Source organism: Criblamydia sequanensis CRIB-18 (assembly GCF_000750955.1).
GTDB classification, from domain to species: domain Bacteria; phylum Chlamydiota; class Chlamydiia; order Chlamydiales; family Criblamydiaceae; genus Criblamydia; species Criblamydia sequanensis.
Genome location: NZ_CCEJ010000013.1, coordinates 1 through 57,671 on the forward strand (window position 1 = coordinate 1; position 57,671 = coordinate 57,671).

Sequence of the window (57,671 nt, forward strand, 5' to 3'; positions counted from 1 at the left end):
AAAAATTTTATATAGAAAATATCCCCCAACTCAGCTTCCATTGTTAGTTCACTCACTGCTTCACTGTTTTTAGTAATAAAAAGAACTGTCTCGAAATGAAGTTTGCCTTTAATTCTCCCGTCTTTGAGTAGAGAAGCGTCTTTAATGATAACATCAGGCTTTATTTCAGCACTTATAATGGTTAAAGCTATATTTCCATGACTCTGTTCAATTTTTAACAAATCGCCATCATGAAATTCTAGCGCATATTCACTAATTGGTATTTCAGGAATAAATTCAAAAGGAATCTCTTTAGGAGGAATGGTGGTTAATTTCAAAGGAATAAGACAAGAGGCTATGGATCCTTGAGCCACCTTCTTTCCATTTTTATCAAAATACTTTTCGTTTTTATCTTTCGCATCCGGATTTAGATGATGATAATGAGGTCTAGAGGCGAATTCAGGAAGACTTGGTTCTTTGAACCAAAATGGGTCTACCATATTCGGAATGCTTTTCCAATAAATATCTTCTGCCATTATTTCAATCCTTGAGTCTTCTTCCACTTTCCTCAAAGGTCTATAAGTTTGCCAAATCACAACTAAAGTGACTTTATTTTCTTTAATTTCTAAATCAAAAATTTCGCCACTATCATAAAGCATATCGATTAGAGAGATAGTCTCTCCGTCCATCGTAATCCGTTTCACTTTGTCTAAATGCAACTTTCCTTTTATTTTATTATCATAAGAGAGAAGCATTGGGTCTTTCATTTCATCCGGGTACATTTCAGAGCTGATCATAGAAAGTACTACGTTATTTTCTTTTTGATCGATTTCAACAAGAGTCCCATCGTGAAAATAAGCTTCATATTTATGAATATTCATTTAACCACTCATCTAAACACTAGTTGTCAGAAATTTCATCGGGAGGATATAAATGCGATTCATGACTATCTTTTTTACAAGGCTTGCCACTTTCGTTTAAATAATAATTTTCATTATCATCCTCTGATTTAGGATTATACCAATGATAATGATCCCTACCTTTATGTCCAGGCTCCCCTTCTTTGGCTTCATCATAACGAATTTTTCTGCCATCTTCTCTATTTTGAAAATCATGATGTCCATGTGCTTTTGCTTCAGGATGTCCAATATCTTCCCAATCAGGATGATTAAAGGGATCTTTAGGAAGCCAAGAGACTTCGTTTAGCTTGGACATGCTTTCATAGGCAGCGTAGCCAAGGGCGGCTCCTATGAGTGTGCCTGCGATGCATTCGGCTGTGACAAAACCTGCGGTAACCCCGGCTCCCCAAGCGAGTGTAAAGATGGGGATAAAAACGAGCTGGCCGTCGGGATCGCTATAGCGAAAAGGATTGTTAAAGACAAATTGGTAGGGGTTTACGCTATCGATAAAACCGGCCGGATCGACAGTGATCCATCGACCTAAGTCGGGCGCATAGTGGCGTTTACCAAAGTTAATAAGCCTTGTTTCCGGGTCTATACGCTTGGAAGCATACCCCCAAGGGCAAGGAGAAACGAGGTTTGATTCCCCAAAAGCTGTGTAGTTATTTGTAAATACCGGTTCTCTTGTAATTGGATCAACAAGCCCGATGAGGTTATTTTGACAGTCACGAAGCGCTGCATAAAATTTATTATCCAGTTCAACAACTAATGTGTGACACGGGCCTTTTAAGGCAGGCACCACAAGACGAAAGTTTTTGCAGATCCCCTCTTTTGAAAAGGCTCCGATTTCAGTCTCATCCTCATAGAGGTAGTTTTCAAAATCCGTTTCTTCAAAATTTCCATAGTGTGCTTTTTCTAATTTCCGGCTAAGGCATCGTCCTAGAGGATCGTAGCTGTAGGTGATCCTGATATGCTTCGTGACCACTTGTGTTAGACGATTTAAAATGTCGTAGCTATAATGATAAGTCTCCCAAGGGGTCTCCTTAAGAGTTAGGTTGCCATTAAGATCATAAAAACAAGTGGTGCTTTCTTGAGAAATAAGCTCATTGATCGGGTTAACGGAACAAGGAATTTCGTTTTTAGCTTTTTTATTATAGATCGCATCAAAAAAAGTGATTGATTCATTTTCAGAAGTCAATTGATTGAGTTCATCATAACCATATTCTATTTCCTGATCGTCCCTATTGCGGTTAAGAAGATTGCCTTCTTGACTGTAGCTGCATCTTTCTAAAAAGTAAGGGTTCGAAATGGTTTTAAGATGACCGCTTAGATCATAAGAGTAAGAAGCTTTTCCCAAATCGCCAATGAGAGTTTCGGAAGTGATCTGATCTCTTAATGAATAGCTATCCAAGCTATGGGTATAAAGGCAATCGCCTTCGTTTGATTTTCTTGAAAGCTTTTTTAAATGAAAATCGTCGTATTCATAGGTTATTTCCCCAAAATTCGGAATCGTCAAAGAGGAAAGCCTCTCTAACGAATCATAAGATTTATGAATCTCAAGACCATTTCCGAGAGATTCAAAAACAACCCGATCCCTGCCGTCTAACTTTCTTTCGAGGGTCACATTTTGAACAAGGTCTATCGCTTTAACCATTTTTCCCGTTTTGTTATATTCAAAACGGTGATGGAGGCTTCCATCTGAGGCCAGAAGCGACTCTAAGTCTCCGAGCGGGGTATAGCTATAGTAAAGGGTTCTTCCATCGGGAAGATTTTTAGAATAAAGTTTATTATTGGGGGTATATTCAAAGGAAGTCGTTCTTTCAAAAGAAGTCCCATACCCTCGTGTAAAGCTCTCAATTTCATTTTCAGAAGTGTAGGTAAATCTTAAGTCATGCTCTAAATCCGTTTGCAAGAGAAGATTGCCCTCGCCATCATAGATTTTGGTTTGTGAGCTTGAGCTTCCAATTTCTTTTTTAACGACACGTCCATGCGCATCAAAAGTCATTACCGTTGCAACATTTTCAGGGCTTAGAGTTCTTTTTGTAGAGACTTTTTGGCCAAGAGAATTGAACACGGTTTCATAGTTGGAAGTCGTGATATTTCCTAAAGCGTCTTTTTTCTCTATCAATCGATTAAAGGAATCGTAAGTAAAAGTTTCAGAGGCTGCTTCCTCATCTTTTACTTTTTTGATGGTTGAAATATTGCCGCATTCATCATAGGTGTAGAAAAAGGAGACATCCCCTTTGCTTTGATACGTGATGCGGCCAAAAAAATCCCTTTTATAGCGAATAATTTGACGTTGTCCTCCATTATCCTTAATAACTTCGGCAAGCTCGCCTAAATCATCGTAGGCGTAGGTTGTGACTTGATCTAAAAATTCCTCTCTTACTTTTCTTCCGGCGCCATCATAAAAATAAGTTTTCTTATGACCCTCGCGATTTATCTCTGATATCAGATTTTTAGAGTCGTACTCATATTTTTCTTGAGCCAGTATTAATTCGTCTTTGGATATTGTTTTTAAAAGAAGGCGATCCAACTCATCATATTCATAAAGGGTTGTGATTCCTTCTCTATCTATATGCTTACTAAGATTTCCTTGCCGAGTATAAGTAAAACGTTCCTTATAGCCGTTAGTATGCGTAATTTCAGAAGGTTTTCCATAGGCTGTGTAGCGATAATATTTTGTGAGGCCGCGACTATTTGTAAGAGAAAGAACTCGGCCCAAGCCATCATAAGTGTAGCGCGTAACAACTTGGCATTCGTTGCCCTCTAATGTTGAAATGGCAGGCTTTACAATCAAGTTTGGTTTGCTTACCACTAAGTCATAGTCATAATGAGTGAGATTTTGAAATTCATCCCCTTTTGAAATCAGCCTGCCTTGGGCATCATATTGATAGGAATAGTCACGGGATTCCCCATTTCTTCCGGTTTCCTTTTTGTAAATCAGACGATTATTCGCATCATAGCGATTTTCTATCTGTAATCCTGTAAAGGTGCTTGAAAAAACGGGATTGCCAAAATCATCGTAAGAATAATAGGCTTTTTGACCTATGGCATTCGTCTCTTTTATTAGCTCATCTTTTTCGTTGTATTCCCTTTCAATAGCATAAGAAAATAAACCCTTGGCATCATAAAATTCTTCTTTGATGACTCTGCCTTCTTCATCATAGAGAAGATGTTTTCTACTTAGAAGCTTTTCAGTGTTTTCTTCCAAATAGGTTTCTTCCACCCACTCAGGCAAATGCAAGTTGGGAGATTCTTGCCGTAAAATAATTTTCTTTATTTTTCTTTGTTTTACGTCTTGAAGATTATTTTTATCTAAAGATGCGCCGTCATCTTCAATCACCCTTATTAAGTTATGGCAATCGTCATATTCCTTAAATTCCCTTAAGAGGATGCGATCATTTTTGGAAACGATCTTTGCTACGGGTAAATTGCTGTTTGGAAGATACTCAAAAGATTCTGTTAACCCTTCTTCTTTTTCTTCTTTGAGAAGCAAATTGCGACCGTCTTTTGAAAACTCTCTTTTAATAAAAAGGCTTTCACAAGAGGAATTGCCGGTTAAGTCCCCTTCAATAGTTTCTCTAATCGGATTGCCGAATGAATCATAAGCAAAGCTTTTTTTATAAAGAAGTTGATCCCCTTCTCGCAATTCAAGAGCTGAAAGTTGATTTATAGCATTCCAGTAAAATTTCTTTTCCTTTCTAAGATGACCGTTCAAGTCGTAATGCCGAATAGACCGAATCAGAAGGTTGGCGTTGAAATCATAGTGGATTTTAGTCCCGTCGCTAATCTTTACGATCGTTTCACCTGACATGGTCCCGGGGGTTGGAATCTTATATTCCATCTCATAGGCCGGGTCCCAAACTTCTCTTTTTTCATTTTCAAGAAAAAGAGTTTTTACCCTTAAATGCGCTTTTTCAAAACTCCCTCTTGAAAATTTTCCAAAGCCTACCTGAAATCGGGTGTCTTGACCTAAATAACGATCCAGCAAAAATTCAGGGTTGTAATGCAAGCTTTCTTGAATTCCGGAAGACCTTGTGACAGAAGATAAAAGCGAAAGATGGCCGGAAACCGATCTCTTATGGCCTTGGGATTTATTTTTTACATGAAGAGGGCGAATTTCATTTTGCAAAACCGCACTTTTTCCGGTTAGGGACGAATAGGTGTTTTCATTAAGGTTTACATTTAAGCAAGCGTACGTATAACGCTCCTTTGGGTCTTTCGTTTCAACAGAAACAAGCTCGGAAAAGGGATTGTAGGTGTATTTAATGACTTTCCCATTCGGTAAAATTTCTTTTTCTAAAAGATAGGAAAGAGAAAGAGGAATAAGACTTGAAGGCGGCAATTTGGAAGGAGTATAGAGGAGTGTTTTACCGCTAGGGTCCATCACCAAAATTTTTTTCCAGTTGTCTTCAACTTTTATTTGGATATTTCGGACATCATTTTTTCCGCTTGGCACCTCGTGATTATAGTTTGAAATCCCAAAAGTATTGCCCATCAGCTTAAAGCTGCCCTCGGAAGTTAAGCAAAAGCTAAGAATGGCTCCCGATTCTGTCGCGAGATTTATTTTGGACTCTTTTTTTTGTATTTCAGCCTGCAATTTAAGATGGGGGAAATAAGTCCAACCCCTATAGGTACATAAAATATGCTCATAAAAGAAATAAGCTTCATCGCTACCTTGCTTTAAATAAGCCGGGGCCGGAGGCGAGATATAAGTTCTTTTCAACTTTAGGTTTTGAGCGCCTCTTAAAAAAAGGTCGGTTTCATGCAAGACCAACTGGCCTGTTAAGGGGCTGATTAAACCATGGATTAAAAAGTCATCACTTGACTCTAAAGCGTTAACTTCCTCGGCAGTTGAGGGTAATAAACCCTGCTTATTGAGATCACAAGATAAAGAAGCTGTCAGGCAAGATAAAATTAATACAAGAAAAGGAAGCATCGTTTTTTTCAAATTCAAATTTCAATTCTGAAACAACTTACCAAAAGCTTTTTAATTAAAGCAAATTAAAAATTTATAATTTCTTTTAGGAACCGTTGTTGCATAAGTCACCACGGAGCCTGTGAGATCAATGAGAATGTATGAGAAATTTTGAAGCCCTATGCATACATAAGTCGAGAAATTTAGCGGAAAACATGCCAAATAGAACCCATTTAATAGTCGAATGGAGTTTCGAAAGAAGTCTAGTATCGAGGGTAGCCAGGTTTGCTTCCATAGCTGCTTGGGTTGTATCACTTTGTTTTACTTTAGAGGAAAGAGCGTTTAGCGGCTATTCAAGTTTGCTTTTAAAAAGAAGGCTTGAGGCTGTTAGAGTGACTAAAGCAATTAGCATAAGGGGCCAAGTATTTTCAATTATAACCGGGATGCCCATGTCTTTCAAAAACACTCCCTTAACAATCACAAGAAAATATCTTAAGGGATTTAGGAGTGTTAATTTCTGCAGGAAAAGAGGCATGTTTTCAATAGGGGTTGCAAACCCGGATAAAATAGTAGAAGGAGATATAAAAACAAAACTTCCTAAAATGGCTTGTTGCTGTGTTTTAGATAGCGATGAAATGAATAACCCTACGCCTACTACTGCTAAGATAAAAATTAGCATGGAAGGATAAAGTAAAAGAAGATGCCCGTTAAAGGGTATGTCAAACACAAAAAAAGCAGCTGCCAAGATAAGATTTCCCTCTAAGAAAGCTAAAATCACAGCGGGGATTGTTTTACCAAGAAGAATTTCATAAGTGGTCAAAGGGGATACAAGAAGCTGATCAAAAGTCCCAAGTTCTCTTTCCCTTGCAATCGATAACGCCGTCACTAAGACACTCACAACCATCGTTAAAATAGCGCAGAGACTTGGGACCGTATACCAGGAATAAATCAGATTAGGGTTAAACCAGTTTATCCCTATGATTTTGGAAACGGGCTTAGAGAGATTTAATTTTTTTCTGACATCATTTGCAAACTCATCTACAATTCGGCCAATATAGCCTTGAACAATTTGCGAGGAATTGGATTTCCTCCCATCTAAAATTGACTGTAAAGAGGCCCCTCTTTCAGCCAAAATATTTTTTGTGAACTCTTCATCCAAATAGAGCGCGGCTATAACTTTTTGAGTATCGATCGCTTCCTTAAGTTCTTCATCAGAGGAAAAATAATAAATATGTTGAAAAGTCGGCGACCCCCTAAATCTTTGTAAAAGGTCAAAAGAGAGCGAGCCGCTATCTCGATTCAAAAAACCGATGCTTACATTTTTTACATCTAGCGTTGCAGCAAAGGCGAAAACCAAAAGCTGGACAAGCGGCGGCAATATAAGCACGGTCCGGCTTTTTTTGTCTCTTAACAAAGACCAAAGCTCTTTTACGACAAGCGCTGAAATACGAGTGTTAATCAAGGCGTTTTACCATTTTTATTCTCATGATTAAAAAAACAATACATCCAAAACTAAGCATCGCTAAAATAGAGGGGATGATAATCCGGTAGATATTTCCGGCAAGAAATAATGTTTGCAAAGATGAAACAAAATATCTAGCCGGGACAATATAGGTTATCGCTTGGATAATTTTAGGCATGCTTGTAATCTCAAAAATAAACCCGGATAAAATAAAGGCGGGCAAAAATGCGCTCATGAGTGCAATTTGCGCTGCTACAAACTGGTTTTTAGCAACAGTTGATATCATAAGCCCGAGACTTAGGGCCGCAAAAAGAAACGATCCTGAAGTTAAAAATAAAAGCCAAAAAGATCCTCGTACCGGAACATCAAAAATCAAATAATCAATAATTAAACAAAAAATTAGAGAAAGCATTCCTAAAATGTAATAGGGAATTAATTTTCCTAAAATTAATTCAAATAGACTGATCGGTGTTGTAAAAAGGGCTTCCATAGTTCCCCTTTCCCATTCCCTTGCTATAACAAGAGCCGTTAAAAGGGTTCCGATCAGGGTCATAATAATAGCAAGCGAGCCCGGTACCAAAAAGTTTCGGCTTTTAAGCTCTTCATTAAACCAAAACCGCATATCGACCCTGACCAGGGGTTTTTGAAGAAGTTTTCTCTCGATCCTATTTAGATCAAGCCATCTCTGATAGGTTGCTTCCGCATAATTTTGAACGAAATTGGCAGTATTTGGTTCGCTGCCATCAGCAATCACTTGAATGGGACTTGGCCCTGTAATATCATTTAGTTGTTTTGAAAAATATGCAGGCACGACAATAATCCCCCGCACCTTTCCATCCACAAGCAATTCTTTTACTTCTTCAACATGTCTGACAATAGTGACATCAAAAAAACGAGACTCGGTAAAAGAAGCTCCAAAACTCGTTGCAAGAGGGGATGTATCTTCTAAGACTAGAGCTATCTTTAAATGATTCGCATCAAGGGAAATTCCAAATCCATAAATAAAAATCAGGATCAAAGGCAAAACAAAAGCAATCAAAATGCTGCTTGGATCTCTCACAATTTGAAAGAATTCTTTTTTTGTCAGAGCTAAAAGCCTTCTATATTTCCAATAGGCGTTATTCATCTTTAGAATCATACCCCTCAACTAAAGTGATAAAGGCGTCTTCTAAAGTCGGGTTTTCAATGCCTTTATGGGCAGCAATTTCTTTAAGCTCCTCAGGTGTCCCGCTTTCAATCATCTTTCCTCTATAAATTAAACCGATGCGGTCGCAATACTCAGCTTCATCCATAAAGTGAGTTGTGACAAGAATGGTCACACCTTTATCCACAAGCCCATTGATATGATCCCAAAACTCTCTTCTTGTTAAAGGATCGACACCTGACGTTGGTTCATCTAAGAATAAAATTTCCGGGCTATGCATTAAGCTGCAAGCTAAAGCAAGCCTTTGTTTATATCCTAAAGAAAGCTCATCGGCATTCAATCGCAAGTAGGGTTCAAAAGAAAAAATTTCGATCATATCTTTAATTTTTTCTCGCCGCATCTCCCCTTTTAAATTATAAATTCCCGAAAAAAATTCGAGGTTTTGACGCACGGAAAGATTGCCGTATAGAGAAAACTTCTGGGCCATATAGCCGATTTTTGATCTCGCAAGGCTTGATGAGTGTCTAAGGTCATAGCCGGCCACAATAGCCGTTCCGGAAGTTGGAGAGACAAGACCGCACATCATTTTAAAAGTAGTTGATTTTCCGGCTCCATTCGGGCCGAGTAATCCAAATATTTCTCCTCTTTTAATCTTAAATGAAATGTCATCCACTGCTGTGAATGAGCCATATTTTTTTACAAGATGCTTTGTCTCAACAACAATTTTGTTATCTTGCGGGATTCTGGCCACGTTTTGTGCCAAGGGGGCATTTTCTTCCGGAATCCCCCCTAACTCGTCAATAAAAGCATCTTCAAAACGAGGCGAGGCGGGAATGATTTTTTCATTTCCTTCAAGAAAACTGTTTAATGAATCAGGTGTTTTCCCCTTTTTTAAAACGATCCGAATAGCGCTTCCTTGAATCACACCATCGCTCACATGCCCTTCTGTGATAAGTTTCGATAACAGATCGCGCCTGTTTCTTATGATCCCGACAATTAAGAAAACCCTGTCTTGGACTCGTTCTGTCATTTTTTTCGGGTCGCCAAAAAAAAGAGAATGGCCGGTTTTTTGCCGTTATTTAATAAAAGAACTTCATCGCAGCTTGCAGCTTCATCTAAATAGGCGGTGCTTAAAATAGCTGTGATTTTTTGCTCGACAAGTCCGCGAATCATTTTCCAGAGTTCTTTTCGAGAAATAGGATCGACACCGACACTTGGCTCGTCAAGTAGTAAAAGCTTGGGGCGCTTGATGAGGGCGCATGCAAGGCCAAGTTTTTGTTTCATACCTCCGGAAAGAGCGCCGGCTCTTCTTTGTTGAAAAGGAAAAAGGCCTGTCAAATCTAAAAGTTCTGCAAATTTGGATTTTCTCTCCTTAAAGGGAAGGCCCTTTAAGTCTGCGTAAAGATCCATATTTTGCTTAACTGTCAATTCTTCATAAAGCCCGAAGCGTTGCGGCATATAGCCAAGCAAGGGTGAAACTTCCGAAGCTTGCTTTGGCATTTCATACCCAAGTGTTATAATTTCACCCTTCGTTGGAAGAAGAAGGCCTGCCATAAGACGGATAAGAGTTGTTTTGCCGGCGCCATCCGGCCCTACTATGCCTGTAATTTTATCAGGTGTGATAGACAGGCTTATATTTTGAAGAGCTTGCTTATCATCAAACGTTTTTTTTAAGTTATGAGCCTCGACGACATAAGACATTCACTCATTGCCTTTATCTATATGAATTTCAGAGTCTAAAGGATTTTCCTCAATAAGTTTGACAGTGACAGGCATCCCTTGCCTTAACCCCTCATCAGCATCATCGACAATGACCCGCAGTCTAAAAACAAGGTCTACTCTTAAATCTTCTGTTTCGACATTTTTGGGTGTAAATTCCGCTTGCGGGGAAATAAAGCCGACATGGCCATGGTAGACTTTGCCGCCAAGCGTATCCGTATAAATTTCAGCTTGCATGCCGGGTATGACACGCCCAAGCTTAGGCTCAGGAACATAAGCTCTTATCCAAATGGGAGACGCAACAGAAATTGTAAAAATAGGATCACCGACCCTTATGATAGAGCCCGGCTCTCGTATTCGGGTGAGAATAGTCCCTTTTGTTGGCGCAAAAGCTTCCGTATCTAAAAGACGTTGGTTGGATTGAGCAAGAGAGGCTATGGCTTCTTTTAAATTAGCCGTCAAATTTTCTTTTTTAGAATTGGCATCTTCATAATCTTCTTCAGAAACGCCCCCCGATCCAATCAATTCATTTCGACGGTTAAAAACAATAATCGCATTTTTAAGCTGGGCCTCAAAAGATTCTACTCTGGCTTCAGCTTCTCTTACCTCATCTATAAAAGGTTTTTGATCAAGCCTTGCAAGAAACTGGCCGGTTTCTACAACATCCCCCTCATCTACTGTCATGGTCTCTAATTGCCCTAGCACTCGAAATCCAATATCGACAAGACGTATATCCACGTTGCCATAAATAACCAGTCGGTCATCCGGTTCATGGGTCTTTAAGTAGTATTCATATCCAAAGAATGCAAGGACTGCAATCAAAGATATAAAGATAAGGAACTTGATAATTTTTCTGATCATTTACAAAATTTTGTTTCGGGCCTATTTACCCTAACTTCTCTACAATTAAAAAAAAAGTTAGGCAACTTTAAGAGTTCAAATTATTTCTATATCAAAATTAAAGCAATAAGTACGACAGATTTTTGTGTTTTCGAGGAAGGAATTTTAACAAAAGATAAAAAGGAAAGTTCTAAGCTATTTATTAAATGAGTGAACGAATATGAGAACTTGAAAAAGAAAGCTCGATTCGGCAAAATGATTCAAGCTTTCTTATGATTTATTGGAGTCCTTACCCTCATGCGTCGTTCCATTTGCTACTGCGAACCCCAGCAAGCTGCTGCTGGCGAGATCAACACCTGGAAGTTTATCTATACTCCAGCTAACAAACTTCCCAAAGGAACATTAATTAAATTTGATCTGGCATCAGAAGGCCGATCCATTGATTGGGAAATCCCTTCGACTGACCTGAAAGAAAGTCGAAATGTCATTTACTGCATGTTAGAAAATGGCAAAATTCTTCCTTTCAAAGAAATTGATGTGGAATGGAGATTTACCCCTCAATATGAGCTTCAGCTGCCTCAAGAAATTGATGTCGGCTCGCCTATAACTATCATTTGCGGGGCCCCTAAAGGAAAATCTCCTACCCAAGCCGGGAACATGGCTCAATGCACAACTCAAAGAAGAAAAAACTTTAACCTCTACATTGACACTTCCGGCAAAGGCAGATTCGGCGAGCCTGAAGTCTTCAATATGGATATTAAAGGCAGCACCCTTAAAAATATCAAAGTTTGGGCGCCTTCCTTCGCGATCAAAAACCATAGATTCGATGTGATCGTGCGATTTGAAGATGAATTCGGAAACCTCACCTCAAATGCCCCTGAAGACACTCTCATTGAACTTTCCTATGAAAATTTACGTGAAAATTTAAACTGGAAATTGTTTGTTCCGGAAACAGGATTCATCACCCTCCCCAATCTTTACTTTAATGAAGCTGGAATTTATACCATTCAACTGCGTAATGCGGCAACAGGCGAAGTCTTTAGGGCGAGCCCAATCAAATGTTTCGCAGAGCCTCATGATCATCTTTTTTGGGGATTGCTTCATGGTGAGTCAGAGAGAATCGATTCGGCAGAAAATATTGAAGGCTGCTTAAGACATTTTAGAGATGAAAAAGCTCTAAGTTTTTTTTCGTCCTCCCATTTTGAAAGCATGGAAGAAACTTCAAACGACCTATGGAAATCTGTAGTTCAAAACATCACCGACTTTGATGAAAACGATCGATTTACAACCTTTATAGGTTTTCAATGGAATGGAGATCCGGGCATTGAAGGAGCAAGACAATTTATCTTTACAAAAGATGGTAAGCAGATCTTAAGAAGAAAAGATGCCAAAGGAACTACATTAAAGAAGATTTATAAGAGCTTTTCACCAAAAGAACTTCTTTCCATTCCAACTTTCACACAAGGTTCCGGAACCCACTACAATTTTAATGACTTCAATCCCGAATTTGAAAGAGTCGTTGAAATCTATAACGCCTGGGGCTCTTCAGAAAACTTAAAGAAAGATGACAACCCCCGTCCTATCGAAACCCAAGGTAAAAAAGGGGTTAAGGAAACAGCTGAAGGTTCAATTATTGGCGCTCTTAAAAGGAATTTTAGGTTCGGGTTTGTAGCGGGCGGGCTTGATGACCGCGGCATCTATGCTGATTTTTTTGATGGCGATCAGGTTCAATACTCTGCCGGACTTACGGCAATCATAGCAAAAGAACAAAGCCGCACCTCCCTTGCAGAAGCGCTATATAAAAGAAGCTGCTACGCCACAACCGGTGAAAGGATGCTCCTTGGGTATTCTATCGCAGGAACATCCATGGGCGGTGAAATTTCAACTGCTGACAAACCTGGATTAATTATCAATCGCCATATATCAGGTTATGCAGCCGGTACGACAGCTCTTAAAAAAATTGAGATCATTCGAAACGGCGAGGTCATTCACACCATCCACCCTAAGAATACGTATCATCAAGACTTTGCCTATGATGACTCAGAAGACTTAAGCACTATCGCACTCGACGCAAAAGATAAAAAACCCCCTTTTGTATTCTATTACGTAAGAGTCACTCAAGAAGATGGCCACATCGCATGGGGCTCCCCCCTTTGGATAGACTATGTCAAGTTATCTCCTAGCGAGCGAAAAGCTAAACGCGCTTTAAAAGCCGTCAGCACCAAAGTCCAGCCCAAAGTCGAGATGGATGATTTTAGCCTTGATGATGAAGAGGAAGAGGAAGAAGAAGCGGAAGTTGACTTTGATGACGATGATGATGAGAGCGATGCTTAAGATCAGCTAAATCAGAAAAAGAAATAGACTTCTTTCGAAACTCGCTTTTATTGGAAGAAGGGGCTGGTTTTATGCAAATTTTTTGCTAAATTTTGAAAGCTTAGGATAACCTATGAGTGAAAGATTTAGGAAAAAAGATGCCAAAAACAGCTATTTTAACAATTGAATGGAGTTTCGGAAGAAGTCTAACGAAAGTTAAAACCATCGATGCATCTTAAATCTAAGATAATCGCAGTTTTTTAACTTTCTGTCTGGAGAATATTCGACATTCCCTAGATAAAAAATAAGAGATTTTAATCGAATTAAGGTTAAAAGAGATCAGTCTTAAAACAGGACTTTAGAGGGGTAGCTATATAAGCTGAAAGTCACTGTTTTAAGACTGATTCAAAAGATTTATGCTAGCTGTTCTGCAACTATGACGCCTGTTTTTCTTTTAATAGATTGCTTTTTCTCTTTACTGATCTCTGTCTTCAAAATTTCTACTTGCTTCTCAACTTCATGAAGCCTTTCTTTACTAAGTCTTTCCTTTAGAAGTTTTTCTCTTACGATTTGCATCTTGATTTCGTATTCATGAGCCGCTTTATTTTCTTTCTCGATCGCATCTTGCATAGCTTTTAGAAAATTCTCTGTGATGCGATTCATTTGTTTTAGCAAGCTTTGAATGATCATTTCTTTAATCGCCAAGTGTACTGCAGCTCTACTCTTAGAGGATTCTTTTCCCCGTTTCTTTTGCTCTTCGACCTGGGCATTTTTAAGCTGGGCTTGCCTAATAATGTCTTGGCAGACCTCAAGAATTTCATCGTATTCTTCGTCCGTTAATTGAATGATCTCAACATTTTCAAGCGAGCTTGACTTAAGTTCAGTATCTTTAAATTTTACTTTGGAAATAGACTCGGCAAAGTTATTTTCTATAAGCGATTCATTGACCTGGACTCTCTTACCGTCAATAATAAAAGCGATACGGCCTTCGCTTAGGTAACGGTTAAAGTTTCCATTGCAGAGATCTCCACAATCGAGGTGTTTGATAAAAAGAGTTTTTGAAGGGGAATCCTGATCTTTAAAGGATGCTTTTTTAACAGCGACGACTTCAATATTCTTATCGCCCGCCAGCATTACTAAATTTGGAAACATAGGGTTTACTCCCGAAATCATTAATTTGCCTTAGATTATAGTAAATAAAAATTAAGAAATAATTAAGATGGTCTAATGTGAATTTTTAGGCTACTGATTTTTTTAGAAAGAAAAAAAGAGTTCACTTTCCTGAAACTCTTCTTTGATAGGACCGTAAGATTTTCGATGAATAGGACAAGGTCCATATTTTTTTATAGCTGCTAGATGCTCGCTTGTAGCATAGCCTTTATGCTGATCGAATTTATAAGATGGCCAAAGACGATGCTGCTCATTCATTAGTCGATCGCGCGTCTCTTTGGCAATAATTGAGGCGGCTGCAATGGATTGGGAGAGAGAATCGCCCTTGATAATTTTTCTACTGGGAATGGGGTATGCTTCGAGTTTCAGGCCGTCAATTAGAAGAATATCAGGCTTAATGATAAGAGCGTCGATGGCCTGGCGCATCGCTTGAATCGTCGCTTGATAAATATTAATTCGATCGATCTCATCTGATTCAACAATGCCGACGCCATAGATAATCGTGGGGTCTGTAACCAGCCTGTCGTATAGAAATTGCCTTTGAGCCGGCTTTAATTTTTTACTATCGTCAATCCCGGGAATCAGCACATCTTTTGGGATAATGCAAGCTGCTGCAACAACCGGACCTGCAAGGGGCCCACGACCTGCTTCATCGACTCCGGCAATACAGGTAAAACCTTCCTTGAGACAACTTCTTTCAATAGCCGTCAAGGCCTGAAGTCGAAGCATTTCTTTCTTTTTGATTTTTGTTGAGGCCATCAATGTCCAAGGAAAAGGTCGATTAAAATCGATTGCATTTTCAGCTTTCGGAAGAGAATTTAAGTTCGAATTGACTTTTTATAGGTGTTATCTCCTATAAAAAGTCAATCTTGGAAAATTTACGCTTCGATCTCTTTTTGAGAAGCTTCTACTTTTGCTCCAGCAGGAGTTTCTTGATCAAAGCCATGGAGCGCTTTTACTTTAGATTTTTTTCCATGAGTACCGCGTAGGTAGTAGAGTTTTCCTCGTCTAACATCACCACGCTTAATCACTTCAAGTTTAGCAATTCTTGGGCTATGCAGGAGAAACACTCTTTCCATACCTTCGCCAAAAGCGACTCTATGAAGAGAAAAAGTCTCAGAAAGTCCTGTGCCTTTTCTTGCAATTACAGTTCCTGTAAAAACCTGGACACGCTCTTTATCACCTTCAATAATTCTTGTGTGTACTCGAAGAGAATCGCCCACTTTAAATTCCGGGAGATTTTTCTTCAACCTTCCCTCTTCAAGCTTTTGAATAATAGCTTGCTTTGTCATACGTCGTCTCCTTAATAATTTTCTTGGGACCAAGAGGCTTATAAGCTCTCTTGTCCGTTAGCTTTACGAGTGTCTTTGCCCTTGATAAATCGTTCGTAAAGATCGGGCCTTGCACTCTTTGTTTTTTTTAAAGCCTGTTCATCTCTCCAGGCTGAAATATTCTTATGATTCCCATTAAGCAGCACTTCCGGGACCTTCATCCCCCTAAACTCTTCAGGACGAGTGTAGTGTGGATAGTCTAAAAGACCTTTTTCAAAAGAGTCCTCATTAGCGGCTTCCCCATGTCCTAGCACTTCAGGAATAAACCGTATCAGTGCATCGATGACAACAATTGCGGCTAAGCAACCATTTGTCAGAACATAATCTCCGATGCTGATTTCCTCATCGACTGTCATTTCTAACGCACGTTCGTCAATCCCTTCATAATGGCCGGCCAAAAAAATCAAATGTTTTTCCTGGGCCAAGCGCCTTGCAGTCTCCGCATTAAAGGGCTTTCCTTGAGGACTTAAGTAAATCACTCTAGATTCAGGGGTCTCAACACTTTTTACGGCATCGACAACTGGACCTGGCATTAAAACCATTCCAGGACCCCCTCCATAAGGCCTTGCATCCACACGATTATGCTTATTATCTGCAAACTTGCGGATATCCGTTAAATGCAAATCAATAAGCTTAGCCTTTCTTGCCCTTGCTATTATACTTTCATCAAAAGGCCCCTTAAAATATCCGGGAAATAACGATAAAATATCAATGCGAAGGCAAGAAGGGCTATCCGTCATAGAAAACTACGCAGCTTGCTTTGAAGCTTTATTTCTAGCCTTTCTTTTAGCGGCCATTTTGGCTTTATGCGCCAAAGTTCTTTCAGTGTGAGTACGGATAATTTCAGGAGCCACTTTAAAAACTAAAGATTGCGCTCTTTCTGAAAGCTCTGCGCCATGTTCCAACCAATGGGCAACTCTATCCGCTTTCAATGAAAGCGTCATTTCTTCTTTAGAAGCTAAAGGATCATACCATCCAAGAGCTTCAACGTATTTTCCGTCACGCTTCGTGCGAGTATCTGTGACAACAAGTCTATAAGTCTCACGATTGGTACGGCCTTGTTTTCTTAGTCTAATTTTTAACCCCATAGGGATCCTCCCATCATCTTTTGCATCTGTTTCAGACTAGGCATATTTTTAAAAAATTTTCGCGCTTGTTTGAATGATTTTTCTAATCGATTGACATCATCCAATGCGGTTCCGCTTCCTCTTGCTACGCGCTTTCTACGAGAAAACGATAATTCATCTTTACCCGACCTTTCTTCTAGAGTCATTGAATAGATGATGGCTTCAATTTTGAAAAATTCCTTATCATCAATGTCAAGACCTTTAAAGCTAGCCATTCCAGGAATCATGCCCAAAAGACTTTTCAGGGATCCCATCTTTTTCACCATTTGGATTTGCTTTAAATAATCCTCGTAGGTGAAAGTGGCTGTTCGGATTTTGTGCTCCAGGGACTTGGCTTCTTCTTCGCCAATATGCTCTTGAGCTTTCTTTACTAAATTTATGGTATCGCCCATTCCCAAAATTCGATCAGCCATCGAGGTCGGGTTAAATACCTGGAGATCTTCTATTTTCTCTCCGATTCCTTCAAACTTTAAGGGCTTGCCGGTCACCTCTCTAATGGAGATCGCAGCTCCCCCTCTTGTACTGCCGTCAAGCATGGTTAAGATAGAACCTGTCATCTCAACTTGCTTGTCAAATTCAGCAGCAATTGAAACGGCTTCTTGCCCGAGGGTAGCATTCGCAACAAAAAGAACCTCGTCCGGCTTTAAAGCTTTTTTCAAGCCATTAAGCTCAGCCATTAACTCATCATCAAGATGAATACGCCCTGCCGTATCAATAATCAACACATCGTGCTGATCTTGTTTTGCCTTGTCATAAGCTCCAAGAGCCACATCTAATGGCTTTTGACTATTTTCAAGAGCAAAAACATCAACGCCTGCTTTCTCGCCAAGAGTTTTCACTTGTAAAACAGCAGCCGGCCTTTGCAAATCGCAAGCTGCGATTAAAGGCTTCTTGGCGAGGCCTAATCGCTTAAGATAGTGAGCAAGCTTTGCAGCAGCTGTTGTTTTACCCGAGCCTTGCAAACCGCAAAGCATAACAACAGAAGGCTTATTGTCTAAATTCAACTTAGCTTCACCGCCGCCCATTAAGGCTTGCAATTCATCATGAACCACCTTAATGAACTGCTGTCCGGGGGTCACAGATTTAAGCACCTGATCTCCGACGGCTTTTTCTTTCACCCTCTGAATCAGGGTCTTAACAACGCTATAACTCACATCGGCTTCTAAAAGAGCAAGTCTTACTTCGCGTACCGCTTCTTGAATATTATCTTCAGTAAGTTTGCGTGTAAGGGACAGTTTTTGGACTAGTCCTTGCATTTTTTCACTTAAAAAGCCAAGCATAGTGGACCTAAGAGCCGTTTGTTAAGTGTTTATCTATCCAACAAGTCGAATGCCGGACAAGGGTCCGGCAAGCTATAAATTTTAGGGCTAAGGAGCGCTTCTTTTTTAAGCAAATGCGACGTTATCACCCGAAATTTTAATTTTTCAAGTCGTTTGGGAATCAGCATACAGAAAAATTCAAACAAATTCAAGGGAAATGAAACGGTCTTTGTCTTCATAGTCTTTTTCAATTTGCAAATTCCGCCAAACAGGACGATTTGAAAAAACTTTTGCTACTAAATCCCCTTGCAAACACCCGATTTCAAAAAAAATTTTTGCTCCGGGATTTAGCTTCGGAGGAAGCTCTTTTTCAAATCGTTCATAGAACTCAATCCCCGAATGCCCGCTAACTAACGCCATTTTTGGCTCAAATAACCGAACTTCATCTTCCAAACCTTCATATTCTTCTTCTTTAACGTAAGGGGGATTTGAGACAAAAAAATCCGCTTTTTGAACGAAAGGATTAAGGCCGTCTCCTTCCAAAAACTCAACCTCTACTTGATTTAAAAGAGCATTTTTTCGAGCGGTCTCAAGCGCATCTTTTGATAAATCAATCCCGATCACCCGAAGAGACGGGAAGCGTTTTTTTAAAGAGACGGCGATGCAGCCGCTGCCGGTGCAAACATCAATTAAAACTTTATTAGACAAGTCTACTTTGGAAAGCCTGTTTGCTATGAGATCGACCAGGAGTTCCGTTTCCTGCCTTGGAATCAAAACATTTTTTGAAACTTCAATCAGAGCCCCAAAAAAAGGGACTGAACCTATAATGTAAGCTATAGGTTCATTATTTCCGCGGCGTTTTATAAGCCTTCGGTACTCGTCCACTTCTTCTTTAGTTAACGGCCGATCATATTGGAGGTATAAATCCATGCGCTGCAGGGAAAGGACATGGGCAAGCAAAAGTTCAGCTTCCCTCTTTGAAAAAGAAATCTTCTTATCAAGCAAGTACTGCTGCGCAGCTTTTAAAATCTCAAGCAAGCTTTTCATCATTCGAATTAACTTTCTTCACCTTGCAGCTTTTCCTGATAGAAGTGCGAGACAAGACCTTGGCAGAAATCGTCAAGCGCCCCTTCCATAACAAGGTCAAGGTTAAATTTCGTTAAATTAATTCTATGATCCGTAATTCGGTTTTGAGGGAAGTTATAGGTTCGAATCCTTTCCGAGCGATCGCCTGAGCCTACTTGACTTGCCCTATTTTGAGCCATTTCCTGATGCTTTTTTTCACGTTCCACTTCAACAATTTTTGCTTTAAGCAAGCGAAGCGCTTTCTCTTTGTTTTTATGCTGGCTTCTTTCTTGCTGGCACTCGACCACAATGCCTGTCGGCAAGTGGGTTAAACGAACGGCGCTATCGGTTGTATTAACATGCTGGCCTCCTGCTCCTGAAGATCTGAAAGTATCGACCCGCAAATCCCTTTCATCGACATGAACATCTGTTTCTTCATCCGGTTCAATCAGAATGGCAATCGTAATGGCAGAGGTATGGACTCGCCCTTGCGCTTCCGTCAATGGAATGCGCTGCACCCGATGAGTGCCGCCTTCATATCTAAGAAATCTATACACATTCGGACCCGAGAGAACCATAGCGTATTCTTTAAATCCTCCGATCTCAGAAGGTGTGCAGGATAAAAGCTCATAACGCCAACCCATCTTATCCGCATACATTTTATACATGCGAACGCAATCGGCAACAAAAAGAGACGCCTCATCCCCTCCTGTACCCGCACGAAGCTCCATGATGGTGTTTTTACTGTCATTCGGGTCCGGTGGAACAAGTAAATTGTTAAGCTGCGTATCAAGATCCGGAATGGCAAGAGTGACTCGATTGATTTCTTCTTCCAAAACCGCCCTGAATTCAGGGTCTTTTTCCAAAGAAAGAAGCTCTTTATTTTCCTCTAATTCTTTTTTTGACTTTTCAAGGGTTTCATAGGCTGTCTTAACATCTAAAAGGTAAGAGTGCTCCTGAGCCAATTCTTTGTACCGCGTCTTATTCTGAAGAACTCCAGGGTCCCCCAAAGCCACTTCCACTTCATCAAATCGCTTAAGCAACTTGGCAATACGCTTTTCCATAAAATCTCAAAATTTAAGTTTTAGAAGATAAAAAGATAAAAATAATTTTAGTTCAATAGAATTTAGAATTCCAAAGCAATTAAAAAAAATAGGCCCAAAAACTCCATTCGGTGTTTTTGGGTCATAGATAACTAGAACGGGCAAAAAAAAGAGTTATTTTTTCTTTTTAGGAGCCGGTTTTGCGGGTTTTGTCGGTTTTTTCTTTGAGCTTTCTTCTTTTTCTTCACCTTCTTCTTCACCTTCTTCTTTTTTCTGAGGAGCAGGCTTGGAAGCGTAGCGCTTCATAAATTTGTCCACTCGGCCTTCAGCATCCACTAACTGACGGCTTCCTGTAAAGAATGGGTGAGAAGCCGAGGAAATGGAAACGCGGCAAACAGGGTATTCTTTTCCTTCAAACTTTTCTGTTTCAGTTGATTCAAGGGAGGAGCCGCAAACAAAGCGATGACCGGTAGCGGAGTCGACAAAAAGGACTTCGCGGTATTTAGGATGAGTATTTTTTTTCATTTAAACCCTCTTAGGACTTATGATATAAACAATAACTTTAACTGAATTTCTACAATAGTAGACAAATTTTTCTTAAATCACAAGGTCTTTTACGCAAAATACTGTTGATTTTGCTCCATAGGCATCCTTTGCTCTTACGCTTTCAACTTCACAAAAGAAGCCTCGGAAGACTCTTCTATTTGAGTAAAAAGATTCCTCTCACATACAATGTTTTCTTTAGTCTTTCGTTCAAACCGAAACCAAGTTAAAGAGACCCCATACCATGATCACTTTTCAAGAACTTATCCAGCGCCTTAATAATTTTTGGATTAAAAAAGGTGTCGCCATCCAGCAAGGCTATGACCTTGAAGTGGGTGCCGGAACTTTTAACCCGGCCACTTTTTTACGCTGTCTTGGGCCGGAACCTTATTCAGCAGCTTATGTTGAACCTTCAAGAAGACCAACAGACGGCCGCTACGGCACAAATCCAAACCGTGTGCAGCACTATTTTCAATATCAGGTCATGATGAAGCCCTCTCCGCAAAATTTGCAAGAGCTCTACTTGCAATCTCTTGAAGCTATCGGGTTTGATCTAAAAGAACATGACATACGTTTTGTTCATGATGACTGGGAATCCCCCACCCTTGGCGCTTCAGGTCTTGGCTGGGAAGTTTGGATGGACGGGATGGAGGTAACTCAATTCACCTATTTTCAAAACTGCGGCGGCTTATCTTTAAAGCCTGTAACAGGTGAGATCACTTATGGTCTTGAAAGACTTGCCCTCTATATTCAAAAAGTCGACAGCATCTTCGATATCAAGTGGAATGACACTTTAACCTACGGCGATATCTATTTTCGCAATGAAGTCGAATGGACAACTTATAACTTTGAAGCCTCCTCGAATGAGATGTGGTTTAAACATTTTGAAGATTATGAAAAAGAGAGTAAGAATTGTTTAAAACACGGCCTTGTTATCCCAGCTTATGATTTCGTTATGAAAGCCTCGCATGCCTTTAATATGTTGGATGCAAGAGGAGTGATTTCAGTCACCGAACGGACAGGCTATATAGCAAGAGTTCGCTCTCTTGCTTGCGAAGTTGCGAAAGCTTATGTAAAAAGCCGGGAAGAGCAAGGGTTCCCCCTTATTAAAAATGGAGTCGAACCCCCTATAGAGAGAACCACTTTTCAAGACTTGGATGATGAATTAATTGAGGCTAAGCCCACTAAAAAAGAAGATTTTCTTCTTGAAATAGGCTCTGAAGAGCTGCCTGCTTCTTTTGTAACAACAGGCTGCATCAATTTAGAGCGATTAATAAGAAATCTCTTAACAAAAGAATCGATTCCTTTTGATGAAATCGAGATGTATGGAACTCCAAGAAGAATTACAGCTGTTGTGAAAGGCCTTGCTATGGCAAAGCCTTCTCAGGAAGAGGAAAGGCGCGGGCCGGCAGTTGAGGTAGCTTTTAACGAAAAGGGTCAGTTAACTCCCGCAGGGCTTGGTTTTTTCCGCTCAATCAAAAAGGAACCTGCCCATCTTTCTGACATTAAAGAGGGCAAGGAGAAAGATCTTTCAATTAGAGAACAAAGCGGCAAGGATTATCTTTTTGCCAACCTTAAAACCGAGGGAAGATCTACCGCTCTCATCCTTTTTGAGCATCTGCCCGACCTTATTTTAAATGTTGACTTCCCGAAGAAAATGCGCTGGTCGGATCTAGACATTGCCTACGCAAGGCCTCTTCGCTGGATAGTCGCTCTATTCGGCAAGCACGTGATCCCCTTTCAAATCGGCAATATTACAGCTTCAAGAAACTCTTTTGGACATAGCCAGCTTTGCCCTTGGGACTTTGCCCTTCTAAAAGCCCAAGATTATTTCCATCTGCTCAAGAATCATAAAGTAATTCCGGACATAACTGAAAGAAAGAGTGTGATCGAGAAAAAATTAGACGAGTTAGAGAAGTCTCATACCTGTCAAATCCTAGCCCGTGAAAAAGTCTTGGAGGAAGTGGCAAATCTGACAGAATGGCCTGAGCTTATTGTTGGAAGCTTTGATGCTAACTTTCTCAAAGTTCCGAAAGAAGTTCTTATTTCAGAAATGGTGGAGCATCAAAAGTACTTTCCGATGGAAAAACCTGATGGCACTTTAAAAAATCAATTCGTCATTACGGCGAACACAAAACCTTCCCCAAAAATTAAGGAAGGGAATGAAAGGGCCTTATCTCCAAGATTGGCGGACGGCCTTGCCCTTTATGACCTTGATGTCAAAGTTTCTTTAGACTCTTTTATTGAAAAGCTTAAGAGCATTACTTTCCAAAAAGACCTAGGGACAGTTTACGACAAAACCGAAAGGCTCATTAAGCATGGGAAACTTTTACAAAAATTACTTAAAATCAGCACTCCTGAAAAAATAGAGAGAGCCGCTACCCTTTCTAAATGCGATATCCCATCAAAAATGATTTATGAATTTCCTGAGCTGCAAGGGTACATGGGACGCTATTATGCTCTCGCCCATAAAGAAGATCCGGAAGTTGCTGACAGCATTGAAGAGCACTGGCGTCCAAGAGGCGAAGGCGGGGAGCTTCCCAAGACTGAAACAGGTATTCTTTTAAGCCTTGCTGAAAAGTTTGACAATTTGGTTGGTTTCTCTCTGATAGGCATAAAAGCCACCTCATCAAGCGACCCGTATGCCCTTAGAAGACAAGCCTTCGGCATCATCAAAATCATTATCGACAATCAATTTAATCTACCTCTGAAAACTGTTTTAGAAGGGATCATGAAACATTTTCCTCAATCGATTTACAAAGGAAAGGAAGAAAGTTTAAAAGAGCTTGAAGAGTTTTTTGTGGCTCGTGTTAAGACTGTTTTTCTCGATTATGATGTAAGTAAAGATGAAGTGGAAGCTTCCCTATCGGGCGGTATCGATGACATTTTTGACACATTTTGCAAGGTAAAGGCTCTCCACTCCTTTAGGGCGCAAGAAGATAAGTTTACCAAGCTCTATGAAGTTTATAGAAGAGCTAAAGGACAGATTGGAAAAGAAAACTTCCAAAATTTCTCTGAGTCCCTGCTTGTAGAACATGCGGAGAAAGAGCTCCACCACCACTTGGCGCTCTCTGAAAAACCTTTCACGGAGGCTCTTGAAAGGCATGCTTATGACCAAGCTTATCTTCTAATTTCAGATATTCAGCCGCACCTTGCCAAACTATTTGATGAAGTTAAGATTCTTTCGGATGACTCAAAAATTAGAGCAAATCGAATTGCCCTTCTAAAAAGAGTCTTTGATCGATTCTTCCTTCTTCTAGACTTCGGTAAAATTCGGGTCGAATAAATTAACTAAGAGCATGAATTTATTTTATTAATTCATGCTCCTATCTGCCATTTATAAAATCTTAACATTACAATGTTTAAATTTAACTTTTGAGTAGTCTGTAGAATTATTTTAAGTTAATCGCTTTAAAAAGGGAAAAAAGGATTTCTATGAATAATCCGGTTAATCTCTCTACTCCTGCGCTTCAGAATATGCCAGCTGAGCTACAAGTTCACATTTTTAAAAAGCTAAGCGAGGTTGATTTATCTATTATGGGGCTTACTTGTAACCAATTTAATAGTTTTTTAGAGAATTTTATTTGGGAAAACAAGTTACCTAAAGCCTCTCAAACCCAAACTCAAAATTTATCGAAGAAGACACAAGTTTTGAATTACTATCAAAGTTACTGTCAATATTTTGCTTCAAAATATCCAGCTCTAAAAGAACAAGCGTTACCTACTGTTTTCGAACAAAAAAACCGAACTGATGAGTTTCTTAAGAACATTTTTAACAGCCAAATTAAAAAAAATCACCAACGAGCGATTAAACTAGTTAGTAACTTGATAGATGAGAAGCCGGAGCTTATAAATTTGGTTGCGAATGTCCTATCTGATGTTCATTCCCCCGAAATTGATACTTTAAAATCTTATATAATTCTTAAGTCTGTAAGAAATTGCCCACATCAATCTTTGAATCTTATTAAGAAAATGAATCTTATTATTAAAGAATTTACACCGGATTGTAAAATGAATTTATTGACAGAAGCAGTCCGGTATGCTCCTTCTTTACTAGAGTTTTTTATTCAGCAAGAAGCTAAGCCTGACTGGACGGCGCTCACTACTGCTGCCAAATATAACCCCTCTTTAATTCCAAGCTTACTTAAAGCCGGAGCTGTTCCCAATATATGGGTATTAATAGCTATAGCTCAGCATTCGGAAGAATATATAGAAATCATTTCAAACCTCTTATTAGCTCAAGGCGTCGATTCAAACCTTATCGAAGAGACCCTTACATCAGCCACCGCTTAAATTCCAAAATTTCTCTGAGTCCCAGCTTTTAGAGCATGCTCGAAAAAGAGCTCCACCATCATTTGGAATAAATCTTAAAAGCCGTTTACGTACCTTCTTGAAAGCATGCTTATGAACAAACCTATCTTCTGATTTCAGATATAAGAGCCGCATCTTACCCAACTATTTGACGTTAAGATTCTTTCGGATGACTCAAAAATTAGAGCGAATCGCCGCTTTATAAGTCTTCCTGGAAGCTGGATTATTAATAAATTCATGCTTCATTTTCTATGATCACAAACATAATATTAAATACCATTAATAGTAAAACTTTTCTTTTAGTAATAAAAGATCGTTTTAATTAGTATAATCACCTGAAGTTTTACTTATTTTAATATTTGGTAACATTAAAGCAGAATAATTAATTAGAGCATGAAAACAAATTTACGATTCACTTTTCAAAAATGAGAGTAATTACTAGAATTACGTTAATTTTTTAATTAAAAATAGGATTTTAAAATGAATAGCATACATGAAGCTTCACCTCTTCAAAGCTTACCGCTAGAATTACAAGTGGCCATTTGTTCGTACCTTAAGGACATAGACCTTGCAATCATGGAGTTAACTTGCAAACACTTTAAAGAGCTTTTAAAAGACGACCTATTTTGGAAAGAGAACACCCCGCTCAGCGCTCAATTGTACCCGACTCTCTCTGCTAAGGATAGCTTATTGAAAAACTATCGCGACTATTGCAATTATTTTTCTGAAATATTTCCTGAGCTAAAAGAAGGGCCCTCTCTTAATGCATTCCAGAAGAAAAAGCAAACCGATGAGGTTCTAAAAAAGTCTTTTAAAGATAGATCTCACACAGAGACAGCTACTCTATTCCTAAATATTTTTTACCATAAAAAAGAACTCATAAACTTTGTTGTGGATGTTTTCTCGGATTTTAATCCTCATTAGGTAATCAGGAATTAACAATAGACATCTTGCATGCTTCGATTACTAGCGCTCCAAATACGTTTATTTCTGTAGTAAAAAAATTGAATATTAATTTTAGGGAATTCGATTTGAAAATGCAACTCTGGTTTTTAAAACAGGCAATTGGAAATAGTAAGGCTAATCCGGAATTAGTCCCATTTCTTCTCGAAGAAGGCATAAAACCTGATGATAACTGTTTGTTAGCCGCCAGATGGAGTCCTGAGTTAATTCCAATCCTCACTGAGGCGATGAATTGTTAACTAAATTAAATGCCAAAAGCCTAATTTATCGGTAAAATTAGAGGTGAATAGTTAATTTGAAAGCATGAGTTTAATAATAAATTCATACTTGATTTAAAATAAACTTTATGTTAAAATTTTAATTTAATTTTACTAATTTTTTATTTATGTAAAATAAAAATTAATCAATTTAAAAGGTTTATTATGAATAATTTATCTCATATTTCGCACCTGCAATCCCTGCCGATAGAAGTGCAAACAGGAATTTGTTCCAAGCTCAAAAAAAGAGACCTCGCCATTCTTGGAGCAACTTCCAAACATTTTAACGGGCTTTTGGAGGACGATTTATTTTGGAAAAGCGATAAAGTTATGCCTTCTTTCCAACCCGGATCCTCTAAAAAAGACCGACTTCTTCAAACTTACCGCGCCTATTGTCAATTTTTTAGTTCCCATTACCCTGAGCTTAAAAAAGAGGCTTCATCTAATATTTTCGAACAAAAGAAGCGAACAGATGAATTCCTTTCTAATCTTATTCAAGAGGTTGATTTCCGAGAATTCATGGGTAATATCATTTTAGAAAAGCCGGAAATTATGAATGTTGTTGACGACCTTGTTTTAAATTTACCCCCCTCTGCTTTAGCAAATATCCTCTCAAACTCAATTAAGAACTCCCCTCAAACAAGAACCCCCCGAACCCCCCTGAATATTATAGCGGAATTAAAAATAGATTTTAAAAATTGGCCAGGACCTCTTCACGATAAAATTATGCAGGCAGCTGAACAATATAACCCAAATTTAATATTTGATCTCTATGACAGAGGGTTAGAGCCGGGTCGTCTGTAAGCTTTCCCAGGGAAAAATTGCTCTATTATCAAGACTCTAAGAAGTTTTCCTTTTAGAGTCTTGATGTGTCCAAAAGAAAAATTTTTTCAGAACAATCACATTTATAGTCTTGGTTTCCCATTAGATATTCATTTTCTTAACAAAACCTTTACACATAATCATTTTTATTAAAACCGATTATTTGTTACTATCTTACTTTTTTAATTTAAAAATTTAAAATTAGGATAATTATGCCATCCATTACAGTAATAAATAATATCACTGACGTTAGTCATTTGAGAGACGCTGTTTCGTGTAAAAGTTTGGGAAGTCTAGTTGATGCCAAGGGGAACGCCCTAAAAGCCGACCATAAAGGAAATCAATATCGAATCGTCGCCAAAAAGGAAAGATCGACGACTTTCTTTGAGAAAATGCTTATTGCCTTAGCGTTGCTTTCTTCTCTTGGGCTTGCTCTCATTCATAAGTCTTTTCGAAAGCTTATGGGAAGCCAAAAAGTCGTTAATCACTACGCCATCCGAGAGCTTTCAGATAAGCCGGATAATACCGGGTCTATGAAATTAATGGGTCATCTACCTCAAGAAATTCTTTATAAAATTTTGGGCTATTTTGACCGCCCAAATTTGCAAGCCTGCTCTAGAGTTTGCAAAGATTGGCATGACACAGCCTATGATGCGACTCTTCTTCAAGATTTAGGAGTTGCCCCTAAAAACCTCTATGAATCTAAGAATTGGAATGAGGATTTTGGGCTAGAGGTTGATGCCACCCCACGATTAACAAACGAGCTAATACGAGAACTTAATAAAGTCTGCCCATTTTCAGGAGACGGAAGGAAAGTTTACGAAACGCATACTATTTATCTTGTTCCTAAAACTAACGGTCAGTCTCTTCCCTTCTATGAAGCACAAAAGCTTGCAAGATCAAAAAGCTTTCCTTTTCTTAGAGCCAATCCAAAAAATCCTGCCGGCGCATGTAGTAGCCAATGGATCCTAATGTATAACGGCATAGCTCCTGTATCCATAGGAAAATCCGATCCGCTAAAAGTAGAGCTTATTTTTAATGATAAAACTTTGACAGATCTTGGTTATGAAGTTCCTGATGTTATAGAGGTCTATCTTGCATCTCTTGCTGGATATGCAAAGTCCGGAACCTATCCTTTTGAGAAAGGCGCTATTGCTTGCTGCAACGACGGTGTTATTTCCTACGCTGAAAGTATCCATGACCCAATTACTGACCAATTCAGACCCGCTGTCAAACGCTTCTAAAAAACTTTAGGCATGAGAGGAAAACCCTTTCATGCCCATACCAAATCTTAACACAATCTTGTAATGTTTATTATTAAGACATGGTAAACGTGTTAAACTAAAATTTACAATTGTTAAATTAATAATTTAACTAAAAACCTTTATAATAAAAGGTATAATAGTTAAATATTGGTAAATTATGGAAACTTTTGATCCTTCCGGAATAAAAGCCTCCGCCCCTAGAGAAGAAAACGAACCTCTCCTTAAGGAAAATGAACCTCTCCTTCAAGAATTACCTAAAACTCCCCTTCAAACTGCGTCATTAAAAGTGGCCTCTTTCTTTAAAGAACAAAAAGCGCGCCTTTCTACTAAAGCTTCTGAAAGTTTTGCTTGGGGTTTGAGATATTTAAGCCTTTATAAAAGAGAAGAAGGGCGAATTGAAAAAATCGCTAAAAGCGGAAAAGATGCCGAAGCTAGAAAGTCAGTTGAACAAATTGGCTTAAAAGGTCTTGCTGAGCCTGCAAATGACGAACAGAAAGAAAAAGAAGCTCTTAAAGGCAAACTTATTGAAAAATCTTTTCTTCTAGATGAGGATCATTTCTTTGGCACTGAATCTATTGTCAGACAATCTCCCATTCCTCTTATTATAAACAGTCATGAAGCAACACTTGCTCACTTGTCAGATGAGATAGCTCATGGACGCCTATCATCCAATGATGAAAAAGTTCAATCTTTGATAGCCTATCACAGTAAGGCTCTTGCTAATGCTAAAGAGCTTGTAGAAGTTGGGATAGATTGGAGCAGCTCTAATTACTTTCGCGATCTTTTAGCTGCCCATCCCGATAAAAGCTATGAAGAAGTCATGGACCTTTACCTTTCAACCCCCATCAATTTACGTTTTCATAGCTATGATGATGAAAGTTCTAATCGGACCGGTTTTTTTAGGATCGGGGTCATCACTGATTTATCAAACGGTTGGACTAATTTAGAAGAGTTAAAAGAGTTTAAAGAGGGAAAAAAAACGGAGGAATTAAACGCTCGTATCGCTGATTTAGCCATTAGAAAACAACCTTTAAACGAAAAGTTAGCAAAATTAGAAAAAAGTTATGAGAAGCTTTTAGATCGTCAGAAAGAAGCTTTGAAAGAATATGAATCCCTAACTGAAGGCAAAAAACAGGAAAAGCTTGGGGAAAAAATCATTTCCCTTCAGAAAAATATACACCGGGCCGGATTATCTATAAAAGTTCTAAAGCATCAAATAGGCTCTCTTGATTATGCTCAAAAAGAGCTTAGCAATATCCCGAAGACCCTGGAAAAACGAAGGAATATTCTTCAAGACCAGTTTCTCATCCTTTTATCAAGTCAAATTAAAGAGCACCGCCACACCATAAGTTCTCTTAATACCGGAGATCCCTTTTTATTCGCTCACTTAAGTCTTTTAAATAAGGATTTGAAAATTCATGACAAAAGCGGATGGATGCACGATGAAGAAAATGAAATGCTTGACATGCAAGCCATCTTCCAAGAGTTCAAGGGTAAAACCATCCACTTTGAAGATATTAATGGTCCCTTTATTGATAAGGAAGGGAATATCCATTTACCGAAAACGTTATTAGATTCAAAAAAAGCGCCTGCATCCCTTCAATTAAACCCGGCCTTTTTTAATGTTAGCGTTCAAAGATCCGTGATTAATAATCCTCTTCAAAGAAAGATTAACGATCAAGGATTGAAAGACCTCGAAGCACACTTTAAAATGATGCAAAAAAAACCTGAAAACTATTTTAAGCATTTAGAGACAATAAAAACGGTTTTATCAAGGAAGAAGCTTCGACATCAGGATGCGGGAGAAATCACATTTAACCTGCTAAAAATCAACAACATCCTTTCTCTAAACTGCTTAAGCGCCAAAGACAGGACGGGGCTTGTTGCGGCAACTGTGATCCATGATTTATTATCAGAGCGTGTGAATGAATCAAAATCGCTTTCTCCCAAGATAAAGAAACGCTTTCTAAAAAAAGAAGCCCAGGAAATGGTTGCGAAAGATAGCCCGAGTGTCCAAGCGGTCGAAGATAATACAGGGGATACTGTGTTAAAATGCTGTTTACTCTTTTTTCCGAAAGTAACTCTGCCAAATCGCGCCCTCTACAGCTTAAAACAAGGCATTGTGGCTATATCCGGAAAGAAAAAAGCGCCTCACATTACAGTTAAACACTAATCTAAGAATCTATCGCGATCTTTGAGATTTGGAATTACACAAGCGGTTGGTTTAAAGATTTTTTTTCTGTGTTTAGCAATGAATCGATAACCGAAATTATAGAGCCAGGCAGGCAAGAAATAAAAAACCCCAAGAGCTTTATAACCCCCTCCAAGCAACCAAAAAATACGAAAGACAGCTTTTCCAAAAAGATAAACTTTTGGATTCTCCCCTTGATAATCTTCGATTAGAATAATACTGTCGGCTTGCTTTACCTCGTCCGGAAGATCTTGTAGAGCCAAGGCTGCATGTTTTCCTTGCAGGGGAGCAAAGATAAAAACCCTTTTTTTATCGGCTTTCAAGAGAAACTGAACGACCTGATCGCAAAAACCGCACTCGCCATCATAAAAAACAAGATGTTTCATGGGACTGTCTGCCATAACTTATAAACCTTTTATCCAAGGGTCAAATTTAATTGCGGCGGGGTTTTTCTTAAGTCATCAAATTCTTTCGCTAAAGAAAAAGCTTCTTCTTCTGTTAAAAGCCCGCTCTGTATCTTTATTTTAATCGCTTCTCTTTTTTCCATCCAATTTCGAAGCATGATTTTAGACATCGTCTCTTTAAAGTGCTCCTCAGCTTTTGAGCGGTCAACCTTTTTTTCAAGTATTTCTTGAAGAAGCCTTTGGTGATCTTCTGTTTCTTCATTGGCAATCGCTTCGATCCAATCAAAATGAGTACCGTTAAAATGGGCAGCAAGGATTTCTTGATAAAGCGCTTTGCAAATCTCGGTGTGAAAGTAATCCGGTAAAATATTATTCTTAGCCCAACTCATAAACCGCTTTTTTTCACTGCTTGCTAAAATCAGCCATCTTAAGAAATCCGATTCGAGGATTTTATGGGGGTCAAGAGGCTTATAGGATGTGAAAGCTTCCCTTTTAATAAATTCAGGGGGTTTTATCGACATCGCTGAAAGAAGCGTGCTCTCGGGCAAATTTGCTAGCTTAGCAAGTTTTTTTAAACTCTCATGAACTAAGACCTCGCTCTTCCATTCCCTGACTTGCCCTCTAATTTCTGAGATGACTTGCGTTTTAATAGCCGGGGAATTCATATCTCTTAACGCCGAGCGATAATGGAAAAGAAATTCTATATACTCACTGGCCCCTTTCAAAAGCTCTTCAAAAGCTTCAAACCCTTTATTTTTTAAAAAGCTGTCGGGATCTTCTTTTTCAGGTAAAGCAACAACCCTTGCTTCCACTCCTTCTTTTAAGAAAAGCTCTCCAATTTTACAGGCCGCTTCCTTTCCGGCTTTGTCCCCATCTAAAACAAGATAGGCAGTTTGAACCCCAAGCCGCAAAAGCTCTTCAAGATGCCCTTCTCCAAAGGCTGTGCCTTGTGCTGCAACAGTCAAGTCAAAGCCTCCTTCAATAAGCCTTAAAGCATCGATTTGCCCTTCGACTATAATCACACGCCTTTCCTTAGCTATTCGCTTTCTTGAATAATTTAAGCCGAAAAGGGTCCTTGATTTTTTAAAAACAGGGGTTTCCCTCGTGTTTACATACTTCCCTCCAAAAACGCTTTCTTTAATTTTACGGGCGGAAAAACCAATGATGGCACCCGATGCATGATGGATTGGGAATGTGATTCTCTCATTAAAGAATTCGCGAAGCTTCCCCTCATCTGTCTTGGTTAAAAGACCGCTTTCAACGAGGATATCATCACTAAAGTTATTCTCGTGCATGAATTTTCTGAATAACCCCATAGCTTTTGGAGCCAAGCCGAGCCGAAAGCGCTTAATGAACTCAAGGGTCAATCCCCTTGTAATAAGATAGGAAAGAGCTTCTCTTCCCTCTTCTGTCCTTAAGAGGAAAAACTGAAAAAAAAGAGAGGCTTTATCAAGGGCTGCTTTTATGAGGGGTACTTGATCATTTTTTTCAAGCTCAAGAGAGAGCTCAAGGGGCACAGAAAACCTTTCAGCAAGGGTTTCAACGGCTTCTTTAAAAGTCATCCCCTCTCGGGTAATCAGATAGTGGATGGCATCGCCATGAGCGCCGCAACCAAAGCAATGGTAGTGGCGGTCCCCTTTTTGAACAATGAAAGAAGGCGTTTTTTCATCATGAAAAGGACAAAGGCCCTTATAAGAAGCCCCCGATCTTTTAAGCTCCATTCGAGCCGACAGAAAATCTACAAGGTCTACTCTTTGTCTTAAGGTATCCAAACTCTCTTTTGTAAAAACGACCATGACGTTTCTTTAAACCCAAGTTTTAAGTCTATCACCAAGAGAATTTTTTAACTTATCTTGCGAAGCTTTTAAGTTCATATTTTAGGTAAGAGCATACTGGCTTTTCTTATTTTTTTGCAGAAATTTAATGATTGCAGGGCAAAATTGAGGTAAGTCATTGGGGTCTCGACTTGAAATAAAATTTTGATCGACAACTACAGGTTCATCCACCCAATTTGCCCCGGCATTAATCAAATCGTCTTTGATTGCATTTACGGAAGTGCACCTGACTCCATTGATGACTTTTGCTGAAATGGGCACCCAGCCGGCATGGCAAATAAAGGCAATAAGCTTTCCCTGGTCGTAAAACTTTTTTGTAATTTCAAGAACTTTTTTATCCACCCGAAGCTTATCCGGAGCATAGCCTCCCGGGATTATTAACGCTTGAAACTGATCGACATTAACCTCATTAAAGCCAAGATCCGACTTTACCGGAACGCCGTGTTTGCCGGTATAGACAGTTTTTGAAGCCGGACCTGCCACAAGAACTTCGGCTCCGGCTTCTTTTAAACGAATTTTTGGATAATGAAGTTCCATATCTTCAAAAGTATCTGCTGCAAAGATAAGAATTCGATTCCCTGAAAGTTCCATAAAAAAGCCTCCCTGCTTAATTTTATTTATTTTACCCGGTAGTAGGGTTTTGTTAAGGCATCGACAAAGTCATCGTCTCTTCTTCCTGCCCAATCGACTTCATCATCATCATCGGGAAGCGCAAATACGCGGCTATTTACGAAAACCGAGCAGCAAGGATAATAGTAGCGATGCTTATAGGCTCCGTAGGGGATGCCCTTTCTGTAATAGTTTTGGGTGCATGAACAACATCTTCCGGCATCGCAGCTTGTTCTTTCATAGGAGTTGGCTTGTATTGAAGATAATAATAGAAAAACAAAAGTTGAAAAAAAGGCTATTCCTTTAACCATAAATCCCTCTCTATAGATGAGTTACACCCTACGAACCTTAGAATAAGGGGTAAAAAGCATAACCATGTCTAAATTTTATAATTAAAAATTTTTTGATAAACCGCAAGTCGACTTAAGAATTTTTTGGATATTATTCCACAGGCCATGCTAGTTTTATACCCATGAAACTTCAAAAATTTAACTTAAACCCAAGTTTTAAGTCTTTTAAAACAAGGAACGAATGAATCTCATTCGTTATCATGTATCTACTTTATGGAAGAAATAGTCGGTTTAATCGAGCGTATCACTTTTCAAAATGAAGAAACGGGCTATGCGGTCATAAAAATTAAAATCAAGTCCATCAAAGACTTAGTGACAGTTATTGGCACTTTTCCAGGTATTCAGATTGGAGAAACGATAAGACTTTTTGGTGTTTGGAAACAGCATTTGATCCATGGCAAGCAGTTTTCAGCAGAACGGTTTTCAATCGAAATGCCGGTTGAAATTGAAGGCATAAGAAAGTATTTAGGGTCGGGCCTTATCAAAGGAATTGGCCCTATTTATGCTGAGCGAATCGTTCAAGCCTTTGGAGATGAGACACTAGTCGTTATTGAAAAAACTCCAGACAAACTTCTAACGATAGAAGGCCTTGGCAAAAAGCGCTTGGAAGCTATCAAAGAGTCCTGGCAAGCTCAAAAATCAATCCGCAATTTGATGATTTTTCTAAGGACTTATGACATTAGTCCGGGCTCCGCTTCAAGAATATTTAAGCTCTATGGCGAACAAGCGGTTTTCAAGATAAAAGAAAACCCTTACTTACTTGCGAAAGAAGTTCATGGGATTGGCTTTAAAACCGCTGATACGATTGCAAGTAAAATGGGTTACCCTCACGACTCTCCGTTAAGAGTGGAATCAGGTCTTCAGCATATTCTTTTCACCTTGTCTGAAGAAGGCCACACTTGTTTGCCGGAAAGCGAGCTTTTGGAAAAAGCAAAAGAAGAGCTCGCCCTTGAAACGGATTTTCTTAAGAGAAATTTGGAAAACCTTCTCAAAGAAGGCACCCTCATTCAAAATAATTTGGTTTACGAAGGAGCCCTTCTCCCTTTTATTTGGACAAGGCCCTTATTTTTAAGCGAGATGGGGATTGCCAAAGAATTGAAAAGACTGACAGCAAGCGAGAGCCGCCTTAGAAAAATTGATCTAAAAAAGGCTCTAGAATGGGTTCAAAATAAGTTATCTATTAAACTTGCCGAAAAGCAGGAACTTGCCGTAAAGGAAGCTGTCTCAAAAAAAGCTCTCATCATAACAGGGGGGCCTGGAACCGGCAAAAGCACCATCACTAATGCCGTCATTTCAATTAGCGAGGTCTTAACAAATAAAATCGTCTTAGCGGCACCAACCGGAAGAGCGGCTAAAAGAATGAGTGAAATAACTAAAAAGAAAGCGTCGACCATTCACTCCCTTTTAGAATATGACTTCACAAAAGGCGGCTTTAAAAAAAATCGGGAAAATCCAATCGATTGCGATCTTATCATTATCGATGAAGCCAGCATGATCGATACGCTTTTAATGTATCAGCTATTAAGAGCCGTCCCCGATCATGCTAGAGTGATTTTTGTTGGCGATATACATCAGCTGCCGAGTGTCGGTGCAGGAAATGTTTTAAAGGATCTCATTGCCTCTAGACAAATTGCAGTAAAAGAGCTAAAGGAAATATTTCGCCAAGCCCAAGGCTCCAAGATCATCACTAATGCCCATAGAATCAATCTTGGGCAATTTCCAGACCTTCGTAATGACCCTCAAAGCGACTTTTTCTTTTTGGAAGCAAAAGAGCCTGAACTTGTATTAAAAGAAGTCCTTTCCCTAGCTGCCACAAGGCTTTCATCCAAATATGGTTTCGACCCTAAAAAAGACATCCAAGTGATCGCTCCGATGAGAAAAGGAGTCATCGGGATTGAAAATTTAAATCGCGAGCTTCAAAAAGAGCTAAATCCAAAAGAAGAAGGGCTCTCCCGCTTTGGTCAGATTTTTAAAGAAAATGATAAAGTCATGCAAATTCGCAATAACTATAAAAAGCAAGTTTACAATGGCGACATAGGGTTTATTAAATTCATAAATTATGGCGAACAGGAGCTTACAGTTTCTTTTGATTCGCTCGATGTTTGCTATGAATTTTCAGAAATGGATGAGCTTGTCTTAGCTTATGCCGTGTCTGTCCATAAATACCAGGGAAGTGAAGCGCCTTGCATTATTTTTCCAATTCACACAAGCCACTTTAAAATGCTGCAGAGGAATCTTCTCTACACAGCTGTGACAAGAGGAAAAAAAATGGTTGTTTTAGTCGGACATAAAAAAGCTCTTGCCATAGCTGCTAAAAATGATGAAGTCAAAAGAAGATACACGGGTTTAAAACAGGCTCTTATGAATATTTAATGAACTTTAAACTTTTTTATTTATTCCTCTACCTATCTTTTTTTTGCCTCCTTTCTTTTTATGGGAATTTGTCTTTAAAAACGGCTCTCCCAACTGAAACGGATGAACTTGTTTTTTATGCTCAAGAAAATGGGGATGATTTAAGACGAACTTTTAAAAGCGCCATTGAATCTGCTAAGAACTCTATCCTTATTTCTATCTATAACATCAATGACTCTCTTATTATCAATGCTTTAAATAAACAAGCTGAAAAGCAAAAGAAAATTACAATCTATTACGATGCCAAAGCTAAGGGAAACTTTCCTTCAAACTTCCATCCGAAAGTACGTTTAATCCCCTTTTTCGGCAAAGGTTTGATGCATCAAAAAATTATGATTATTGATGACAAAACGATCTATTTTGGCTCCGCAAATTTGACCTGGTCCTCACTTTCGCTCCATGGAAATCTTGTGGCCGGCTTAACTTCAGAAAAAGCGGCCCATTTTCTTAAAAATTGCTTGGAATGCCAGTTTTCAAGCACACCTTTTTGTCCGACCTATAGGGAAGAGAGTCCTTTAAATTTTGAACTATGGATGCTTCCAAAAGCCAAGCAATCCGTCGATAAGGTAAAGCAGCTATTGGCAACTGCAAAAAAAACAATAAAAGTCGCTATGTATACTTGGACAAGAGGAGATTTTGCAGAAAGCCTTATTGAAGCTAAAAATAGAGGAGTGCATGTTGAAATTGCGGTCGATGGCAATTCAATGGGAAAATTCTCAAAAGCTATGAAGATCATCAAAAATGAATCTATTCCCCTTTATCTTTATAGAGGGCCCGGGCTTCTTCATCATAAATTTGTTTGGATTGATGAGACCATTCTCATTCATGGCTCCACAAATTGGACAAAAGCTGCTTTCAATCAAAATTACGAATCCTTTATGATTTTAAATCAATTAACCTCCAAAGAAAATCTATATCTTAAAAATTTATGGAAAAAAATAATCTCGGATTGCAGCCTTGTGAACAACCCCTCTTAAAAGTAGCTCTTGTAGGCTATGGAAAGATGGGGAAGGAAATTGAATCCATCGCTTGCAAAAATAACGTTGAAATTAAAGCGAAGCTCGATTTAAGGACTATGAGCCCTTTGGAGATAGAGAAAGCGGTTTCTTTTGTTGATATATGCATTGACTTTACCCGACCCGAGTCTGTCTTAAACAATATTAAAATTCTCTCGCATTTAAAAAAAAATGTGGTGATTGGAACTACCGGTTTTGAAAAGCATTTGCCGGAAGTTAAAAATCTTGCACAAAAAAATGAGATTGGGATTTTGTATTCCCCCAATTTTTCAATAGGAGTGCTCCTTTTTATTGAAATCATAAAAAAAGCAGCCACCCTTTTTTCTCCTTTTTCCGAGTATGATGTTTCAGGCTTTGAAGCCCACCATAAAGATAAAATCGACATGCCTTCCGGAACTGCCAAACATATTGGCGATACGCTCCTCAATGCCATAAATAGAAAAACAAAAGTGGTCTATCAAAAAGATACCCTTCAAGATCCAAAAGCTGAAATCTCATTTTCTTCCCTTCGTAGTGGCGCAATTCCAGGAACACACACCGTATTATTCGATTCTTTTGCAGATACAATTACCCTGACTCATTCTGCAAGAAATAGATCCGGCTTTGCAAGCGGCGCTTTATTTGCAGCTCACTGGCTCAAAGGGAAAAAAGGATTTTTTACATTAGATGATATTTTGGGATCTTTTAACAAGAGTAAAAAATGAAGTTAACCGATGGTGTTTATACGGCCCTGATCACTCCTTTTCAGAACGATATGAGTTTGGATTTAGAGGGATTAAAGGAGAATATCAACTTTCAAATGGAAAGCGGGGTTCAAGGCGTTGTCGCCTTAGGGACGACTGGCGAGTGTCCCACCATCGAAGAGTTTGAAAAAGAGCTTATCATCTCCGCAGCCAAAGAAGCGCTTAACGGGCGCGGGCATTTGATGGTCGGCACAGGAAGCTATTCTACCAAGGCAACGATCAAAGCTACGAAAAAAGCAAGCGAACTTGGAGCCGATTCGGCTTTAGTTGTAGCTCCCTATTACAATAAACCTCCCCAAGAAGGTCTCATTAAGCATTTTTTGGAAGTTGCAGATGCCTCTTTGGTTCCTATTATTCTCTACAATGTTCCGGTAAGGTGCGTGACAAATATTGAACTTGCAACCTATCTTAGGCTAGTCGAACACGAAAACATTATCGGCATAAAAGAAGCTTCAGGAAACATTCTTTTTATTACGGAAGTGATTCGAAAAATTAGGGAAAAAAGAAAAGATATCCTTATCTTCTCAGGAGATGATACCTTAACCCTTCCTATTCTTTCCTTAGGTGGAAATGGGGTAATCTCTGTCGCAAGCAACCTCATCCCCTATGAACTTCAAGAGTTTGTTAGACAATGCTTAAATTTCGAATATCAAAAAGCTCAAACTAAATTTTATGAGCTTTTTCCTCTTTTTCAAGCCTTGTTTCTAACCACAAATCCGATTCCTGTAAAAAAAGCCATGGCTCTTCTAAATAGAAAAGCCGGTCCTCTAAGGCTGCCTTTAATTGAAATGAACGAAGCATTAACTTTGAAACTCACTCAAATCATGAATGAAACTCTTTTAGAAAGAAGTCTAATTTAAGAGGAACAATGGTAAAACGAAATGCAAATATAGCAAAACTTAAAGGAAGCTATCTCTTTCCTGAAATAGAAAGACGAAAAAGAGCTTACTTAGATAATAAAAAAGATTCTAAATTATTAAGCCTTGGTATCGGGGATACAACTTTACCCATTCCGTCTTTTATCACAAAAGAAATGGCAGCTTTTTCAGAAGGACTTGGAACCTTTGAGGGCTATCATGGATATGGTCCTCCCTTTGGCGGCGAAGCTCTACGAGCAGCCCTATCGGTTCATCACTATCAAAACATAATCCCGGCAGATGATATTTTTATTTCAGACGGAGCAAAACCTGATATCTTTAGATTACAAGCTCTTTTTGGACAGGATTCTTTAATAAGCGTGCAAGACCCGGCTTACCCTGCCTTTGTCGACACAAGCGTTTTACAAGGTAGAACCTTAGGGTTTAATGAAGACAAGCCGGGCTACGAAGGGATCACCTACCTTCCCTGCAAGCCTGAAAATGATTTTTTTCCTGATTTAGATAAAGCTAAAGGAACGGATCTTCTTATTCTTGTCTCCCCTAACAACCCGACAGGAAAAGCTTTTAACCGTAAAGAACTTCAAACTATTGTCGATTTTGCTTTAAAAGAAAAAATCCTGATTATATACGATGCGGCTTACTCTTCTTATATCCGATCTAAGGATACTCCGAAAAGTATTTATGAAATTGAAGGCGCCAGGGAAGCTGCTATTGAAATGAATTCATTTTCAAAAATGATTGGTTTCACGGGGGTAAGATGCGGGTTTACAGTCGTACCGAAAGAACTGCATTTTGAAGACGGCTCTTCGATAAAGAAAGATTGGGAAAGAATCATATCGACTTGTTTTAATGGAGCTTCAAATATCGCCTCTATGGGAGCTCTAAGAGCCTTATCGCCCGATGGCTTGCGGGCCATTAAAAAAATGACCGATTATTACTTGGAAAATGCTCATCTTTTAAAAAAGGAAATGATTTCGCTTGGATTTGAAGTCTATGGCGGTGAAAACGCGCCCTTTATCTGGATGAGAAGAGGTAAAAAAGAAGATTCCTGGGATCTATTTAATGAATTTCTAACAAAAGCTGAACTCATAGTGACACCCGGAAGCGGCTTTGGCCCTGCCGGAAATGGCTTTATACGCTGTTCTGCTTTCATTGAAAGAGAGTCCCTTCATCAAGCCCTCTCTCGGCTAAAGCGTCTTTATGCTTTGACTTGATGGTTAAGCATAAGTACTCTAAAAAGTGTCGAGGCTCTTGAATGTTCTTTCGGCACTTTTGCAAGCCTTAAACTTAAACTCGGGTACTCGAAAAAAAATAGCGCAGATTTTCCGTTTTGATTAATTATGGAAAAAAATTTGTTACGAAAATTTATATCCTGGTCAAAGTGTTTTAAAAATTTGCTATAACAAGAGATTCTGTATAAGATTCTTTTTGAATAAGGGTTTAGAGGGCGGTTGTAGCCAAAAAAATCCTTTTGAAAATCGTTAAACAATTCGAGCATTTTCTGGTGTACAATCGAAAGAGGCGGACAAATTTGAGAAATGCCCCCTTCTTCTTTACTTCCAAGTCGATATTTTAAGGAATAGACTCTTCGTTTAAGTTTTTTGCAAACCCTAGTGGATTGCCGGGAGCGGTGATTTTTAAGCTTGTCATGAAGAACTTTTGCTATCCTTAAATAATAGGAGGCCTTTTTTGAAATCTCTTCATTTTTTAATCTGCAAAAAAGCATGTCTTCTTCAAAAGAATCAATAGCTCTGCAGAAAGCTTTTATGATATTTCTAAGACGCGCTTTTTCAAGATCTAATATCCAAAATACCAACCGGACAAACCAGCATTCACGATACCAATACCCTTTTTTATCCAAATTTATCGTTTGCTTTTGTTCACAAGCCAAAAGAAACTGTTCTAGCGAATCGTTGATCGCAACCGGAAAATTTTTCGTTTTCATGAAAACGTGATCAAACCTTGAATGTCTGTTTTTCCAACATCTGCCTTTCCAACAAGTATTCTGACATTGTTTGAAATGTTTTTATCCACTTTTTCATGAGAATGGCCGGAAAGAATCAATAACTTTTTGCTAGGGAACTTAAAAGATATTTCTTTAATCATATCACCTGCGCTTTTACAAATAAAATGAGGCGCCCAATTATCATCGCAATCTTTCCCTTCGTAAAGACAAGCTTCTCTAAAAGGCAGGATGTGGGTTAATAAAATAATCGTCTCAAAATCTTGATAAGCTTTAGTAAGTTTAATTTTTAATTGATCCGCACACTCTTTTCCAAGTGTTAAAAGCTTTAAAGCTAGGTCCTGGCCCTTTAAGGGGGCGAGATCTATAATATTATCATAATCGCTTAATCGAATGGTGGAATTTAAAAAATCTCCTTCTTGGGAGTCTGCCCATAAATCGGCTCCTATAAGGGCCGTCTTAGAGCTAAGTGGGATAATTTCGCTCTCCGTCAAATAAGAAATGCCTTTACTTTCTTCTGAAAACTTTCGGGCGGCCGCTTTCATATCCACAATTTTCTCGAAATGAAAATCATGATTGCCCAGTACAAAGTAGACGGGACATTTTACTTTTGAGTAAATTTCTTTAAGCCACTTCAAACAATCTTTGCCATCGCAGATATCACCGCCGATCAATAGGGCCGCTCCCTCAAAATTGGATAAAGTTTGAAAATAGTCAGAAATCTGCTCTTCTTCGAGAGCATTAAGATGTAAATCTGTAATCCAGAGTAATTTTTTTTTAGAATGATCTCCAAGTGAAACTTGATGCATGTAAACGCCTTAAAATAAAGATTTATCCATCCATCTTAAAAAGATTCAAAATAATAAGCTATTAAGAAGTAATTATCCCTTCTTAAAATACGGGGAATTAAGGAACCAGTTAACTAATTATTGGCAAAGTTAATGAAATGAAAACTAGAAAAAAACTAATCTCTCTGCCTATTATGAGTTATAAACTCATTTAATATAGAGTAATATGAATTTATCCCCTGTTGAACTTGATCTTGAGAAAAACCCTTTTCAATATAGCGAGTTGCCCGAAAGCCAACAGGAACAAGCCAACTTTTTTAGCCGGACCATTACTTTTTTAAAAGCTGTGACCCCCCTTGAAGCTCTCGGCCTCTTAATTGCAGGGGTCGTACTTACTATTTTTTTTCCGGCCATAGCAGCTCCTTTTTATGCTTCCGGAATTTCTCTTCTTGTTACAAGAATTATTTGGAAAATTGGGTTTTATTTTGAAAACAGCTTTTTTCACGAATTAGAAAAAAGAGCCTCTTCCTTCCAAGAAAAACACCCCTACTTTCAACTTATTTTTTTTGGATCTTCTGTTGCCTTAAGCTACTTTATTTCATCTCTTGGTTGTGTTGCAGCCGTTGCAGCCGGCGTCTTTAGCGGAATAACCTTGCAAATGAACCATAAAAGGAAACTTGTTTCAGCTCAAAGAGAGCAGGATAATCTTATTGAAAAAAGAAATATTGAAGCTCTCTTGTAAATAAAATTGATCAAATTCTTTATCTTTTATTTTTTTATTGTTTTTTTATTATTTTTTTCTACAATATCAGCTATTAGATCTTGAAAGAAGGTGTTCATTTTGTCTGAGATTGAAGCTATTATTAGATTTGCATTTTCTATTTTCATTATAACAAATCCAATAGGCAATTCCCCGGCTATCTTAACTCTTGTAAAGGATTTCCCTCTTCAAAAACAGCGAGCCATCGTTATCCGGGAAGGTTTAATCGCCCTTGGAATTGCTTTATTTTTCCTCTTTTTCGGAACCTGGTTTCTAGGTTTACTCTCGCTTGAGGAATATGCCCTTGCCCTTTGCGGCGGACTTTTACTTTTTTTTGTCGCTTTAAGCCTTATTTTCCCGTCCCCTAAGGAAGAAAATGAAAAAAGCTCTAATAAAGAACCCTTTATAGTTCCGATAGCCACCCCTCTTTTGACGGGGCCAAGCTTAATTGCCATCATCATGCTATTTTCAAAAGATAGCGCAGGATTTATTAAAGTCCTTCTTGGGTTGCTTATTGCTTGGCTTGGCGTTATGCCGGTGCTTATATTTACCCCTTATCTTCAGAAGGCTTTCGGTAAAAAAGGTCTTTTGCTCTTAGAACAATTAATGGGAATGATTTTATCTTTTATGGCCATTGAAATGATTCTTAAAGGCATTCGTTTATTTATTAATCAGCTATCCTGATTTAGAGGTTTTTCATGGCAACTTTAACGATTAGCTCCATTGCGTTAACTCTTTTTCTTGTGATGGACCCATTTGGCAATATCAGCAGCTTCTTAAAACTGTTGGATAAAAACGAAAGAGAGCACTATCGGCTCTCTGTCTTAAGAGAAATGCTTTTTGTCTTAGCTATCATTTTATTTTTTAATGTCTTGGGCGAGTATTTGTTGCAACTGCTGCAAATTTCACCGACCACGGTTTACTTCTCCTCTTCTATTATCCTTTTCTTAACGGCGTTTCAAATTCTTTTTCCAACCTCTAAAAGCTTAAGACATAATCTTCCGGAAGAGCACCCCATTCTTATCCCTCTAGCGGTTCCCCTTATAGCCGGGCCCTCTCTTCTTGCCATGGTTATGATTTTCGCTCACGAAACCACATGGCTCCCTATGCTGATAAGCATTTTCATTGCTTGGTTGGCAGCGCTGATTGTACTTTTATTCGGTAGAGAAATTAAGAAATTTATAAAGGAAAACGGGCTTATCGCCCTTGAGCGCTTGATGGGTATGGTTCTTATTCTTGTAGCCATTCAAAAGTTTTTTGAAGGTGTGGCTCTTTTTGTAGAATCATTTAAAGCAGTCGCCTCTTAAATCTAAAACTATCATGAACTCTAATGTAAAACTGATTGTTTCATATGAGGGAACCCATTATTTCGGTTGGCAAAAAACTAAAACGGGCCCTTCCATTGAAGAAGAGCTTGAAAAAGCTCTAACCATTATTTTAAGACAAGCAGTTTCTTTGCAAGCTGCCAGTCGAACCGATAGAGGCGTTCATGCAAAAGGGCAAGTGGTCAATTTTGTGACCGATAAGCCCTTTGACCCGAAACGGCTTGAGTACAGTTTAAATTGCTTGCTGCCGGGCGACATACGGGTTCTTTCTCTTGGAATTGAGAAAGAGTCTTTCCACCCCACACTTGATGTGACAAAAAAGCAGTATCGTTATTTTGTTAGAAATACCCTAACGCATTATCCTGAAGATAGGCTTTTTTCTTGGCATATCCCTAAGCCTTTAGATCAAAAAGCCATGGTTAAAGCTGCAAAACACTTCTTAGGGGTTCATGACTTCAGCGCATTTTGCAATTCGATAAAGGAAAATTGCTATGAGAATACTATTCGGGAAGTTATACGCTTTGACATAGAAAAAAGCGAAGACTCAAAATTTTCCTTTATTATAGAGGGCAACCATTTTCTTTACAAAATGGTCCGGAATATGGTTGGTACTGTAGTTTATGCCGGGCTTAAAAAAATTGAACCTGAATCCATCCCTAACATTCTTTCTTCTAAGAAAAGAGCTTCCGCTGAAGTGACAGCTCCAGCTTTAGGGCTTACTCTTTATCAGGTCTTTTATTCCTGAAGTATCAGATGACTTCAAGATAACGAGCAAGCCACCATGCCACAATTATTGAGGCTGTAAAAGCCAATATCCATATCGAGTTAGGAAGCCATTTTACACCGGCGCCCGGATTGTCCCGGACTTCCAAAGTCCCGATGCCATAAGCAAATTCTTGAGGCTGGGGCCTTCCAAATAACTCCGGATGTTCTTTTAAAATGATATCTCCGTCTAAACCAAGAAAAGACGCATATTGTTTAATAAAGCCCTGAGCATAGATCGGAGAAATTAACTTTGATATTTCGCCGGTTTCTATAGCTTGTAAATAATTAACTCGAATGGAAGTCGCATTTTCGGCTTCCTTAAGCGATAAGTTTCTTTCTTTCCGCTTTTGCTTAAAAAGCTCTCCGACTTGCGTGGATTGGCTGGTCATTTTTTCTCCCCTACAGCGCGGGTTTTTTCATCCAAATATACCCTATTTCCCATATTGAGAAAAGAAGGAATGCTAATTAAAACTTAAGACCTCTATGGTCTACGATTTATCAATTGTCTTAATGGCCTCTCCTTTCTAATTTTTCTTCTCTTAGAATTTAAAATCGGATACTATTTTTCATCGACTATTTAGGAAAAAAATGACAAAAGACACTCCCTCTATCTTTGTAACGACAGTAGACGTATCCATGAAAGATAAGCTCCTTCAAGGCTTAATTTCCCAAGGTTTTGAAATCGCTAAAATCCCTTACGCTTTTTTTTCAGCGAAAAAAAAAGGAGTCAGCTGCACCTTTTATGAAAGCGGCAAGCTGACGGTACAGGGCAAAGACATGGCTCCTTTTATCGAGTTTTTTTTAGAGCCCGAAATCCTCGGCAATTTTAGCTTTTCCCACCCCGATGCAAACCTTGATTTAACGCCAAGATTAGGGGGGGATGAGTCAGGAAAAGGCGATTTTTTTGGACCGCTTGTCGTAGCTTGTGTTTATGGAAATGAAAAGACTATCCCGGAGCTTGTTAGGATAAAAGCCAAAGATTCTAAAGCGTTAACAGATGAGACAGCCCTCAAAATTTCTAAAGAAATCCAAAAGATCGTACCCTATAAAATTATTCGCATCTTTCCTGAAAAATACAATAGCCTCTACGAAGGTTTTTCGAATTTAAACTCTTTGCTTGCCTGGGCTCATGCGGCCGCTTTAAGCACTCTCCATCAAGAAACGGGCTGCCCTTTGGCAATTGTCGATCAGTTTGCCAATGAGTCGGTGCTCCTTAGCGCTTTAAGAAAGAAAGAAGCCGATCTTGTTTTGAAGCAAAGGCATAGGGCTGAAGAAGATGTCGTTGTTGCAAGCGCCTCTATTTTGGCAAGGGCTGCTTTTCTAGAGGGTTTAAAAACTTTAAGCGAAGAATACAAAATCGACCTACCTAAGGGCGCTTCAAAACTCACCATACAAGCCGGGAAAAAATTAAAAGCCCAATATGGGGACGAAGCTTTAAGGAAAACCGCTAAACTTCATTTCAAAACTTATGAAGCGCTTTAAACCAGGCTTAAAAAACAAAAGCTTCATTTGCTTTAGAAAGAAAATGATGGTATGAAGAAAGTTAATTAAAGAGCATTTGGTACCATGTTTAAAAATCCTTCTTTAATAGCAATGATAGTTCTCTTTTTTTTGGGAACTTTTTTTCTGTTTTTTCAACACATGCCAAGAGGAATAATTCCTTCTTCCTCGCCCTCTCTCTCGCAAGGAATGCTTCTTGACCCTAATAATGTAAATGGAATGGCGCTTGTTTATAATGGCCTCCCCTACACTTTAAACCTAAAACAGCAAATGCAGATGATTGATTTTATCAATCATTCAAACTCTTTTGAAGGCCGCTTTCTTCCTGAAAAAAGTCTTGGTTTCGATTCGTTATCCATTTATTTATTTGGAGATAAAGAAGGCCTCAATTTAGTACCTATTGTTTACTTCAAAAATAATCTTATTTTTCAAATTCCAAAGTTAAAAGAAGGCGCTTTCATCGAAGAAAGCGAGGGCAAACTAAAAGCCCTTATCTCTTCGTTGCACGACTAAATTTGCTATGTTAAAATCACTTTCCATCCAAGATTTCATTCTAATCGACCGCTGTCAAATTGAATTTAGTGAAGAATTCAATGTGATTACCGGTGAAACAGGGTCCGGGAAATCCGCATTTCTTTCAGCTCTTGCTTTAATTTCCGGGAGCAAAGCCTCAACTGAACTCATAAGGCAAGGTAAGGAGAAGGCAACTTTAGAAGCCATTTTTGAAAACTACCCTCAAGAGGCTCTAGAAATCTTGCAGGAATCCGGGATCGATACTGAAGGAGATCTTCTCATTATTAAAAGAGAAATTTTCTCCAATGGAAAAAACCGTAATTTCATTAATCATCAAACGGTGCAAGCCTCTCTTTTAAAAAAAGTCGGACAAAGCCTCATTCAAATAGTCAGCCAAAACGATAACCGCTGTTTAAAAGAACTAGAAACCCACATCCGATTCCTTGATCAATTCTGCCAATTAGAAAGCGAGCTTCAAGACTATAAAGCTTGCTATAAAGAATGGGTAAGCGCAAAAACGGAACTAGAAAACTTTCAAAATTCTCTTTATGAACGCAAGTTAAAAATTAACCTTCTAAATGAAATTGTTGATGAAATAACTTCTGTCAATCCAAAAGAAGACGAAGAAGAGCTTCTTTTTCAAGAATATCAGCTTCTTGCCAATGCCAATGATCTGCAAGAGGGGATGCAATCCATTGTCAACCTAATTGATGGTGAAGACAGCCTTTTATCCAACCTAAAACAAGCTCATAAAAGCCTTCACCAGCTCTCTAGAATCGATTCTTTGCTAGCCTCTCAAGAAGAATCTTTAAAAATGGCTATTATTTCTTTAGAGGATGTGACTCAAACCTTAGAGAAAAGAATTAGCCGTGTAGAATTTAACCCCTATAAAATGGAAGAAGCTTCAAAACGTCTTGAAACCCTCTCAAGGCTAAAAAAGAAATATGGGAGCGAGCTTAAAGATGTTCTTTTAAGGAAAGAGCTTGCTGAAAGGGAATTGACTTTACTTGAAAAAAGCGATGAATCGCTTGAAGAAAAAAAACTTCATTTGCAAAACCTTCAAGATAAAAGAGATCTTTTGAGTTCAAAATTGACTGAAAAACGAACAGCATCAGCTAAGAGGCTAGAATCTGAGATAATAAAAGAATTTGCATCCCTTAATTTATCTTCAGGTAGATTCAAAATTGAAATCACTCCCAAAGAATGTGGAGAAACCGGAAAGGACCGCGTCGAATTTTTCTTGGCGCCAAATCCTGGAGAGCCTTTTGTTTCCCTGGTAGAAGCTGCAAGCGGTGGAGAGGTTTCGCGTATTCTTATAGCTCTTTTAGTGCTGACGACAAAAGAGAATGAAAACCGATCTATCCTTTTTGATGAGATCGATGCTAATATCGGTGGAACATCTGCCTCTCTTGTTGGAAAAAAATTAAAAGAAATCGGGAAAAGAGCGCAAGTTTTAGCTGTCACCCACTTTCCCCAAGTGGCTATTGAAGCTTCTTTCCATCTTAGGATCCATAAGGAAACAAAAGATGGGCGGACAGTTACTTTCGCAAAAGCTATAGCTTCTGAGCATCGGATGGAAGAGCTTAAACGTATGAGAGGGGAAGCTGCTTTGGAAGGAGCTCTTGCTTAACTTCTGATGGTTAATCTTGACCCAAGCACTTGGCAGAGGGATGATAGATTTTTGGCCAACTTAGCCTGTATAAAAGACTCTCCTCCTTATATTAGATTTTGCAAGGGATAAGCCATTTCTATTTAATGTATCTCAAGAAGTAATCCAATTTACGGTTTCAGACCGAAGAGCCGATTCTCAGTGTCGAATTTACCGCTAAATTTCGGATCAGCATTCTCAAAATAGTTCTTTAAGCTAGATGTGGACGCAATTAGGGATTAGACTTTTTCAAGGATATAAAGATAGCCTCTACCCATCCGCCTATCGGGGTCTATGACTTCTGTCACTCGGGAGTCATCGGCATGGCTCCAAGAGCCATTTTTTTCAACTAAAGCCGTGTAATGGCCGGTATCCGCTCTTTTAGTACCCCAATCATCATGGTGAACTAACGCTTTAAGACGGTACTGAACCGATCCTTTTTCGAGGTCAAACCCTTTAGATAAATCAAAGGTATAATCAGTTGGAAGTTTAAAAGAAGTGTCTATTTTTTCAAACTCAACATTCCCGGCATCTTCTATCTTAAGATAGCGTTTCATCTGCAGGACAAGATAGGGAGGAGGGCTTTCAAGGGATTGCTTTTCATCCCAATCATTCGCTTCAAAGACCGTGCTATCGAGGCTATTTTCAATTCGGATAGGGTCCGCATCATGATGCGAGCTTCTTGAGAAAGCCTGGTCCAATACTTCTTGAAGGGAAGGGCTTTCATCCATATTTTCCCTTGGAAGTTCAATTTGAATCACTTGAAAAGGCTGCGTTTCTTTATGGCCAAGAGGAACATCTTTCCCTGTTTCAAATTTCATTTTTACAAGATTAACTTGATAATTTAGGTTAAATAATAATTTCTCTAAAATTTGAACGGCATCTTCCATCCCGGTTCTATTCTGCGATAGAAAAAACACTCCTGCGTCAAAAAAAGCGTCTCTCATTTTGCGGCTTGCTTTTTTTAGTTCGACCGAATCATAATTCGGGGTGTCGTAAAGCAAAATAAACTCTTTTACGGCTTGCTCGATTTTCTTTTCGGAAGAGACCTTTTGAAAAAGCTTTTCAAGAATTCTGATTTCATTCTCATTCAATGGGCTCTCAGTAAACCGAGATAGAGTCACTTCAAGAAGAGTGTTATCGTCAAAAAGAGAAGAGGAGCTCTCTCCCCACTCTTCGACAATCGCTTTAAGGTTTTCTAGAGTTAGTAAGCTTGGGGTAAGAGGATCTCTTAATTGCTTTGAAAAAGCATTGAGGTCCCCTTCAAGAATATTTAGAAAATCGGTCTGCCAATTCTCTTGTAGAAGAGCTGATTTAAAAAAAGGTATTTGAAGAAGGACTTGAATCGCTGAATTCAAGTAGCAGCTATTGCCTACGTTTTCAATTCCGTGAAAGACTTCTAAATTTTCTTTTTCTAAAAGAGAGACAGCTTCCCTAAAAAGGTCGAACTTTTCAAAAGAAAAACACTCTTTTTCCTCCGCTAAAAACTCTTTTTCGAAGCGGCGGAATAAAACCACAAGTTGTTTTGCTTGAGCTACGGCATCGCCTTTATCTTCAATGCCAAGCGCTTCGACGCTCTTTTTCTCTAACAGCAGATTCAAACGATCCTTGTATTCGGAAACCTTTTCATTTAGGCTTAAAAGAAGAAGTTCGTAATCTCCCTTAAAGGAGTCAAAGACAAGTTTTATCTCTATGTCATTGTTCAAATGTTCTTGAACATAACTTGCAAGTGAATTAAAAAAAGCAATTCTCGCCGTAATTTGGCGCTTTAATAAAAGCGCTTCTTCAAGTTCTTCTGAAGTTAAAAAATTCAAGCAGCCAATTTTATCCCTTCTAATGGAAATCGTATTTTTTTCTTCGCTCTCTGCATCCTCTTTCTTGAACTTCTCTAAATCCAATTGAAGTTGAAGAAGATAATTTGAAATTAATGCTTTTTTTTCAGTAAATTTCCCGTCTAGTGATATAAACCAATTGATGAGTACTTCTCTTAATTCAAAATCTCTTACTTTTTCAAAAAGAGGCCTGATAGACTCTAATTTATTTTCTAATGATGCTATTAATTGACTTGGTTTCTCGCTTTGATAGCTGATTTTGGTTAGCTCACCATCTATTTCTTTAAAGGCTTCAAAGATTGCATCCGTTGCAGAAGCGGCTTCTTCCTCAAGCTTTATTGCACCTAGGTTAATCTCTTTTATAATTTGGACATTCTTTTGAAGTTTATCAAGCAGCTCATTTTTTGCAGCAAGCCTCTCTCTTAGCTTTTCGAAAGGAGATAGTCCGGATGAAGAGGCGTTCTCCTTTTGGCCGGCTATCATTAATTCACCAAGATGAATCTTGCCTTCAAAAGATTTAAGACATTTTTTAAATCTATCAATATAGCGCTCAATTTTAGAAAGATTTGTTGCTGTCATTTTATTGGGAGCTCTATGCATCAAATCTATGGCAATCTTTCTAAAGCGAAGAATTTCTTTTTCGATTCTACTAATAGAGCTTGTAAGATCTTCATAATAACTTTTAACGAAAGAAAGAGAGTCGTCTAAAGAGAGTTCTTTGCCTTCAACTTCTTTTCCCTTTTGTTTTTTTCTTTTGGAAGAACCTAGTTTCTCATTAAAGATTTTTTCAGCTTTGCTTGCTGAATTCAAAGTAGAGCTTGAAGATTCAGAAACTTCAGAGGAAGAAAGAGGGGTGACTTTTTTTTCAGCAAAAAAATTAGCGAGCGATCGAAAGACAAAGACTCCCCCGACAATTGTGAATATTGTGGCAGCAATGCTAGCAATAGCGACAAGAACTCTTTGAGAAAAAGAAATTTTTTGAAACTTTCGTCCGGCTTTGGCCATGGATTCAAAAAAGTCAGAAAAAAACCCTTTTGAAGGGATTGTCTTTGGGACCGTACCTTCAGCCGACTGGTCTCTCGAGATAGTCATTAATTAAAACCATTTTTATTTATAGCGCCCTATAAAGCAGGGATATAATATTTTAGAAAAACAAATAATGAAAACGAATTTATTATTAAATTGTTTAATCAACTTTTTCTAATAGATAAAAATATCCATAAGGTACTTTTTGGGCAAAATCTGATACATCGACAGCTTTTGTCTCACTGTCATTGCAATCAAAGTAAATATTGGCGAGATTAAGAGAGGCCGTATAATGCCCCCCTCCGACATCGCCTTTATGATTGATGATCGCTTTCAATTTATACCGGCATTCCTGATCCATATTAAAGGCTCTTGAAAAATCGATCTCGAAATCAGGACTCCAAGTCAATGGAGTTTTGATTTTATGAGCATCTCCGGTTCTCATATCAAACGAAAATCTTTTAAGATGGAGATTAATCAGCCTAGGGGGAGAGCCTTCCAGGGACATTTTTTCCCTGTAAGTGGAGAAGTTATTCCAGGTATCTTCAGCTGAACCTGCTTCTCGCTCAGTAAAAAAACCATCTATTAAACTTTGGATTGGAATGGGTTCTTTTTGATCAGGTACGATGAGCGGTAAATTCGAATAAAAGCTCGTTTCTTTCTCTGAGCGAATAGTCCTTCCCCCCCTTTCACCGCTTCTTTCAGTTGAAAGAGAAACCCCGAGTCCAAGAGCTGTCAAAATGTAATTTAAGGATTCTTGAGCATCTTGCTGCTCTCTAATATCACCTGCAATCACATTAGCCTTAAACAAAGCTTCACGGATGGAAACAACTTTTCGGCTAAGGGCATAAGGGCTAGTGTCCGGATTTTCTAATTCGTAATAATACTCTTGAAGCGATCTTTTTAAACGATGAAGCCGTTGATAATCCAAAATAGCATTTCTTAAGATTCTCCCCATTTCTTCATCAAAGCCTTCTATGCCACCCTCTTCAAGGTCTCCCACGCTTCTAAGCTGAATGTAAAAATCTATATCTTCTTCTTTTAAACCGGCCCAAACTTCTTTTAACTTTTCTTTGTCATCAAACTGATAAACATCTCTTGCCATCGCATCAAGCATAAAATTATCTAAAACAGTTTCTATGGAGGCCCAGTTTGGCTCAGCTATTTTTTCTTTTATGGTTTCAGAAGAAAATAGAAGCTGCAAAGCAGAATTTAAATAGCAGCTTGCGCCTAAATTACTAATTCCTTTTGGCTTCAAAATGCCATAGAGAGCCTTAGTCAATTCACTATCAATGAGAGGTTTATCCTCGAAAAACCACGTTACATTATGACGGGTTAACTCAAGATTTGCGCCAAAGTCTTCTAAGAAATTAGCAATATTGGCAAGATCTTTTAACTTAGCTATCGCGATATTTTCTCGATCAGGGTCCAGCCTTAAAGCATCTTTATCGAAATCTTTTATCTTCTCTTGCACACTTTTGATTTTTTCTACAATGGCTTCTCTGCAACTATGGACTTTTTCGTTAAGCTGGATATTAAGAAGTTCAAAATCGGAGATCAAAACATTGATCTGCTCTAACTTGTCCAAATCAAAAAATAGTGAAAGGCCTTCAGCTTTTTTAAGCCAGTCCTCATAGTTTTCTTTTAGGTCGAGCGCAAATTTTAGATAGTTTATGAACTCGGAGTTATTGCTTGAATCATCTTTATTAGAAAGCGCTTCAAGGTTATTGATCATTCCTTGAGCTTGCAAATACACTTCTGAGCCAAGTCTATATTTCTCAAGCTCGCTCTTTAGCTGATCCAAATCTTTTTCCGTCATCACGCGATCTTGGATTTTAAAATTGTTGATCTGGCGATAATAGAACTTAGCGGCAAGCAAAATAGAAATACCAACAACAGATAGGGCTGCAAAAATTAGCACGACAGCCTTTACAATTCTAAGAGCTAGAACCATCACCCCTTTTTGCGGCCCGGTTTCCATGATATAAATCTTTTGGGAAAGAGACTTTTTCATTAAAATTTCATAAGAAGTTTGTCCAAAATCAAATAAAGGTTCTATGATTCGACCAAGCATAGAAGCCTTCTCTACAGGAGCTGCAACACTGGAATTAGGATAAATGGGGCTAAAAAAACCGACTTCTTGACAGGACATAAGCTACTCAAAAAAATTATTAAAAGAATAGATCGTACCTTAAATACGGTTATTTATCAATAGTTTATAACTATTTAACGGATCATCTAAACAAAGAAAATTATGTTTTATAAAACAACTTTACAAAATTAAGAAAACTTAATAAATAAAGTTACCTGTTATATTTTTATATAATAGTTTAAGGGTTCAATGGTCGACTTTAAAAAAAAAATTTTCTTTGGCCTTAAAGCTTGTGCTGATTGGCCACTCTTTTGCACAAAGGCTCGCTTTCTTAACGAGAAAAATCGACATATGACTTTAGCATTCCTCGGGATGCAGCCCTATAACGAGCTAGATTTTTTTTTAAAATCCATCCCAACGCCCCCTCTTGTTGGATTTTCAGCGGTTGCTGAAGAAATCCTTTTCCTTCCATTTAATAAGCCCGCTACCGCCTCCTATAGCCTAAGGTTTCTTGCCGGAGAAAATCGCTTGCTGGACTATCAAAAAAAACTTTCATCCTATTTGATTCAAAAAGACCTGATTTCTCATATAGATCAAAAAAGGAGCTTCCTCCCGCATGTTACCTTTGCAAGACAACCCTTCGACAAAATCAATTTAAAATTTGAATTTACATCATTTATCATAACTTTGTCGACCCTTCATCTTTATGAAAGCTTGGGCGGGCTTTCCTATTCTCCTCTAATAACGAAAGAGGTTGAAAAGCCTTTCGAGGAAATAGACCATACAGCAGACATTGCCTATCTAATTAAAGGAGAGTCGTTGGAAGAAATAGCCTTAAACGCAAAAGCCGCTCTTATGAGCCGGGAATTAAATATTGAACCTTTTTTTAATTATTCAAAAAAAGATTTTTCATCCATCGAATCCATTGTCCTCTGGCTTAACGAAGCCATTAGGGAACAAGATAAAAATGAGGGGTCTCCCTTTAAAGCCGTTTCACATCATGGAAAAATCAAAATAGATAATAAAAATATTTTTACCTGGGAAATGATTGTCGATGTCTAAAGATTTAAAAAAAATAAAACCTGCGACCTATCTTCTTCCAAAGGAAGGCGGTATGCGAGTGCCGGGCCTTGTTATAGCAAGCGAGAAACTCTTAGAGATTGACGACCTTGAAGAACCTTTGAAACAAGTGAGGAATGTTGCCTATCTTCCGGGTATTTTAGGCTATAGCGTCGCTATGCCGGATATTCATTGGGGTTATGGCTTCCCTATAGGCGGTGTGGCCGCAACCGATGCTGAAGAGGGAGTGATCAGCCCGGGGGGTGTCGGCTATGACATTAACTGCGGGGTTCGTCTAGCTCTAATTGATATCCCCTTTGATTCTATCACGGCAAAAAATCGAAAGGCGCTTCTTGAATCCATCTATAAAAACGTTCCCTCAGGCGTTGGCAAAGGACATAGTAAAGCTAAAACCCTAACCAATAGCGACTACGAGCAATTAGTGAAAGAAGGCGCAAAATGGTCTATTGATTTAGGTTATGGCTTTTCCCGAGATCTTGAGTATATGGAAAGCTATGGCGTTATTGCAGGCGGCGATGCCCATTACATTTCTACTTCTGCTAAAGATCGTGGTAAAGATCAGCTTGGGTCTATTGGTTCCGGCAATCATTTTGTTGAAATTGGAAAAGTCGATGCCATCTTCTTAAAAGATGTAGCCAAGGAATGGGACGTTTTTGAAGGTCAAACCTATGTCTTAATTCATTCCGGATCAAGAGGGCTTGGCCATCAAGTCTGCCAAGACACACTCGATGAATTTGTAAGAAAAGGCTATTCGGAAAATCTTCCTGACAAGCAGCTTGTTTCAGCTCCCATTAAAAGCGATGACGGAAAAGCTTACTTTAAGGCTATGGCAGCTGCTGCTAATTTTGCTTTCAATAATAGACAGAGAATCCTTCATGAAGTTCGTCAAAGCTTCAATGAAACCCTAGGAATCCCTTTTGAAGAGGTCCGCCTTCTATATGATGTTTGCCATAACATTGCCAAGTTTGAAACGCATTTAATTGATGGGGTTGAAAAGAAAGTCTGCGTCCATAGAAAAGGGGCTACAAGAAGTCTTGGGCCTAAATCAAAGGAGCTTAATTCTCTTTTTCAAAAGACAGGGCAGCCGGTTTTAGTTCCGGGAGATATGGCAAGAGCAAGTTTTTTACTTGTAGGCCTTGGAAATCCTCTGACCTTTTGTAGCTGCTGCCATGGTGCAGGAAGAGAAATGAGCCGTTTTAAATCTTCCAAATTCTGGAAAGGAAAAGACCCAATCCGATACATGGAAAGCCAAGGAGTTCAAGTTAAAGCTTCTTCAATTAGGACAATTGTTGAAGAAATGCCAAATGCTTATAAAGATGGCAGCCTTGTTGTCCAGGCGGTAGAAGACGCAAATCTAGCAAAACAAGTGGCAAGGCTTAAACCTTTTTTAGTTGTGAAAGGATAGCTCCCCCAAAATGAGGGAGCTATTTTTATTTTTAAACCCAACTTTTCCCCTAAATCCTAGCACAAACCCCTTTTCAATGGAAAACGAGATAATAAAAATCACTAGTTTGAGCAAGAAACCTTCTTTAATAAATAAGACACTATGCACAAACTATCAAGCGGAGAGCTAAGCCTCTCACTTGCCAATTGAAACGCCAAGCACCTCGGCTAAGTTCATAACTTGGCCTTCGGCACTTAACATTTCACTTGTCAAGTTCTGTAACGCTCATGCGTGATTTAGGGGCGCAAGTTGGGTTTTAAATATATCTCTCCCGCCACTCTTCTCGGGGGCTGATTTTCTTTAAAGCTTTTTCGAAGTCTGCCATTCCAACTTTTAGAGGCAGTTCTTTTTCCTTGCCTTTAAGACTCGCCGTCATGTTTTGCATCTTCATATGGCGTCTTGCAGCTAATGTGAACGCTTTATTTACAAGAGATTGAATAAAACTGCCATTTCGTCGATCTGTTCTTAATGCCAGCTCTTCTACATTTACTTTCTCATCAAGCTGACCATTCGCTTTTATTTTCCCGAGGCAAATCTCAAATATCTCTTTTCTTGCTTCCAAATCCGGCAGCGAAAGAAGAATATGCTTCCCAAATTTTCCTTCTCTCTGAATGCCATCGGATAGTTCATAATGCCTTGTAGCAAGTCCTATGACGACAAGATTTCGAAATTCAAATTTTTCTTCCAGCACATCCTCTACTTCTTTGATGAAATGATTAAATACGGAACCATCCAAAGAGTCGGGAATTTTTTGAGTAGAGTAAAGCCAATCGATATTATCAATTACAACCATAGTCATACTAGCTTCATGTTTTAACTCTTTCTCAAGGTGCAGGGAGTGCTCAAAAAGGTTTTTAAGTTTGGCTTTCAGGTGATGGCCTTGTAATTCCCAAAGAGAAGAAGCGCGGTAGTATTTAAAGCTGTTTTTATTGAGATTAAAAACTTTCATCAAGGATTTGGCAAAAATTGTTTTTCCCGTTCCTGAAGGTCCATAAATAAAATAGCCTTTCGGTAAAGCTTGGCCATTATCCAAGAAAAATTGCTTATAGGTTTGATAGCAGCTTAAATCCAAAACCATTTCTATTTGATCTTTGGAGAGTCCCCCAAAGCCTAATTTTTTAAGGGCCTCTTTCACCTCAGCTTTTTGATAGACCGCCTGGAAATTAGGGACAGGGCTTTCTATTTCCTCTTTTCGATCTAACATCGTTAGAAGCGCTTCCTTAAAATCCCTTTGGGTAATTTTAGCATCCGAATGCGTATAAATTTCATCTTTAGGGATTCTATTTTGGTAGACCCTTCTCAAGGAAATATCGACGGCTTTTTTACAAATAGCCGCAATAAAAGCTCCTGATTGACCGATGGTGTGTTCGGCAAGCTCATCAAATTCGATACCCTCGTCTAAATTTTTCATTTTTTTGGTATGGATTTGAAAAATCTCTTTTCTTGCCTTTAAATCCGGCAATCCCATTTCTATATGAAGACCGAGCCTGCCGGGTCTAAGAATTGCGCTATCGATGCAATCTTTCCTATTAGTAAGAGCAATAACTAGCGTATTATTAAGGGACTTAGCAGAACCGTCCAGCTCCTTTAAAAAAGTTCGAACCACACTTTGTCTTGCAGCTATCTCATCTTCACCAACTTTTTGGCCTAAAGCATCAAATTCATCGATAAGAATGACATGAAGCTGGCTATCAGCACCATTTTTTTCCTGATCTTCCCTTGCAAGTTTAAACATATTTCGAACATTCGCCTCAGAGCCCCCGAGCCATTTATTCCAAATATCAGGCCCTGAATAATAATGGACTTGCGCATTCATTAGTTTTCCAATCAACCTTGCAAAAATGGTTTTTCCGGTTCCAGGAGGCCCATATATTAAAATCCCCCTTTCCGGTTGAAGATCCATGCTTGTGATGTAATCTTTGTAATCACCCCAAGAAAGCTTTATGGCTGTGAGAGCCTCTTTTAATAGATCCGGCACGCCCCCGACTCCAAGCTCTATCAAAGTTTCCCCAATGTTATCGTAATTAAGGTCTTGAACTGCCGGTACCACTACAAGGTTGCTTT

At 38.7% G+C, this 57,671-nt stretch carries 45 protein-coding genes and 2 pseudogenes (1 of these 47 running past the window's edge); 22 read left to right on the top strand and 25 right to left on the bottom strand.

The genetic code is table 11. The features are described 5' to 3' along the window. The 6 genes and pseudogenes from CSEC_RS11530 to CSEC_RS11555 all read right to left on the bottom strand — a co-directional run. A pseudogene (locus tag CSEC_RS11530) lies at positions 1-860 on the bottom strand (hypothetical protein); the annotation flags it as partial. A gap of 19 nt (positions 861-879) precedes the next feature. Continuing rightward, entirely contained in the window at positions 880-5,820 is a 4,941-nt protein-coding gene (locus CSEC_RS11535; protein WP_041018647.1) for an RHS repeat domain-containing protein, read from the bottom strand. 328 nt (positions 5,821-6,148) lie between these two features. Continuing rightward, positions 6,149-7,258, bottom strand: coding sequence for an ABC transporter permease (locus CSEC_RS11540; protein WP_041018700.1), 1,110 nt, complete (start codon positions 7,256-7,258; stop codon positions 6,149-6,151). Then, positions 7,254-8,387 (bottom strand): ABC transporter permease, encoded by a 1,134-nt coding sequence (locus CSEC_RS11545; RefSeq protein WP_041018701.1) that lies wholly within the window; start codon positions 8,385-8,387, stop codon positions 7,254-7,256. Before CSEC_RS11545 ends, CSEC_RS11540 begins: the two co-directional genes overlap by 5 nt. Beyond that, a pseudogene (locus CSEC_RS13565) lies at positions 8,380-10,106 on the bottom strand (ATP-binding cassette domain-containing protein). The gene CSEC_RS11545 and the pseudogene CSEC_RS13565 overlap by 8 nt, the downstream one beginning before the upstream one ends. Next, positions 10,107-10,985 (bottom strand): efflux RND transporter periplasmic adaptor subunit, encoded by an 879-nt coding sequence (locus CSEC_RS11555; protein WP_041018648.1) that lies wholly within the window; start codon positions 10,983-10,985, stop codon positions 10,107-10,109. It lies immediately after the preceding pseudogene. Positions 10,986-11,261: 276 nt separating this feature from the next. On the opposite strand from CSEC_RS11555, the gene CSEC_RS11560 reads away from it, so the two are divergent. After that, entirely contained in the window at positions 11,262-13,298 is a 2,037-nt protein-coding gene (locus tag CSEC_RS11560) for a DUF3604 domain-containing protein (protein ID WP_041018649.1), read from the top strand. Between the two features lie 393 nt (positions 13,299-13,691). Here the strand turns inward: CSEC_RS11560 and CSEC_RS11565 are convergent, their stop codons facing one another. The 9 genes from CSEC_RS11565 to CSEC_RS11605 all read right to left on the bottom strand — a co-directional run bounded on the left by CSEC_RS11565 (position 13,692) and on the right by CSEC_RS11605 (position 20,797). Beyond that, on the bottom strand, positions 13,692-14,429 hold the full coding sequence (locus tag CSEC_RS11565) for a hypothetical protein (RefSeq protein ID WP_154017703.1): 738 nt from the start codon (positions 14,427-14,429) through the stop codon (positions 13,692-13,694). Positions 14,430-14,531: 102 nt separating this feature from the next. Beyond that, positions 14,532-15,206 carry a ribonuclease HII gene (locus CSEC_RS11570; RefSeq protein WP_041018651.1) on the bottom strand — a complete coding sequence of 225 codons (675 nt, stop codon included), beginning with the start codon at positions 15,204-15,206 and terminating at the stop codon, positions 14,532-14,534. A gap of 119 nt (positions 15,207-15,325) precedes the next feature. Further along, positions 15,326-15,739, bottom strand: coding sequence for a 50S ribosomal protein L19 (gene rplS, locus CSEC_RS11575; protein ID WP_053332036.1), 414 nt, complete (start codon positions 15,737-15,739; stop codon positions 15,326-15,328). 38 nt (positions 15,740-15,777) lie between these two features. After that, positions 15,778-16,518, bottom strand: a complete 741-nt coding sequence (gene trmD, locus CSEC_RS11580; protein WP_041018652.1) for a tRNA (guanosine(37)-N1)-methyltransferase TrmD — start codon at positions 16,516-16,518, stop codon at positions 15,778-15,780. 6 nt (positions 16,519-16,524) lie between these two features. Continuing rightward, a complete protein-coding gene (gene rpsP / locus CSEC_RS11585; protein ID WP_041018653.1) occupies positions 16,525-16,866 on the bottom strand; it encodes a 30S ribosomal protein S16 in 342 nt (113 codons plus the stop codon). Continuing rightward, on the bottom strand, positions 16,857-18,185 hold the full coding sequence (gene ffh / locus CSEC_RS11590; RefSeq protein ID WP_041018654.1) for a signal recognition particle protein: 1,329 nt from the start codon (positions 18,183-18,185) through the stop codon (positions 16,857-16,859). The genes rpsP and ffh overlap by 10 nt, the downstream gene beginning before the upstream one ends. 177 nt (positions 18,186-18,362) lie before the next feature. Next, entirely contained in the window at positions 18,363-19,214 is an 852-nt protein-coding gene (gene prmC / locus CSEC_RS11595; protein ID WP_053332037.1) for a peptide chain release factor N(5)-glutamine methyltransferase, read from the bottom strand. A 5-nt stretch (positions 19,215-19,219) separates the two neighbouring features. After that, complete coding sequence (gene prfA, locus CSEC_RS11600) at positions 19,220-20,293, bottom strand: peptide chain release factor 1 (protein ID WP_041018655.1); 1,074 nt, start codon at positions 20,291-20,293, stop codon at positions 19,220-19,222. Between the two features lie 153 nt (positions 20,294-20,446). Beyond that, positions 20,447-20,797, bottom strand: coding sequence for a type B 50S ribosomal protein L31 (locus CSEC_RS11605; RefSeq protein ID WP_053332038.1), 351 nt, complete (start codon positions 20,795-20,797; stop codon positions 20,447-20,449). A gap of 262 nt (positions 20,798-21,059) precedes the next feature. Between CSEC_RS11605 and CSEC_RS11610 the strand changes: the two genes are divergently transcribed. The 7 genes from CSEC_RS11610 (at position 21,060) to CSEC_RS11635 (ending at position 30,606) form a co-directional block, all read left to right on the top strand. After that, the gene (locus tag CSEC_RS11610; protein ID WP_041018656.1) at positions 21,060-24,101 is read left to right on the top strand and encodes a glycine--tRNA ligase; all 3,042 of its coding nucleotides are present in this window, start codon (positions 21,060-21,062) and stop codon (positions 24,099-24,101) included. Positions 24,102-24,250: 149 nt separating this feature from the next. Beyond that, entirely contained in the window at positions 24,251-25,108 is an 858-nt protein-coding gene (locus CSEC_RS11615; protein ID WP_041018657.1) for an F-box protein, read from the top strand. Positions 25,109-25,606: 498 nt separating this feature from the next. Further along, entirely contained in the window at positions 25,607-26,050 is a 444-nt protein-coding gene (locus tag CSEC_RS11620) for an F-box protein (RefSeq protein ID WP_041018658.1), read from the top strand. Positions 26,051-26,163: 113 nt separating this feature from the next. Then, positions 26,164-26,328: a hypothetical protein gene (locus CSEC_RS13195; RefSeq protein ID WP_154017704.1), complete on the top strand. Its 165-nt coding sequence runs from the start codon at positions 26,164-26,166 to the stop codon at positions 26,326-26,328. 183 nt (positions 26,329-26,511) lie between these two features. Next, entirely contained in the window at positions 26,512-27,150 is a 639-nt protein-coding gene (locus tag CSEC_RS11625; RefSeq protein WP_041018659.1) for an F-box protein, read from the top strand. A gap of 230 nt (positions 27,151-27,380) precedes the next feature. Then, positions 27,381-28,412 carry an F-box protein gene (locus tag CSEC_RS11630; protein WP_041018660.1) on the top strand — a complete coding sequence of 344 codons (1,032 nt, stop codon included), beginning with the start codon at positions 27,381-27,383 and terminating at the stop codon, positions 28,410-28,412. 178 nt (positions 28,413-28,590) lie between these two features. Further along, positions 28,591-30,606: a hypothetical protein gene (locus CSEC_RS11635; RefSeq protein WP_041018661.1), complete on the top strand. Its 2,016-nt coding sequence runs from the start codon at positions 28,591-28,593 to the stop codon at positions 30,604-30,606. On the opposite strand, the gene CSEC_RS11640 is transcribed toward CSEC_RS11635, so the two are convergent. From CSEC_RS11640 to CSEC_RS11655, 4 genes are all read right to left on the bottom strand, one after another. Further along, complete coding sequence (locus CSEC_RS11640; protein WP_041018662.1) at positions 30,603-31,025, bottom strand: thiol-disulfide oxidoreductase DCC family protein; 423 nt, start codon at positions 31,023-31,025, stop codon at positions 30,603-30,605. The two genes, CSEC_RS11635 and CSEC_RS11640, sit on opposite strands and share 4 nt — an antisense overlap. A gap of 14 nt (positions 31,026-31,039) precedes the next feature. Then, on the bottom strand, positions 31,040-32,824 hold the full coding sequence (gene dnaG, locus CSEC_RS11645; protein ID WP_041018663.1) for a DNA primase: 1,785 nt from the start codon (positions 32,822-32,824) through the stop codon (positions 31,040-31,042). An 81-nt stretch (positions 32,825-32,905) separates the two neighbouring features. Continuing rightward, positions 32,906-33,454, bottom strand: coding sequence for a type 1 glutamine amidotransferase domain-containing protein (locus tag CSEC_RS11650; protein ID WP_041018664.1), 549 nt, complete (start codon positions 33,452-33,454; stop codon positions 32,906-32,908). Between the two features lie 26 nt (positions 33,455-33,480). Then, positions 33,481-33,783 carry a hypothetical protein gene (locus tag CSEC_RS11655; RefSeq protein WP_041018665.1) on the bottom strand — a complete coding sequence of 101 codons (303 nt, stop codon included), beginning with the start codon at positions 33,781-33,783 and terminating at the stop codon, positions 33,481-33,483. 252 nt (positions 33,784-34,035) lie between these two features. Between CSEC_RS11655 and recD2 the strand changes: the two genes are divergently transcribed. From recD2 to CSEC_RS11680, 5 genes are all read left to right on the top strand, one after another. Beyond that, entirely contained in the window at positions 34,036-36,195 is a 2,160-nt protein-coding gene (recD2, locus tag CSEC_RS11660) for an SF1B family DNA helicase RecD2 (protein ID WP_041018666.1), read from the top strand. Positions 36,196-36,263: 68 nt separating this feature from the next. After that, positions 36,264-37,211 carry a phospholipase D-like domain-containing protein gene (locus tag CSEC_RS11665; RefSeq protein ID WP_161780991.1) on the top strand — a complete coding sequence of 316 codons (948 nt, stop codon included), beginning with the start codon at positions 36,264-36,266 and terminating at the stop codon, positions 37,209-37,211. Further along, entirely contained in the window at positions 37,163-37,954 is a 792-nt protein-coding gene (gene dapB / locus CSEC_RS11670; protein ID WP_053332039.1) for a 4-hydroxy-tetrahydrodipicolinate reductase, read from the top strand. Before CSEC_RS11665 ends, dapB begins: the two co-directional genes overlap by 49 nt. Next, entirely contained in the window at positions 37,951-38,853 is a 903-nt protein-coding gene (dapA, locus tag CSEC_RS11675) for a 4-hydroxy-tetrahydrodipicolinate synthase (RefSeq protein ID WP_041018668.1), read from the top strand. The genes dapB and dapA overlap by 4 nt, the downstream gene beginning before the upstream one ends. An 8-nt stretch (positions 38,854-38,861) precedes the next feature. Further along, a complete protein-coding gene (locus CSEC_RS11680; protein ID WP_041018669.1) occupies positions 38,862-40,085 on the top strand; it encodes an LL-diaminopimelate aminotransferase in 1,224 nt (407 codons plus the stop codon). Here CSEC_RS11680 and CSEC_RS11685 read toward each other — a convergent pair. After that, positions 40,070-40,816: a hypothetical protein gene (locus CSEC_RS11685; RefSeq protein WP_041018670.1), complete on the bottom strand. Its 747-nt coding sequence runs from the start codon at positions 40,814-40,816 to the stop codon at positions 40,070-40,072. The genes CSEC_RS11680 and CSEC_RS11685 overlap by 16 nt on opposite strands. Next, the gene (locus tag CSEC_RS11690; RefSeq protein WP_041018671.1) at positions 40,813-41,643 is read right to left on the bottom strand and encodes a metallophosphoesterase family protein; all 831 of its coding nucleotides are present in this window, start codon (positions 41,641-41,643) and stop codon (positions 40,813-40,815) included. Before CSEC_RS11690 ends, CSEC_RS11685 begins: the two co-directional genes overlap by 4 nt. A gap of 205 nt (positions 41,644-41,848) precedes the next feature. Between CSEC_RS11690 and CSEC_RS11695 the strand changes: the two genes are divergently transcribed. The 4 genes from CSEC_RS11695 to truA all read left to right on the top strand — a co-directional run bounded on the left by CSEC_RS11695 (position 41,849) and on the right by truA (position 44,452). After that, positions 41,849-42,364, top strand: a complete 516-nt coding sequence (locus CSEC_RS11695) for a hypothetical protein (protein WP_041018672.1) — start codon at positions 41,849-41,851, stop codon at positions 42,362-42,364. Positions 42,365-42,463: 99 nt separating this feature from the next. Beyond that, a complete protein-coding gene (locus CSEC_RS11700) occupies positions 42,464-43,066 on the top strand; it encodes a MarC family protein (protein WP_053332040.1) in 603 nt (200 codons plus the stop codon). Positions 43,067-43,080: 14 nt separating this feature from the next. Continuing rightward, on the top strand, positions 43,081-43,689 hold the full coding sequence (locus CSEC_RS11705) for a MarC family protein (RefSeq protein WP_041018673.1): 609 nt from the start codon (positions 43,081-43,083) through the stop codon (positions 43,687-43,689). A 13-nt stretch (positions 43,690-43,702) separates the two neighbouring features. Continuing rightward, the gene (truA, locus tag CSEC_RS11710) at positions 43,703-44,452 is read left to right on the top strand and encodes a tRNA pseudouridine(38-40) synthase TruA (RefSeq protein ID WP_041018674.1); all 750 of its coding nucleotides are present in this window, start codon (positions 43,703-43,705) and stop codon (positions 44,450-44,452) included. 4 nt (positions 44,453-44,456) lie between these two features. Here the strand turns inward: truA and CSEC_RS11715 are convergent, their stop codons facing one another. Next, the gene (locus CSEC_RS11715; RefSeq protein ID WP_041018675.1) at positions 44,457-44,861 is read right to left on the bottom strand and encodes a helix-turn-helix domain-containing protein; all 405 of its coding nucleotides are present in this window, start codon (positions 44,859-44,861) and stop codon (positions 44,457-44,459) included. 199 nt (positions 44,862-45,060) lie between these two features. Between CSEC_RS11715 and rnhC the strand changes: the two genes are divergently transcribed. The 3 genes from rnhC (at position 45,061) to recN (ending at position 48,115) form a co-directional block, all read left to right on the top strand. After that, positions 45,061-45,954 carry a ribonuclease HIII gene (gene rnhC / locus CSEC_RS11720; protein WP_041018676.1) on the top strand — a complete coding sequence of 298 codons (894 nt, stop codon included), beginning with the start codon at positions 45,061-45,063 and terminating at the stop codon, positions 45,952-45,954. An 84-nt stretch (positions 45,955-46,038) separates the two neighbouring features. Beyond that, entirely contained in the window at positions 46,039-46,485 is a 447-nt protein-coding gene (locus CSEC_RS11725) for a hypothetical protein (protein WP_041018677.1), read from the top strand. 7 nt (positions 46,486-46,492) lie between these two features. Next, a complete protein-coding gene (gene recN / locus CSEC_RS11730) occupies positions 46,493-48,115 on the top strand; it encodes a DNA repair protein RecN (protein ID WP_041018678.1) in 1,623 nt (540 codons plus the stop codon). Between the two features lie 257 nt (positions 48,116-48,372). On the opposite strand, the gene CSEC_RS11735 is transcribed toward recN, so the two are convergent. Both CSEC_RS11735 and CSEC_RS11740 read right to left on the bottom strand, forming a co-directional pair. Then, positions 48,373-51,057, bottom strand: coding sequence for a ubiquitin carboxyl-terminal hydrolase (locus CSEC_RS11735; RefSeq protein WP_041018679.1), 2,685 nt, complete (start codon positions 51,055-51,057; stop codon positions 48,373-48,375). Between the two features lie 94 nt (positions 51,058-51,151). After that, on the bottom strand, positions 51,152-53,143 hold the full coding sequence (locus CSEC_RS11740) for a ubiquitin carboxyl-terminal hydrolase family protein (RefSeq protein ID WP_041018680.1): 1,992 nt from the start codon (positions 53,141-53,143) through the stop codon (positions 51,152-51,154). Positions 53,144-53,434: 291 nt separating this feature from the next. On the opposite strand from CSEC_RS11740, the gene CSEC_RS11745 reads away from it, so the two are divergent. Beyond that, positions 53,435-54,145 carry an archease gene (locus tag CSEC_RS11745; RefSeq protein WP_154017705.1) on the top strand — a complete coding sequence of 237 codons (711 nt, stop codon included), beginning with the start codon at positions 53,435-53,437 and terminating at the stop codon, positions 54,143-54,145. Beyond that, positions 54,138-55,568, top strand: coding sequence for an RtcB family protein (locus tag CSEC_RS11750; protein WP_041018682.1), 1,431 nt, complete (start codon positions 54,138-54,140; stop codon positions 55,566-55,568). Before CSEC_RS11745 ends, CSEC_RS11750 begins: the two co-directional genes overlap by 8 nt. A 295-nt stretch (positions 55,569-55,863) precedes the next feature. Here the strand turns inward: CSEC_RS11750 and CSEC_RS11755 are convergent, their stop codons facing one another. After that, a protein-coding gene (locus CSEC_RS11755) for an AAA family ATPase (protein ID WP_041018683.1) crosses the window boundary here: on the bottom strand, positions 55,864-57,671 show its 3' portion. The gene runs 1,837 nt beyond the window's last position; only the last 1,808 of its 3,645 coding nucleotides appear in the window; its start codon lies beyond the right edge, outside the window — the gene reads right to left on this strand; the stop codon is at positions 55,864-55,866.

Coding starts and splice junctions, on each gene's coding strand:
- CSEC_RS11535 (WP_041018647.1), bottom strand. CDS start 5,820: ATGCTTCCTTTTCTTGTATTAATTTTATCTTGCCTGACAGCTTCTTTA.
- CSEC_RS11545 (WP_041018701.1), bottom strand. CDS start 8,387: ATGAATAACGCCTATTGGAAATATAGAAGGCTTTTAGCTCTGACAAAA.
- CSEC_RS11555 (WP_041018648.1), bottom strand. CDS start 10,985: ATGATCAGAAAAATTATCAAGTTCCTTATCTTTATATCTTTGATTGCA.
- CSEC_RS11560 (WP_041018649.1), top strand. CDS start 11,262: ATGCGTCGTTCCATTTGCTACTGCGAACCCCAGCAAGCTGCTGCTGGC.
- CSEC_RS11565 (WP_154017703.1), bottom strand. CDS start 14,429: ATGTTTCCAAATTTAGTAATGCTGGCGGGCGATAAGAATATTGAAGTC.
- CSEC_RS11570 (WP_041018651.1), bottom strand. CDS start 15,206: ATGGCCTCAACAAAAATCAAAAAGAAAGAAATGCTTCGACTTCAGGCC.
- rplS (WP_053332036.1), bottom strand. CDS start 15,739: ATGACAAAGCAAGCTATTATTCAAAAGCTTGAAGAGGGAAGGTTGAAG.
- trmD (WP_041018652.1), bottom strand. CDS start 16,518: ATGACGGATAGCCCTTCTTGCCTTCGCATTGATATTTTATCGTTATTT.
- rpsP (WP_041018653.1), bottom strand. CDS start 16,866: ATGGGGTTAAAAATTAGACTAAGAAAACAAGGCCGTACCAATCGTGAG.
- ffh (WP_041018654.1), bottom strand. CDS start 18,185: ATGCTTGGCTTTTTAAGTGAAAAAATGCAAGGACTAGTCCAAAAACTG.
- prmC (WP_053332037.1), bottom strand. CDS start 19,214: ATGATGAAAAGCTTGCTTGAGATTTTAAAAGCTGCGCAGCAGTACTTG.
- prfA (WP_041018655.1), bottom strand. CDS start 20,293: ATGGAAAAGCGTATTGCCAAGTTGCTTAAGCGATTTGATGAAGTGGAA.
- CSEC_RS11605 (WP_053332038.1), bottom strand. CDS start 20,797: ATGAAAAAAAATACTCATCCTAAATACCGCGAAGTCCTTTTTGTCGAC.
- CSEC_RS11610 (WP_041018656.1), top strand. CDS start 21,060: ATGATCACTTTTCAAGAACTTATCCAGCGCCTTAATAATTTTTGGATT.
- CSEC_RS11615 (WP_041018657.1), top strand. CDS start 24,251: ATGAATAATCCGGTTAATCTCTCTACTCCTGCGCTTCAGAATATGCCA.
- CSEC_RS11620 (WP_041018658.1), top strand. CDS start 25,607: ATGAATAGCATACATGAAGCTTCACCTCTTCAAAGCTTACCGCTAGAA.
- CSEC_RS13195 (WP_154017704.1), top strand. CDS start 26,164: ATGCAACTCTGGTTTTTAAAACAGGCAATTGGAAATAGTAAGGCTAAT.
- CSEC_RS11625 (WP_041018659.1), top strand. CDS start 26,512: ATGAATAATTTATCTCATATTTCGCACCTGCAATCCCTGCCGATAGAA.
- CSEC_RS11630 (WP_041018660.1), top strand. CDS start 27,381: ATGCCATCCATTACAGTAATAAATAATATCACTGACGTTAGTCATTTG.
- CSEC_RS11635 (WP_041018661.1), top strand. CDS start 28,591: ATGGAAACTTTTGATCCTTCCGGAATAAAAGCCTCCGCCCCTAGAGAA.
- CSEC_RS11640 (WP_041018662.1), bottom strand. CDS start 31,025: ATGGCAGACAGTCCCATGAAACATCTTGTTTTTTATGATGGCGAGTGC.
- dnaG (WP_041018663.1), bottom strand. CDS start 32,824: ATGGTCGTTTTTACAAAAGAGAGTTTGGATACCTTAAGACAAAGAGTA.
- CSEC_RS11650 (WP_041018664.1), bottom strand. CDS start 33,454: ATGGAACTTTCAGGGAATCGAATTCTTATCTTTGCAGCAGATACTTTT.
- CSEC_RS11655 (WP_041018665.1), bottom strand. CDS start 33,783: ATGGTTAAAGGAATAGCCTTTTTTTCAACTTTTGTTTTTCTATTATTA.
- recD2 (WP_041018666.1), top strand. CDS start 34,036: ATGGAAGAAATAGTCGGTTTAATCGAGCGTATCACTTTTCAAAATGAA.
- dapB (WP_053332039.1), top strand. CDS start 37,163: ATGGAAAAAAATAATCTCGGATTGCAGCCTTGTGAACAACCCCTCTTA.
- dapA (WP_041018668.1), top strand. CDS start 37,951: ATGAAGTTAACCGATGGTGTTTATACGGCCCTGATCACTCCTTTTCAG.
- CSEC_RS11680 (WP_041018669.1), top strand. CDS start 38,862: ATGGTAAAACGAAATGCAAATATAGCAAAACTTAAAGGAAGCTATCTC.
- CSEC_RS11685 (WP_041018670.1), bottom strand. CDS start 40,816: ATGAAAACGAAAAATTTTCCGGTTGCGATCAACGATTCGCTAGAACAG.
- CSEC_RS11690 (WP_041018671.1), bottom strand. CDS start 41,643: ATGCATCAAGTTTCACTTGGAGATCATTCTAAAAAAAAATTACTCTGG.
- CSEC_RS11695 (WP_041018672.1), top strand. CDS start 41,849: ATGAATTTATCCCCTGTTGAACTTGATCTTGAGAAAAACCCTTTTCAA.
- CSEC_RS11705 (WP_041018673.1), top strand. CDS start 43,081: ATGGCAACTTTAACGATTAGCTCCATTGCGTTAACTCTTTTTCTTGTG.
- truA (WP_041018674.1), top strand. CDS start 43,703: ATGAACTCTAATGTAAAACTGATTGTTTCATATGAGGGAACCCATTAT.
- CSEC_RS11715 (WP_041018675.1), bottom strand. CDS start 44,861: ATGACCAGCCAATCCACGCAAGTCGGAGAGCTTTTTAAGCAAAAGCGG.
- rnhC (WP_041018676.1), top strand. CDS start 45,061: ATGACAAAAGACACTCCCTCTATCTTTGTAACGACAGTAGACGTATCC.
- CSEC_RS11725 (WP_041018677.1), top strand. CDS start 46,039: ATGTTTAAAAATCCTTCTTTAATAGCAATGATAGTTCTCTTTTTTTTG.
- recN (WP_041018678.1), top strand. CDS start 46,493: ATGTTAAAATCACTTTCCATCCAAGATTTCATTCTAATCGACCGCTGT.
- CSEC_RS11735 (WP_041018679.1), bottom strand. CDS start 51,057: ATGACTATCTCGAGAGACCAGTCGGCTGAAGGTACGGTCCCAAAGACA.
- CSEC_RS11740 (WP_041018680.1), bottom strand. CDS start 53,143: ATGTCCTGTCAAGAAGTCGGTTTTTTTAGCCCCATTTATCCTAATTCC.
- CSEC_RS11745 (WP_154017705.1), top strand. CDS start 53,435: ATGACTTTAGCATTCCTCGGGATGCAGCCCTATAACGAGCTAGATTTT.
- CSEC_RS11750 (WP_041018682.1), top strand. CDS start 54,138: ATGTCTAAAGATTTAAAAAAAATAAAACCTGCGACCTATCTTCTTCCA.